Annotated in this window: 50 protein-coding genes and 1 tRNA gene (1 of these 51 running past the window's edge); 39 read left to right on the forward strand and 12 right to left on the reverse strand. The window is 46.2% G+C overall.

The window, feature by feature from the left end:
* The 29 genes from VNN20_09145 to VNN20_09285 all read left to right on the forward strand — a co-directional run.
* The coding region (locus VNN20_09145; GenBank protein HWP92348.1) for a hypothetical protein at positions 1 to 243 on the forward strand (243 nt) is incomplete at its 5' end.
* Positions 240 to 1,220 carry a glycosyltransferase gene (locus VNN20_09150; GenBank protein ID HWP92349.1) on the forward strand — a complete coding sequence of 327 codons (981 nt, stop codon included), beginning with the start codon at positions 240 to 242 and terminating at the stop codon, positions 1,218 to 1,220. The genes VNN20_09145 and VNN20_09150, both read left to right, overlap by 4 nt.
* Positions 1,221 to 1,250: 30 nt before the next feature.
* Positions 1,251 to 2,246, forward strand: coding sequence for a glycosyltransferase (locus tag VNN20_09155; GenBank protein HWP92350.1), 996 nt, complete (start codon positions 1,251 to 1,253; stop codon positions 2,244 to 2,246).
* 147 nt (positions 2,247 to 2,393) lie between these two features.
* Positions 2,394 to 3,302, forward strand: coding sequence for a lysophospholipid acyltransferase family protein (locus VNN20_09160; protein ID HWP92351.1), 909 nt, complete (start codon positions 2,394 to 2,396; stop codon positions 3,300 to 3,302).
* Between the two features lie 724 nt (positions 3,303 to 4,026).
* Entirely contained in the window at positions 4,027 to 5,340 is a 1,314-nt protein-coding gene (murF, locus tag VNN20_09165; GenBank protein HWP92352.1) for a UDP-N-acetylmuramoyl-tripeptide--D-alanyl-D-alanine ligase, read from the forward strand.
* A gap of 79 nt (positions 5,341 to 5,419) precedes the next feature.
* On the forward strand, positions 5,420 to 6,022 hold the full coding sequence (locus VNN20_09170) for a GNAT family N-acetyltransferase (GenBank protein HWP92353.1): 603 nt from the start codon (positions 5,420 to 5,422) through the stop codon (positions 6,020 to 6,022).
* A complete protein-coding gene (locus VNN20_09175) occupies positions 6,019 to 6,687 on the forward strand; it encodes a GNAT family N-acetyltransferase (GenBank protein ID HWP92354.1) in 669 nt (222 codons plus the stop codon). Before VNN20_09170 ends, VNN20_09175 begins: the two co-directional genes overlap by 4 nt.
* Before the next feature lie 4 nt (positions 6,688 to 6,691).
* On the forward strand, positions 6,692 to 7,399 hold the full coding sequence (locus tag VNN20_09180; GenBank protein ID HWP92355.1) for a hypothetical protein: 708 nt from the start codon (positions 6,692 to 6,694) through the stop codon (positions 7,397 to 7,399).
* Between the two features lie 322 nt (positions 7,400 to 7,721).
* Positions 7,722 to 8,954 (forward strand): hypothetical protein, encoded by a 1,233-nt coding sequence (locus VNN20_09185; GenBank protein ID HWP92356.1) that lies wholly within the window; start codon positions 7,722 to 7,724, stop codon positions 8,952 to 8,954.
* A gap of 190 nt (positions 8,955 to 9,144) precedes the next feature.
* Positions 9,145 to 10,446 carry a UDP-N-acetylmuramoyl-tripeptide--D-alanyl-D-alanine ligase gene (gene murF / locus VNN20_09190; protein ID HWP92357.1) on the forward strand — a complete coding sequence of 434 codons (1,302 nt, stop codon included), beginning with the start codon at positions 9,145 to 9,147 and terminating at the stop codon, positions 10,444 to 10,446.
* 531 nt (positions 10,447 to 10,977) lie between these two features.
* Positions 10,978 to 12,216 carry a hypothetical protein gene (locus tag VNN20_09195; protein HWP92358.1) on the forward strand — a complete coding sequence of 413 codons (1,239 nt, stop codon included), beginning with the start codon at positions 10,978 to 10,980 and terminating at the stop codon, positions 12,214 to 12,216.
* 45 nt (positions 12,217 to 12,261) lie between these two features.
* The gene (asnB, locus tag VNN20_09200) at positions 12,262 to 14,157 is read left to right on the forward strand and encodes an asparagine synthase (glutamine-hydrolyzing) (protein ID HWP92359.1); all 1,896 of its coding nucleotides are present in this window, start codon (positions 12,262 to 12,264) and stop codon (positions 14,155 to 14,157) included.
* Positions 14,158 to 14,287: 130 nt separating this feature from the next.
* Positions 14,288 to 15,445, forward strand: coding sequence for a UDP-N-acetylmuramoyl-tripeptide--D-alanyl-D-alanine ligase (gene murF, locus VNN20_09205; GenBank protein HWP92360.1), 1,158 nt, complete (start codon positions 14,288 to 14,290; stop codon positions 15,443 to 15,445).
* A 77-nt stretch (positions 15,446 to 15,522) separates the two neighbouring features.
* Positions 15,523 to 16,872 carry a hypothetical protein gene (locus tag VNN20_09210; GenBank protein HWP92361.1) on the forward strand — a complete coding sequence of 450 codons (1,350 nt, stop codon included), beginning with the start codon at positions 15,523 to 15,525 and terminating at the stop codon, positions 16,870 to 16,872.
* 10 nt (positions 16,873 to 16,882) lie between these two features.
* On the forward strand, positions 16,883 to 18,286 hold the full coding sequence (locus VNN20_09215; GenBank protein HWP92362.1) for an ATP-grasp domain-containing protein: 1,404 nt from the start codon (positions 16,883 to 16,885) through the stop codon (positions 18,284 to 18,286).
* 12 nt (positions 18,287 to 18,298) lie between these two features.
* Entirely contained in the window at positions 18,299 to 19,393 is a 1,095-nt protein-coding gene (locus VNN20_09220) for a glycosyltransferase family 2 protein (GenBank protein ID HWP92363.1), read from the forward strand.
* A 157-nt stretch (positions 19,394 to 19,550) separates the two neighbouring features.
* Positions 19,551 to 20,561 carry a glycosyltransferase family 2 protein gene (locus VNN20_09225; GenBank protein ID HWP92364.1) on the forward strand — a complete coding sequence of 337 codons (1,011 nt, stop codon included), beginning with the start codon at positions 19,551 to 19,553 and terminating at the stop codon, positions 20,559 to 20,561.
* Between the two features lie 365 nt (positions 20,562 to 20,926).
* A complete protein-coding gene (locus tag VNN20_09230) occupies positions 20,927 to 22,153 on the forward strand; it encodes a glycosyltransferase family 4 protein (GenBank protein HWP92365.1) in 1,227 nt (408 codons plus the stop codon).
* A 19-nt stretch (positions 22,154 to 22,172) separates the two neighbouring features.
* Positions 22,173 to 22,595, forward strand: coding sequence for a stealth family protein (locus VNN20_09235; protein ID HWP92366.1), 423 nt, complete (start codon positions 22,173 to 22,175; stop codon positions 22,593 to 22,595).
* A gap of 523 nt (positions 22,596 to 23,118) precedes the next feature.
* Positions 23,119 to 24,231: a glycosyltransferase gene (locus VNN20_09240; GenBank protein ID HWP92367.1), complete on the forward strand. Its 1,113-nt coding sequence runs from the start codon at positions 23,119 to 23,121 to the stop codon at positions 24,229 to 24,231.
* Positions 24,231 to 24,962: a hypothetical protein gene (locus VNN20_09245; GenBank protein ID HWP92368.1), complete on the forward strand. Its 732-nt coding sequence runs from the start codon at positions 24,231 to 24,233 to the stop codon at positions 24,960 to 24,962. Before VNN20_09240 ends, VNN20_09245 begins: the two co-directional genes overlap by 1 nt.
* A gap of 174 nt (positions 24,963 to 25,136) precedes the next feature.
* On the forward strand, positions 25,137 to 26,285 hold the full coding sequence (locus VNN20_09250) for a glycosyltransferase family 4 protein (protein ID HWP92369.1): 1,149 nt from the start codon (positions 25,137 to 25,139) through the stop codon (positions 26,283 to 26,285).
* 218 nt (positions 26,286 to 26,503) lie between these two features.
* Positions 26,504 to 27,115, forward strand: coding sequence for a sulfotransferase domain-containing protein (locus VNN20_09255; protein ID HWP92370.1), 612 nt, complete (start codon positions 26,504 to 26,506; stop codon positions 27,113 to 27,115).
* 1 nt (position 27,116) lies between these two features.
* Positions 27,117 to 28,175, forward strand: coding sequence for a glycosyltransferase (locus VNN20_09260; protein HWP92371.1), 1,059 nt, complete (start codon positions 27,117 to 27,119; stop codon positions 28,173 to 28,175).
* Between the two features lie 715 nt (positions 28,176 to 28,890).
* Complete coding sequence (locus VNN20_09265) at positions 28,891 to 29,760, forward strand: hypothetical protein (protein ID HWP92372.1); 870 nt, start codon at positions 28,891 to 28,893, stop codon at positions 29,758 to 29,760.
* A 726-nt stretch (positions 29,761 to 30,486) separates the two neighbouring features.
* Positions 30,487 to 31,188, forward strand: coding sequence for a glycosyltransferase (locus VNN20_09270; protein HWP92373.1), 702 nt, complete (start codon positions 30,487 to 30,489; stop codon positions 31,186 to 31,188).
* A gap of 37 nt (positions 31,189 to 31,225) precedes the next feature.
* A complete protein-coding gene (locus tag VNN20_09275; protein HWP92374.1) occupies positions 31,226 to 32,107 on the forward strand; it encodes an ABC transporter permease in 882 nt (293 codons plus the stop codon).
* 3 nt (positions 32,108 to 32,110) lie between these two features.
* Positions 32,111 to 32,914, forward strand: a complete 804-nt coding sequence (locus VNN20_09280; GenBank protein ID HWP92375.1) for an ABC transporter ATP-binding protein — start codon at positions 32,111 to 32,113, stop codon at positions 32,912 to 32,914.
* Positions 32,915 to 33,071: 157 nt separating this feature from the next.
* Positions 33,072 to 34,589, forward strand: coding sequence for a glycosyltransferase family 39 protein (locus VNN20_09285; protein ID HWP92376.1), 1,518 nt, complete (start codon positions 33,072 to 33,074; stop codon positions 34,587 to 34,589).
* A 129-nt stretch (positions 34,590 to 34,718) separates the two neighbouring features.
* On the opposite strand, the gene VNN20_09290 is transcribed toward VNN20_09285, so the two are convergent.
* The 8 genes from VNN20_09290 to murQ form a co-directional block, all read right to left on the reverse strand.
* The gene (locus tag VNN20_09290) at positions 34,719 to 35,753 is read right to left on the reverse strand and encodes a zinc-binding dehydrogenase (protein HWP92377.1); all 1,035 of its coding nucleotides are present in this window, start codon (positions 35,751 to 35,753) and stop codon (positions 34,719 to 34,721) included.
* A gap of 151 nt (positions 35,754 to 35,904) precedes the next feature.
* Positions 35,905 to 36,489, reverse strand: a complete 585-nt coding sequence (locus tag VNN20_09295; protein ID HWP92378.1) for an NADH-quinone oxidoreductase subunit I — start codon at positions 36,487 to 36,489, stop codon at positions 35,905 to 35,907.
* Between the two features lie 111 nt (positions 36,490 to 36,600).
* Positions 36,601 to 37,035 (reverse strand): type II toxin-antitoxin system VapC family toxin, encoded by a 435-nt coding sequence (locus tag VNN20_09300; GenBank protein ID HWP92379.1) that lies wholly within the window; start codon positions 37,033 to 37,035, stop codon positions 36,601 to 36,603.
* The gene (locus tag VNN20_09305) at positions 37,028 to 37,384 is read right to left on the reverse strand and encodes a hypothetical protein (protein HWP92380.1); all 357 of its coding nucleotides are present in this window, start codon (positions 37,382 to 37,384) and stop codon (positions 37,028 to 37,030) included. The genes VNN20_09300 and VNN20_09305 overlap by 8 nt, the downstream gene beginning before the upstream one ends.
* A gap of 132 nt (positions 37,385 to 37,516) precedes the next feature.
* Positions 37,517 to 39,283 (reverse strand): sodium:solute symporter family protein, encoded by a 1,767-nt coding sequence (locus tag VNN20_09310; GenBank protein HWP92381.1) that lies wholly within the window; start codon positions 39,281 to 39,283, stop codon positions 37,517 to 37,519.
* A 92-nt stretch (positions 39,284 to 39,375) separates the two neighbouring features.
* Positions 39,376 to 40,923, reverse strand: a complete 1,548-nt coding sequence (locus VNN20_09315; protein HWP92382.1) for a glycoside hydrolase family 3 protein — start codon at positions 40,921 to 40,923, stop codon at positions 39,376 to 39,378.
* Positions 40,924 to 40,972: 49 nt separating this feature from the next.
* A complete protein-coding gene (locus VNN20_09320; protein HWP92383.1) occupies positions 40,973 to 42,157 on the reverse strand; it encodes an anhydro-N-acetylmuramic acid kinase in 1,185 nt (394 codons plus the stop codon).
* 125 nt (positions 42,158 to 42,282) lie between these two features.
* Entirely contained in the window at positions 42,283 to 43,182 is a 900-nt protein-coding gene (gene murQ, locus VNN20_09325) for an N-acetylmuramic acid 6-phosphate etherase (GenBank protein ID HWP92384.1), read from the reverse strand.
* A 188-nt stretch (positions 43,183 to 43,370) separates the two neighbouring features.
* Here murQ and VNN20_09330 point away from each other — a divergent pair.
* Positions 43,371 to 43,446: transfer RNA gene (locus VNN20_09330), tRNA-Gly, on the forward strand.
* Between the two features lie 138 nt (positions 43,447 to 43,584).
* On the opposite strand, the gene VNN20_09335 is transcribed toward VNN20_09330, so the two are convergent.
* On the reverse strand, positions 43,585 to 44,622 hold the full coding sequence (locus tag VNN20_09335; protein ID HWP92385.1) for an MlaD family protein: 1,038 nt from the start codon (positions 44,620 to 44,622) through the stop codon (positions 43,585 to 43,587).
* 133 nt (positions 44,623 to 44,755) lie between these two features.
* On the opposite strand from VNN20_09335, the gene purH reads away from it, so the two are divergent.
* On the forward strand, positions 44,756 to 46,315 hold the full coding sequence (gene purH, locus VNN20_09340) for a bifunctional phosphoribosylaminoimidazolecarboxamide formyltransferase/IMP cyclohydrolase (protein ID HWP92386.1): 1,560 nt from the start codon (positions 44,756 to 44,758) through the stop codon (positions 46,313 to 46,315).
* Between the two features lie 155 nt (positions 46,316 to 46,470).
* The gene (locus VNN20_09345) at positions 46,471 to 47,073 is read left to right on the forward strand and encodes a DsbA family protein (GenBank protein HWP92387.1); all 603 of its coding nucleotides are present in this window, start codon (positions 46,471 to 46,473) and stop codon (positions 47,071 to 47,073) included.
* 338 nt (positions 47,074 to 47,411) lie between these two features.
* Here VNN20_09345 and VNN20_09350 read toward each other — a convergent pair whose 3' ends face one another.
* Positions 47,412 to 48,983, reverse strand: a complete 1,572-nt coding sequence (locus VNN20_09350; GenBank protein ID HWP92388.1) for a hypothetical protein — start codon at positions 48,981 to 48,983, stop codon at positions 47,412 to 47,414.
* Positions 48,984 to 49,284: 301 nt separating this feature from the next.
* Here VNN20_09350 and VNN20_09355 point away from each other — a divergent pair, with 301 nt between their 5' ends.
* Positions 49,285 to 50,031 carry a metallophosphoesterase family protein gene (locus tag VNN20_09355; protein HWP92389.1) on the forward strand — a complete coding sequence of 249 codons (747 nt, stop codon included), beginning with the start codon at positions 49,285 to 49,287 and terminating at the stop codon, positions 50,029 to 50,031.
* A 182-nt stretch (positions 50,032 to 50,213) separates the two neighbouring features.
* On the opposite strand, the gene VNN20_09360 is transcribed toward VNN20_09355, so the two are convergent.
* A complete protein-coding gene (locus VNN20_09360) occupies positions 50,214 to 51,572 on the reverse strand; it encodes a porin (protein ID HWP92390.1) in 1,359 nt (452 codons plus the stop codon).
* A 156-nt stretch (positions 51,573 to 51,728) separates the two neighbouring features.
* Between VNN20_09360 and VNN20_09365 the strand changes: the two genes are divergently transcribed.
* Positions 51,729 to 52,418: a response regulator transcription factor gene (locus VNN20_09365; GenBank protein HWP92391.1), complete on the forward strand. Its 690-nt coding sequence runs from the start codon at positions 51,729 to 51,731 to the stop codon at positions 52,416 to 52,418.
* Complete coding sequence (locus VNN20_09370) at positions 52,415 to 54,184, forward strand: ATP-binding protein (protein ID HWP92392.1); 1,770 nt, start codon at positions 52,415 to 52,417, stop codon at positions 54,182 to 54,184. The genes VNN20_09365 and VNN20_09370 overlap by 4 nt, the downstream gene beginning before the upstream one ends.
* 65 nt (positions 54,185 to 54,249) lie before the next feature.
* Here VNN20_09370 and VNN20_09375 read toward each other — a convergent pair whose 3' ends face one another.
* Complete coding sequence (locus VNN20_09375) at positions 54,250 to 54,699, reverse strand: hypothetical protein (GenBank protein HWP92393.1); 450 nt, start codon at positions 54,697 to 54,699, stop codon at positions 54,250 to 54,252.
* A 239-nt stretch (positions 54,700 to 54,938) separates the two neighbouring features.
* Between VNN20_09375 and tolQ the strand changes: the two genes are divergently transcribed.
* The 4 genes in view from tolQ to VNN20_09395 are tightly spaced (at most 16 nt apart) and all read left to right on the forward strand, a layout consistent with a single transcriptional unit that may run on beyond the window.
* Positions 54,939 to 55,703, forward strand: a complete 765-nt coding sequence (tolQ, locus tag VNN20_09380; protein ID HWP92394.1) for a protein TolQ — start codon at positions 54,939 to 54,941, stop codon at positions 55,701 to 55,703.
* 11 nt (positions 55,704 to 55,714) lie between these two features.
* Positions 55,715 to 56,167, forward strand: a complete 453-nt coding sequence (gene tolR, locus VNN20_09385; GenBank protein ID HWP92395.1) for a protein TolR — start codon at positions 55,715 to 55,717, stop codon at positions 56,165 to 56,167.
* 4 nt (positions 56,168 to 56,171) lie between these two features.
* Entirely contained in the window at positions 56,172 to 57,221 is a 1,050-nt protein-coding gene (locus VNN20_09390) for a TonB family protein (GenBank protein HWP92396.1), read from the forward strand.
* A gap of 16 nt (positions 57,222 to 57,237) precedes the next feature.
* Positions 57,238 to 57,671 carry the 5' portion of a histidine phosphatase family protein gene (locus tag VNN20_09395; GenBank protein ID HWP92397.1) on the forward strand. 190 nt of this gene lie beyond the right edge of the window, so 434 of the gene's 624 nt are visible here — the first part of the coding sequence; the start codon lies at positions 57,238 to 57,240; the stop codon falls past the right edge of the window.

A 57,671-nucleotide genomic window follows, 5' to 3' on the forward strand; every position in this document is an offset into this window, starting at 1 on the left:
CGTATTATCTCGGATATATCCAAGCAGGATGTATTACACAACTTTGGCTTTTTGAAAAAGCTACGCATTTCATTGGCACTGGTTCTAGGCTTGGGCATAGACGGGGTGGGACAATTTGTCGGATATTCTCTCGGTGCCGGAGATTCCGAAGAAAGGTTATCGAAGTACGAGTTCCACCGCTACCTTCATCTCTCCAAATCGGATAAGAAGATGTTAATTTGTGGGGGAAACGAGTTAAAATGAATGATCCTCATTCCCCAGAAATTTCAGTTGTTATAGTCACCCCGGATCACTATAATACGATTCGGAAGACGATAAGACACCTGCGGACACAGACGGTCAGGGACAAGTTGGAGGTCGTAATCGTCGCCCCTTCAGCAGACCGGCTTGGCCTAGACCTATCGGAGATGAAGGATTTTCTTCGTTTTCTAGTGGTCGAGGTCGGGGAAATAAAGCTCGTGGCCAAAGCCAAGGCCATTGCGGTCAGGCAAGCTATTGCACCCATAGTAGCCTTTGCCGAGGATCACTGTTATCCGGACCCGGATTGGGCTGAGGCATTGATAGCCGCGCATCAGCAGGGTTTCGCCGCTGTCGGGCCGGCGATGGGAAATGCCAATCCGAACACCATGGTTAGCTGGGCCGGGATGTTTATGGGGTTTGGCCCCTATTTCGAGCCGGCCAGAGCAAGAGAAACCCTCGGACTTCCCTGGCACAACATCTCCTATAAGCGTCAGGTCTTGATGGATTACGGCGATAAGCTCGATTCCATGATAGTGGTGGAGGGCATGCTACTCGACGAATTGCGGGTGAAAGGATATGGGATATACCTCGAGGCGGCGGCTAAGACCTATCATGTGAACATATCTTTACTCTCCTCATGGGTAAGGCAGGCCTTTTGGGGTGGGTGGTTGTTTGCCGCAGTTCGTGCCCGCCAAAAGAGATGGCCACTGTGGCGTCGGTTGCTCTATATAGGGGGCGCACCGCTGATCCCCCTGGTGCGGCTCCGGCGCACGATAAGGGAAATTAAACGCTCCGGCAGAGAACAGAAACTTATCCCCAAAATTTTTCCGGCGCTCATCTCCGGGTTAGTCTCACATGCAACGGGCGAGCTGGCCGGCTACGCCTTCGGCCTGGGTAAAGCAGATGAGCATTATTCCTATTACGAAATGGCCCGTATACGCCATGTCGTCCCCGAAGACCGTGACTTATTAACCTTATAATCAATTTACCCTCTTAAACCAGGGCCAGAAATGGGCTATCTTCCTTCTCCCGAAATTTCGGTAGTGATTGTCACCCCGGATAGCTTCACCACAATCCGTAACACGATAGCATGTCTAAGTAAACAGACCGCCAAGGACCAAATGGAAGTCGTTATCGTATCACCATCGGCTGAGTGCATAAATACTAACAGTCCCGAGCTGAGTGCTTTCCGGTGGGTAAAAATAGTGGAGTTAAGAAATATAGAGTCCATAGCCCAGGGAAACGCAGCGGGGATTCGTAGGGCAACCGCACCGGTCGTTGTCCTAGCCGAAGACCATTCATTCCCCACACCGGACTGGGCTCAAGCTCTCATTGAGGCACATCAGCAACCCTGGGCCGCGGTAGGGCCGGTAGTGTATAACGCCAACCCAGGCAGCGCAATTAGCTGGGCAGATTTTCTGATCGGCTATGGGCATTGGATTGACCCAGGCCGAAAAGGAACCGTAGATCACCTACCCGGCCACAATAGCAGTTACAAAAGTAAGGTCCTGCTTGAATATGGCTCCAAGCTCGAAGGGATGCTTGAGGCCGAGTCTGTGCTTCATTGGGATTTAAGGAAAAAGGGATATCAGCTTTACCTCGATCCGGCGGCAAAGATATATCACGTCAATTTCGGATTAATGTCCTCATGGATACCAGTCCAGTTTCATGGTGGGCGAATGTTTGCGGCAACCCGCGCACAATACTGGTCAATACCGAGACGATTGCTCTATGCCGCCTGCTCCCCGCTCATTCCGGCCGTGCGCTTTAGCCGTATTGTTAGAAAGTTGAAAGGCTCTGAAAGCCCTCACAACATTCCCCGGGGCACATTTCCGGCACTGGCTATAGGCTTGCTGGTGAGTGCATTGGGTGAAATGCTCGGTTACGCTCTTGGTGCGGGAGAGGCAAAGCAAAAGCTGGCTGATTTGGAATTCCATCGAATACGGCACATCTCTGAGCGGGACCGGCTGTTCATAGAAGATAATGAAGCTCTCAAAGGTCTGTAGCCTGAATGGAGTATGGCAACGCCATTGACACCAGGCCACTGACAATGCCGTCGTATACTTTCGCCAACTGTGATTACTTGGCGACGTATTAACCACACAATCAGGATGAGATTCATAGGAGTAAGAGACCTTTATTTACTTTCCGTGATGGTATTAATTCAAGTATTAAGTTGGTTCTCCTCGCCTGGAATAAAACAGTTCTTCAAAAAGGGCATCACATCCATGGCCTATCAATTTTCCAGGAGAAAAAGACGTATTAGCGAAAAAAATATTTCAACGGTTTTTGGCCAAGACCTCAGCGAAGTCCGGAAAAAGGAGATTGTCAAAGGGAACTTCTACGAATTCTGGAACGAGGTTTTTTCCTTGTTCGTTTCCAGTGCAGAAAAACAATCCCTGAAAGGAGCCGAGATCCGTGGACTAGACCATCTGCACACCGCACTCAAAAAAGGGAATGGAGTAATTCTATGGGAGAGTAACAGTTTTGGGGGAAGGAGCTTGGCAAAACGAATCCTTCATGAAAATGGATTTTCCCTATACCAGGTGCACGCTAGGTCCCACATTGGAGGGTTTGCCAATGTTATGGCCCCAGAAACATGGGTGCGCCATCATATCATTAGGCCATTTTTTGAAAAACTTGAAAAAGAATTTATCGAAGAGATCATATACCTGCCTAATTCGTCCTCCCTTGCTTTTACCAGACAGCTCTGGGGCATGTTGGCGCAAAACAAGATCATATGTATCACCGGCGACGGCAGATTAGGGCAAAAACTGATACCTCTCCAATTTCTTGGTCACACTCAGTTATTCTCTACCGGAATGGTTAGCCTGGCCAGGTTATCCGGGGCCCCGATTCTACCGATATTTTGTATTCAAAATAGGAGCGGAAATACGTGCCTGGTCATCGAGCCGCCTATAAATATAGAGGGAAACGAGGACAGAGACCAAGGGTTGAAAAATAGCGTCGCAGAATACGCCGGCTTATTGGAATCGTACATCAGAAAATATCCAGAGAAGTACCGTAGCTGGCACCATCTCGAATCGGGCGGCAAAAACTAACACCAAGATCATGTTCACTGCAAAGTCGAAGGGACAAAGGATTGGTCTTTTGAAGAGTTTATCCTTCAACCCTCCGACTTAGCTCCAGGGTGAAAGCATGGCGTTACTGTGAGTTTCACAGAGCTCTTCATGGTGCGTTCTTCGACAATCTGGGCAGGCTCAGCGTGAAGTGGTATTTAGAATGAGTTATCCCCTACTTCATGGTGAGCGTTTCGGTTAAGTTTATGCTGAGGAATCCAAGCACTCAAGATAAACTCCGTCGAACCATGAGCCCTTCGATAGTTCACCGATTAAATCGGGGACCAGCTCACTACTCCGGACGAAAGGGGTCTTTTATTGCTCATTAACAGCGAATGTAAATCCGCTCATGCTGGGCCTGGTAGAGGGATGCCTATATGGTTGTTCCTGATACTATCCGGCAAGTCGAATTGCCCGCCAGAGGACTGCCTCACAATAACCAGAATAGTAGACATTGATTTCTTCTACGTCATTGCGAATCAATCTCTTATTTTGTGCAAGTTTGACCGGACATAAAAATCAACAACCCTGCATCAAGCTGCACGGTATGATCTTATATTGACACCATCTCAGCTGTCATTGCGAGGAGGATAGCGACGAAGCAATCTAAAAACGAGATTGCTTCACTACGTTCGCAATGACAATATAGTGGTAACCCTGTGGCCAGCCACAGGGGACTCTCAAGTTAAATCGAAGCGAACTGGTGATGCGTAGTCCGTGGAAAGATATACCGGTACTCCTAAGAACCCCGATTGGACGCTCGGAGCTCATTCATGGCATTTGGCATCGATCCTGGCCTATTCTTTCACGACTGGCTGCTCTATACCGAGGTACGGTCGTTCGAAATACCGGCGTTGTGGCTGTAGTAGGTTCATTCGGAAAGTCAACCACAGCCCGGGCGATAGCGGCTGCTCTAGGTGTGCATACTCACCCGCGTTTTCAATTCAATGCATTCAGCTCCGTGGCTCGCGCGGTTCTTCGCATCCGGCCTTATGATCGCCACGCCGTGATTGAGGTAGGAATTAATGGCCCCGGTCAGATGGAGGTCTACGCACGCCTGGTTAAACCGGACATCACAGTGGTTACATCTATTGGAAGCGAGCACAACCGTTCACTGGGAACCCTCGAAGCTACGCGAACGGAAAAATCGAAGATGGTAAGAGCACTCAAGCCAGCAGGCATAGCAGTACTGAACGGCGATGACCCCAACGTTCTCTGGATGAAGAGTGAAACCGTGGCAAAGGTTATAACCTTTGGTATCGATAGCACAAACGATATATGGGCGAGTGACATATCCCTCGATTGGCCTAACGGAACGCGGTTCAAACTGCATACACTAGAAGAGACACGCGACTTACGAATCAGGCTTATCGGCAGGCATATGGTACACCCAATTCTGGCTTCGGTGGCGGTTTCCCTTGCCCGAGGATTTACCCTTGATCAAGTAATTCCAGCGCTGGAAGCTCTAGCTCCGACGCCCGGTCGAATGCAGACCGTCCCGCTTCCAAACGGAGCGTTTATTCTACGTGATGACTACAAGTCCCACCTGGAAACTATTGAAACCGGGCTCGACATTTTATCAGAAATACCGGCACGGCGACGAATAGTAGTGCTTGGAGATATCGAGGAACCACCCGGAGAGAAGTATCCGCTATATCAACTGATTGGAGAACGCATCGCCAAAGTTGCTTCCCGAGCTATCTTCGTCGGCGGTCATAGTTGCAGAAAGTACGCTACCGGCGCAAAGCACGGCGGGATGCCTCGAGAAAGCATCAGTTATGTCGGAGAAAACACGTTTAAAGCTATAGAGTTGCTCCGCCAGGAGATCGGGCCCGGAGACGTCGTGCTAATCAAGGGACGCGGTACCCAGCGTTTCGACCGGGTAGCCCTTTCGCTTATGGGTAAAAAGGTACGCTGCCGTATTAACTATTGTAACGTGAAGAGGCGTTGCGAACACTGCCCCATGCTGGAGCGAGGATGGAATAGCGCTACGCTAGGTCTGGAGCAGCCGAAGAGCTAAAAATAACGGCTCGTGCCGCATAACCATATACTTTAAGATGACCCGTTTATCACCCCTAACTAGAACTAGCAATTTATTTGTGCGGGCCATTACAGTACTTCGAGAAGAAGGTATTAAAAGCTTCTGGTTCAAGTCGCTGGGAGAAATGGGCTATCGCCGGTATCTTCTGCTAGAGCGGTTGCTTGACGACCCTATACCGCATACAGAGCCCCGAGTGCCCATAACAATAGACCTGCTTAAAAAGACCGAGGCCGAGGAATACTCCATGTTTAGAGCAGGAGTCCAGCAGTCTGAAATCATAGCCCGGATTGACTCCGGCCATCGGTGTTTTGTGGCTCGGCATCGAGGGAAGATAATTTCCGTCACCTGGGCGACTGCAAATATGACCGTTCGTAGCTACTATCTCAATCGGGAAATTCGTTTAGGACAGGACGAGGTTTACACCTATGCTTCGTTCACCGAGCCAGACTTTCGAGGCCTATCCGTCTCGCCGGCCTTGAAGGCGGAGATGATCCGGTACTTCCGCTCGGCCGGCTACCGAAGAATGATCTGCTGGGTTCTGCCAGAAAACAGCTCTAGCTTAAAAGCGCTTCACAAAGCTGGTTTTCATACCCTGGGAATGATGGGCTACGTCCGGGTCGGACCGTGGCGAAAGGACTTTTACAGGGTTATCAATCCATGAGAAATATAACCAGTCTGAATCGGGCAGGAGGAGACTCGATTAAACTGCATTCACTAAAACGAGCAGTCAAAATATTAAAAGATGACGGTATCAAGAGTTTGTCCTTAAAACTGCTGGACGAAACGCGCATTTACCGACGGGTGCTCTTGCTTGAACGCCCACTGGATCAAATCACTCCGAATATAAAACCTAGAATTCCGGTGAAAATAGACCTACTGAAAGAAACTGAGATAGATGAGTATCTCGCATTATACACCGGGCCAAATCCCTCCCCTGCTCCTGGTCGGTTTAGCTCCGGCCATTTGTGTTTCGTTGCACGCTATGATGGACAAATTATTTCCGCTTCTTGGGCTGCTACTGATAAAGCCTGGAGCCACTATCTTTCTAGAGAAATTCTGCTGAAACAGGATGAAGTCTACATCTTCGACTCTTTTACCAAGCCTGATTTTCGCGGACTATCTATCTCACCACTAGTAAGAGCGGAGATGATTCGATATTTTCGCTCTGCCGGCTATAGACGAATGATTATAGCGGTAATACCGGAAAACAGGCCAAACATCCGGGCAGTTCAAAAAGTAGGTTTCAGTCCTTTTGGTATTATGGGCTATATTAAGTTAGGGCCCTGGCGATGGGACTTTCATAAGGCAAATAAAATCGAGGGGTGATTACATGCATAAAATAGACCTAGGCTCACTCAAAATATACCAGGACCTCACTGACTGGAACGAAGACCGCACACTTACCGACCAGGTTAAGACTTGTATCGAGGCTCAAAAAAGGGCGGCAGCGGTTTTTTTTCAAAACAGTTTTAAGCCGGACCCTAATGCCGGTGCTGCCGCTGTCTCCGAGGAAGCACTCCAATCCATCCTCCAATCAGGACGGGACGTGCATGGAATAGCTAAGGAAAGGGATATATCCAATGTTATTGTTTTCAATGCCAGAAACATCGGAGACTCGGTATTAAGCACACAGGTAGTGACATTTAGGAAGTCGGTGGACGCCCTTATCTTTAAAAAGATAAAGCAAAACCTCAGGGCCAACGGAAGCTTATCGGTGGCTGCCAGCGGGCATTTCTGGTACCCCCCTGGTGCCTATATGGGCTGGCACACAAACAGCGGAGCCCCGGGATGGAGAATGTATATAAGCCATGCAGAAGAACCGGGTAAGTCTTTCTTCAGATACCGCGACCCTGATACGCAAAAAATCATAACCTCCTTGGACGATGAATGGAACGTACGCCTTTTTGAAATACGGAGAGACAAGCCCCTATGGCACGCTGTATACTCCGATACCAATAGATTCAGCCTGGGATACGTGCTTTATAAAAGCTCATATGCCGAATCACTTCGTCGATTAGTGAAGATGGTTCTTAAATAGATATTCATCAACAAACTTGTACAAATAAGAGATTGCTTCGTGCCAAAAGAAGGCGATTTGTCATGACGCCTCAGGCCTTGTCATTTGTGGGAGTTAAACAACGGAATAATCTATTCAAATTCATCACTGCTAGTTAGCCATTGCTTAAACTAAGATAGACTGCACATAGGTGAAAAGAGTTGCAATATGTTCCGATAAACCACTTTGGCACGAAGTATATTCTGATATCAACTGGTCCAGCCAAGCACATTAGGGTATATGGTTTATCCGAGCCCCTCTCCTGAATTAATTTCTTCAGTATCACAACGTGATTTTTCAATACATGGTTGAATCCAATCAAAAATCAAAACGGTTGGTAGAAATTGCCTGGAGTTTGTATGAACGATTGCCATTAGCAGCTGATGACGTCCTGAAATGGGGATTTCGCTATGTTCTGCCGTTCAAAAATCTCAATATGTCAGTTGCAATCCTACGTGGTCCGACCCAACTCAACGGCCGCCTTGGAACCGTGATTATTGCCGGCTCCGAACATGAAGCCGGGTACTTAATTCACCGCTTCTTTGAGGCTGAATATCAACGTGAGCCGCTAGGTAAGGTGCCATTATGGGACTTGGGTAACACCCTAAAACAGTTGCGGACATCGGCTGACTTGACGATCGCTCACGTAGACCAGTTTTATGCCCGGATGTTCCTTAGTGCGGATTATCTAGCTGTGCCGGAATGGGTGGGTTCCTCACTGGCTTTACCCGAAGATATTAACGAACTGGCCAATAAAAACTATAAACTTAGGAGGGAACTAAAAAGGGTATCAGGCAACAATTTCACATACGAACTGAGTCGAGTTGAAGAAGCCTTTGAACGATTTTATTGTACAATGTTTATTCCTTTCATACGGAAGCGATACGGAGAACAAAGTGTTATCAGGAATATCCACCAGATGCGTCGGATGTTTCATCAGGGTGGTCTGTTCTTCATAAAACGTAATAACCAGCCTGTCGCCGGTCTTCTATTTGAACAACGAAACGAACAACTCAGGTCCATTGCTTTCGGCACAATCAATGGAGAATCGAAGCCTGTGGAAGAAGGCGCCTTCGCTTCGCTATACTTACTTCTTGTCAAACACGCTTATGTCAGCGGCTGTAAGCTCGTTGACTTTGGTGGGTGCCGTCCTTCTCTGAGCGATGGTGTGCTGCGCTATAAGCACAAATGGGGCGTAAGTCTAAGAGAAAAACCTGATACGTGGTATGACTTCCTGGTATATTGGAACCGCTTTAACGGACCGATAATCTCTTTCTTTTCAAAAACACCGCTCATATTCCGAGACCATAAAGGTTTGTCTGGTTTATGTGTGATGGATCAAAAAGAACCTGCAACAAATGCTCAGGTGCGGAAGATTCATCATTCCGTATGGATGCCAGGGCTGAAATGGCTTTATCTTATCAGCGCATCCGGCTGGCGGGCAAATATCAGCAGTCCACCACAAACATGTCTAATCGACCTTAAAAGCTCTGAAAATTTGACTCCACACAAACTCAAATTAAACGGGCTACTGTGATTGAATATAGCTATGTCTCTCTAATCACTAAAAGAAATATTAATGTAAAGATTAACGTGCTCTATGCACATCATGACATCGAGTAAAGTATGAATATGTCTATGACCAGATAATTTTGTTAGCCTAGATAGAAACGTCACTCTCATTTTTTGAGGAAGAACAGGCTTTTTTAACGTCGAGGAGAAAAGAGTTGCCATATAAATGGCGCGAGATACCGGCTCTATTATCCACACCCCTGGGGCGATTTCACCTTATGCACAGTATGTACCGAAGTACCTGGCCGATTCTATCCCGTATCGCCTATACCTATCGGAGCACACTTGTCCGAAACACCCGCATCATCGCTGTTGTCGGTTCCTACGGGAAGTCAACCACGGCGCGCGCTCTAATCTCTGCGTTAGGTAAACAATATCATCCGAGCTTCCAGCGGAACTCCTGGACTGGTGTAGCCCGGGGGATTCTGCGCATTCGACCATTTGACCGACATGCCGCAATAGAGGTCGGGATCCATGGCCCTGGCGAGATGGATATATATGCCCGACTCATCCGGCCGGACATCACCGTCGTCACCTCGATCGGGAGTGAGCACAACCGCTCCCTGGGCACGCTGGAAACGACGCGGTCAGAGAAATCGGCTATGGTAAAAATACTCCGTGAATCGGGCCTAGCCGTGCTTAACGGCGACGACCCGAATGTTCTCTGGATGAAGAACCAGACTTCTGCCCGGGTTATAACCTTCGGCATAGGGGAAACCAACGACGTAATCGCTAGAGATATACAACTTGACTGGCCGAATGGTATGCGGTTCAAACTCCATGCTGGCGGCGAGACAAGGGCTTTAAGCACCCGCCTTATAGGCAAGCACATGGTATATCCCATCCTGGCTACACTGGCTGTAGCCATTGCCGAGGGTCTTGACCTCGACCAGGTGATTAGGGCACTCGAATCACTGCCTCCGACATCCGGCCGCTTACAACCGGTCAGGCTGGCAAACGGTGCTTTTATCCTGAGAGACGACCACAAATCGGGGCTGGAGACGATCGAGACCGCACTGGACGCGCTATCGGAAATACCGGCAAAACGGCGTATCGTGGTGCTGGGAGAAGTAGAAGAGCCTCCGGGAAGCCAAGGTCCTATCTACCGGGCTATTGGTGAGCGCATTGCTCAAATCGCCTGGCAGGCTATTTTCTTGGGCGGAGATACCGGCTGTAAAAGCTATGCTACCGGAGCAAAACGCGGGGGGTTGCCGCCGGAACGAATAATAAACGCTGGAAGAAACTTATTCAAAGCGATTGAGGTTCTGCGTGAAGACCTTAAACCAGAAGACGTAGTACTGATCAAAGGTAGAGACAGCCAGAGACTGGAGCGGGTGGCCTTTTCTCTCATGGGTCTTCCCGTTCGTTGCGATATCAGCTTCTGTAATGCAAAGGTAAACTGTGAACACTGTCCCATGCTGGAGAGAGGCTGGAGAGGACGGAAAGTGGCGATGTAAAGCCGGAAAGGATCGTACGGTGATTTCCGTAGAATATGGTCGAAGGCTACCCTGAGCGTGCTTGATAAACCAGTCTAAACTCCACTCAGGGAATTAGCAGATGTGTGCATACGCGGGCAATAAGAAATAAAACCCTCGTCCGTCCTGAGCCTAGCCTGCCCTGAGTTATACCGAAGGATCGAAGGACCAACACCGGTCTTACTAATCAAAAGACCATGCTTCGACAGGCTCAGCATGAGCGGAATAGCACCCGCTGGAAAGAAAAATAAAAAACCCTTTCACACTGAGCTTGCCGAACTACTCACCACGAAGATGGATAAACCTCACGGTAACATCCCTTCACCCTGAGCGAAGACGAAGGGTGTGTGGCAAAGTTGCAGGCCTGACCGGCTAAGTCGAGTGGTTAGGACAGCGCTAGCGTAGCAAGCATAAAAGAGGAAAACTTTTTATCTATCTAAAGGCCCTGTTTTTCGAACTTGAACCATTGGTTTCTGATTATTTTGAACAGCAGTGAGGAAGAATGATTATTAAATGACACACCCTCGGAGTAAAGCGAGCCAGTGGTTTTTGAGAGGAGCCTGGTGGCTTTATGGTTATTTGCCCGACGGCGTCGGGGATTTTCTTAAAAAGCACTACAGGTATTTACTACCTTTTAAAAATTTGCGTATAACTGTATCCATTCTACGTGGTAAAACCCATTTAAGCAGCCAAGAAGTGACCATTCTATTTGCCAATAGAGAGAACGCCGAGACTGACTACATGACCGACCACTTTTTTGACGGTCAGTACAAGCTGGAGATAGTGGAAAATGTTTGGTCTTGGAATCTAGCTTCCACCCTGAGACTGTTGAGACAGTCCACCGATTTGACTATAGCTCGTATAGACCGGGTCTCCGCCCGTCTATTCTTCAGCCAGGATTATATTGCCGTCCCGGAATGGGTTTGCTTATCGCTCCCGGTGTCTGAGGGTCTGAAGATACCCCCTCGCCGAAGCCGCAGCTTGAAGGATGACCTGCGTATAGTGCGACGGAGTAATCTTCATCCTCATTACACCCAGAACATTTCGGACTTTGATACGTTTTACAATGAGATGTACGTTCCCTCTATTCAAAGACGATATGGTGAAAAGGCATATATACGAAACTTTTACCAGTTGAGACGAAGCCTCAAGCAAGGCGGGTTACTCTGGGTAATGCAAAACAATAAACCGATCGCCGGGCTTCTCTTTAAACGACGGGGCCAGCTCCTTCAAATATTAGCCCTGGGCACTTTAAACGGAGAACGGACCCTGGTGAAAACAGGCGCGCTTACGGCGTGTTATTTGTTCATAATAGAACATGCCAGTAAACTGGGGTGCGAACTTGTTGACTTCGGCGGCTGCCGCCCCTTGCTCAACGACGGCTTGCTGCGGTATAAGCGCAAATGGGGAATGATCATTAATGAAAAACACGACACCTATTATGACTATTTGGTGTACATCAATAATTTCAGCAGAGAGGTAATTTCACTGCTCTCCAATAACCCATTAATATTCAGAGACAATGGCGGCTTATCCGCCATATCTCTGATGGACGGTGAAAACCCGGCGGCGGAGACCGAAGTCGAGAGAGCGCACCATTATATGTGGATAGCGGGTTTAAGACAGCTCTATCTGGTTTCGGCTTCAGGTTGGAAAGAGAACATCAGAACCCCGGTAAAGACACGGCTGGTCGATACAAAAACACTTGAGGATTGTAAAGGTCGTCTATTCGAGGAATATCATGACCGGTAAAGACTACGGAACGATTTCGGTGCACGAAATAGGAAAGGTTGCCTGATGTGCGGAATTTGCGGGGTAGTTTATTCCCATCCGGAAAGGCCGGTTGATAGGGAAATGCTCCGTCAGATGACCGAGATTATGGCCCATCGCGGCCCGGACAGCCAGGGTTTTCATATTGCGCCCGGGGTCGGCCTGGGAATTAGGCGCCTGAGTATTATAGACCTGGAAGCCGGGGACCAGCCGATTTTTAACGAAGACGGGTCCATAATCGTCGTTTGTAATGGAGAGATTTATAATTTCAAAGAGCTCAGGCAAGAGCTACTGGCCCGCGGCCACCGTTTTAAAACCCACTCGGACATAGAGGTAATCGTTCATCTTTATGAAGACCATGGTGAAGAATGCGTCAGCTATTTAAGAGGTATGTTCGGCTTTGCCTTATGGGATAGAAACCGCCGCCAGCTTATGCTCGCCCGAGACCGTCTCGGCATAAAACCGCTATTTTACTCTACGAACATGGAAGGGATATACTTTGGCTCGGAGATAAAGTCCATACTGATGAGCGGCGGTATAGAAAGGGAAATGGACGTGAAGGCACTCAAGGATTTGTTCAACCTGGGTTTTGTCCTTTCACCCAAGACCCTATTTACCCGGATTCGTCGGCTGTTGCCCGGACATTATCTTCTTTATCGGGACGGCAAATCATCCATTCGCCAATATTGGGACGTTCGCTTTCCGACGCGGGGTGAAGATACGCCTCGAAGAAGCCAGCAGGAATGGGCCGAATTACTCAGGTATAAGCTAGAGGAATCCGTAAGAATTCATTTACGGAGCGACGTTCCCGTCGGGGCATGGCTAAGCAGCGGAATCGACTCTAGCTCCATCGCTTCCCTGATGAGCTTAAATAGCGATCGCCCTATAGAGACCTTCTCTCTCGCATTCGAGAACCAGCGGTTTGACGAGATAAGCCAGCAGAAAACCTTGAATCACTTTAAGTTCTATAATCTCGATAACCGACAGGCGCTATGTACTGCTAAGGACTTTGAGATTCTGCCCAAGGCTGTATGGCACTGCGAGGACCCATTCACCACCGGCGTCGAGATTCCTCAAATGATCCTCTCTCAGTTGGCGTCAAATAGCGTCAAGGTAGTACTGACCGGAGAAGGTTCCGACGAAATCTTCGGGGGCTATCCCTGGTTCATAACCCACAAGCTATTACAGCCCTTCACAAAGCTCCCCAGGGGGATGCAAAGATTCTTGGCCCGGATGCCGGCGGTCAGAAGAAGATGGCCGCGGGCAAGCCGAATACTCAGCGCTCCATCCGAGATGAACCTGGCTCGATATAAATTTGTCATCGACTCCGGAATTGCCGAGTTTGATGACCAAATCTTTTCCGACGACCTGAGATACAAACTATCCGACCAATCTAGTGCCGAAGACTCCCTAAGCCTCCCCCGAGAGTTCAATAGCTGGCATACCTTTGCACAACTGCAATACCTGGAACTGAAGGTGCGTCTCCCGGACTATATTACTAGACACTTAGATGCAGCCTCCATGGCCTATTCACTGGAAGCGCGAGTGCCCTTCCTGGACCATGAACTCGTGGAGTTCTCCACTCAAATCCCACCCTCTTTGAAAATGCGAGGCGTTCAGGAAAAACACATACTCCGCCAAGCTATGCGCGACGTTTTACCCAGGGAAATTGCCCAGCGAAAGAAGCGCGGACTCTCCGCCCCGTACGCACAATGGGTGGACGAGCTACCGGCATTTGCCTCGGAATTAATGTCCGAAAACTGTCTCAGAGAAAAAGGATATTTTAACCCCGAGTTTATGACCCAGTTGGCTGGGCAACACGGACTTAGGAAGACCGTCCACAGTAAGTATTTGATGGGCGTCCTCGGAATTCAGCTTTGGGACGACCTTTTCATGAAAGGCTGTAAGCCTCGGAATCAATAAACGAAGTTGAATACAGTTCATAAATTCAAGCATAAAAAAAAATGTCTTTCTCTGGGAATGCTTCCTGAGGCTCCTGTATTTACTCGCATACCTATGGCGTCTATTTCTTTTCCGAACAACCTTTATAGCCATAACCGGAAGCGTAGGAAAAACGACAACCAAAGAGTGTCTAGGGGCCATACTCTCCGCTCATTTTCCTACCGCTATGACTCAATACAATCAAAATGATGCTTACGGTGTCCCCCGTACCATACTTCGAATAAGACCATGGCACCGATTTGCCGTGGTGGAAATCGGAACCAGCCGACCGGGGCGGGTCGGTAAATTAGCTAGACTGGTGAGGCCTCATATCGCTATCGTGCTGGCAGTGGCCAGGACACACATCAACTTCTTCAAGACACTAGAAGAAACAGCCAGAGAGAAGGCCCGGATTTTGGAGCCTCTTTCCTCCGACGGATTGGCCATTCTGAACGCTGACGACCCACGCGTGCTAAGAATGGCCGACAACTGCAAGTGCAAAGTGAAGACGTTTGGTCTATCGAAAGAGTATAATCTATGGGCCGATGAGATATCGTCAAAATGGCCCGAACATCTGACCCTTAGGGTGCATACCCGGTCTCAGGCCGAATGGATTAAGACTAATTTGGTCGGGGAGCACTGGGTGAGCTCGATTTTGGCCGCTGTCCTTGCGGCCCTTTCCTGCGGAATTTCGCTCAAAGATGCAGCCGCGGCACTGGAGAAAGTCAACCCGGCTATGGGTCGTATGCAGCCGGTAGTTGTTCCTTCCGGAGCTATTATTCTACGGGATGAAGAAAACGGCTCGTCGGATACTTTGCTGCCGGCACTGAAGGTCTTGAAAGAAGCCGAAGCTAAGCGTCGGGTACTGGTTATGAGTGATATCTCCGATTCTCGTGATAAGCCCCGTGACCGGCTTAAGAAATTGGGAAAGACTGCCTCACAAATAGCCGACCTAGCAGTCTTTATCGGTGAACACGGGCATCACGCTGTAAAGACGGCCATCGCGTCCGGGATGAAACCGGAGCAGGCTCTTCATTTTAAAGACCTATACCGAGCGGCTCTATACCTACGGTCAGAGCTTCGGAGTGGAGACCTGGTGTTGCTGAAGGGACGAATTACCGACCATCTCTCCAGGTTATTCCTGGCCCAGTTTGGACCAATCGGCTGCTGGAAGACTAAGTGTGGGAAGACTTTTCTTTGCGATATCTGTAAGGAGTTAAAACCAGAGTTCGACCTGGGCGGTTTAGAATCAAGACTATTTATTCAATGAAGGAAAATCATTGGTAGGGAACCATGTTATCCAACCCGTAGATAACATTTTAAGGTACCCTGGCAGAGAGTAAAATCGTGATTTCCCCACTAGACCAACTATTAACACTATACACATTACTGCGTCACCAATATGTCACAAGAGAGGAGGTCGTTGCGTTCCGGAATAAGAGGCTCCGGGACCTGATAGCTCATGCCTATAATAATGTCCCTTACTACCGTAAATTGCTCGACCGTGCAGGTCTTGGGCCCGGCGACATCAAAACCACAGACGACCTCGGCAAAATCCCGGTCACCTCGAAGAACGACCTACGGTCTTTACCAGAAGAAGAAATTGTTGCACGCGGTGTAAACCCAAAAAATCTTGTTGTACGGAGGACCAGCGGCTCCTCAGGCGAACCCCTTATTATTCGCCGCACCTGGTTCGAAGAGAGGCTTCTCGGTACGATTATACTGCGTTCCCGGCAAGACTTTGGGGTGCGAATGACCGACACCACAGCCAGTATAGGGCTTGTCCGGCCAATTCTGCTCAAAGACCGCCTAACTCCGACGCATTTTCTTCAGGCGCTTGGTTTATACCGTAGGGTCGGGATTAGCTGTCTATTACCCCCAGACCGTATTTTGTCCAAACTAGAGCGTACTCGTCCCGATGCCCTGGCCGGGTTTCCCGGAGTGATTTCGCATCTGGCTCGGGTCATCTGCAACGAGGGGCGCTTCTCAATCACCCCTCGCATAGTCATGGTAGGAGGAGAAGTACTTACCCCACTAATGCGAACACAGATTAGCAAAGCCTTCTCAGCCCCGGTTTTCGAGACTTACGGCAGCCACGAATTCAACCAGATTGCCAGACAATGTAAAGAGACGGGAGAACTGCACGTATGTGATGACAGTGTGATCCTCGAGGTTGTTAAAGACGGCCGCCCCGTCGAAATCGGCGAGAGAGGCGAGGTCGTTTGCACAGGCCTCCACTCCTTTGCTATGCCCTTCATCCGGTACAGGTTAGGGGACATTGTCACCAAAGGATTAGAAATTTGCCGATGCGGACAGCCTTTTTCGACGATAAGCACGGTACAGGGGCGTATGCTAGATTATTTTTCTCTCCCGGGAGGACGAATGGTGCATCCTTACGAGATTATACGCATTATCGTCAGCGACATAGCCCCGTGGGTTAGCCAATACCAACTGATACAGGAGAGTGTGGACCGGATTACCTGTCTTGTAGTACCCTCTGCCAATCCTACTCCCTCTCAAGTGGCAGTAGTAGAGGATTCCGCAACCAAATTGCTAGGACCGGGAGTGGAATTCCGGATAGTTCTGGTCCTCGAGATACAATTCGATTCAAACGGAAAGTTCCGTGTGGCCCGTTCGATGGTGAAGTCCGATTACGACGAAATCGACTGGAATCACCCAGAAAAGGTTAGTCCCTGAGCTTTCAACTATGTATATGACCGAATTCGACCGAGATAATGATATAAGCTCCATAGTCGAAACCTTGGGTGACTCCAATGTTACCCAAATATTCGTACACAGCGTCACCTCGCTTAAGAACATCGGCGAGTATATCAAAATTAAGCCGGAATTAGCCAAATATTCGGAAAGAGCCCTGGTATTGGCAAGGCCTGACGATTTGGTCTGCGTTCCGTACGATGTAGACAACCAGCATCTTCAATTCCTCTCCGGACTGGCTGTAGGCACTAAAAAAGAAAAAGTAATAGTTGCTTCTGGTGGCGTTAATACCGGCGTCGGGGCAAGTCTATCTGACCTAGTAGCTGCTAATCCTGATGCGCTTTTGACAATTAGAAGGCTGATTAAGCCCAACAAGAAAATTATCCTGAACCCTTACATAACAACCCACCGAGAAATTAGGCTGGCTTCCACTTTAGAGAAGGTTCTAGCCACGAAAATCCATCTCGATGGTGGAGCCCCGGAGGCAGTCTGCTATGCCGACCAAAAGTGCAAGGTCAGAAATAAAGCACTCGCACTCGGAATACCGGTTCCCCAAGGCGAAGTTATAGAAATCATGCGGGGAGAAGATGGAAGGCCCTTAAGCATGACACCGATCGAGTCCGGCGTAGGCCGCCACATCCATAGAACCGGTAGAGTGGTTATCAAAGGAACTCATGGGACATCCGGAGATTCAACCTTCATCGTAGAAAAAGGTGCTCCTAGCATAAAGCAAGCTCTAAACGAGATTGCGGAGAAAGACTACAACACCACATATATCGTAGAGTCTATGATTGATTTTACCGTCTCTCCAAACGTTCTGATGTATATAGAGCCCGGCAAGGGCGATATTTTCTGCGTGGGCATCACCGACCAGGTCCTTAATGAAAACCTGATGCACGAGGGCAACATTTACCCATCCGTAGCTAACACGTTAAAAGATATGGTACTTTCAGCCAGGACGCTATCAAGGTGGCTGCAGGCGAAGGGATACAGCGGTTTACTGGGGTTCGATTTCATAGAGTATTTTGACCGGGAAAAGGGTCTATACCAGCACTATCTTGCCGAAATCAACCCGAGAACCAACGCCGCCACCTATCCCCGAGCACTCATGGAACACCTTAATAAAGAGCAGAAAAGAAAAGGACGGCCGATTATCCAGGCATTTCTCTCACTCAACGTCAGGACGAAGGCGATTTCGTTCGCAGACATCGAGAAATTATATGACCACTCATTCTTTGACCCGGAAACCGGCAAAGGATTGGTTCCTTTCAATATCGGCTGCCTGGAATACGGCAAGTTTACCGCGGCTCTTTTTGGAAAAACCAGAAACGAGGTTTTGAACATTTATAAGGACCTCTCTATACTGTCACAAAAGGAAGAAGAACAATTAAAGTAGATTATGATGAACATGCAATACTCTACCCCCTCGTTTCAAAATAAGACGCCCTTCATCTCGATTATTATTCCAGTGCATAATGGGGAGAACTATATCGATAAGTGTTTAGATTCAATACTTGCCTCTACTTATAACCCTTATGAAATCATAGTCGTCGACGATGCCTCTACAGACAAAAGCGCTGAAATCAGCAGGGGAAAAGGTGCGTCGGTACTTCGACTGGACCGCCAATCCGGTCCGGCGGCCGCGCGCAATTTTGGCGCTGAGAAAGCAAAGGGAGAAATACTCTTTTTCGTCGATTCCGACATAGTAGTCAAGCCTGATACCATTACTCGCATAGCTGAAGACTTTATGAAGAATCCAGAAATTGTGGCTGTCTTCGGCTCTTATGATGACAGTCCTGCTGCCTCTGACCTGTTGTCCCAGTATCGGAATCTTTTTCACCACTACATACACCAAAATTCTCAATCGGAAGCAAAAACCTTCTGGGCGGGCTGCGGCGCTATTTATCGGGAGATCTTCCATCAACTCAATGGTTTCGATGAATATCTCTACACTAAACCGTCCATCGAGGATATAGAACTGGGGCTACGGATGTGGAAAAGAGGCTACCGAATTCTTCTAGACAAAGAGCTTCAGGTTAAACACCTGAAGCACTGGAAATGGCGAAGTTGTCTGAAAACAGACATCTTTGACCGCGCCATCCCCTGGTCCAGGTTGATTCTGGAGAGCGGTTTATTACCGCGTGATTTAAACCTCCAAATCCCCCACCGGATAAGCGCTTTATTAGTAGGGATATTAGTTCTCACGGTTATCGTCTCGCTTTTAGGCGCTCTTAATCTGTTCAAATTCCCCGCAGATAATTTTTTCATAGCTTCTTTGGCGCTAATCGCCACGCTCCTAATCCTTAATCGAAAGGTATACGGGTTTTTCTATCGGGAGAGGGGACTAAAATTCACTGTCACGGCTATACCACTTCATTTCCTCTACTATTTTTACAGCGGCACTTCTTTTGCCGCATGCTGGCTTCTTCATAGGTTTCCGATTTTACGCTCGGTCTTGCACAAGGCCAATGCTTTCGCCCAAAGTCTTCTTCAAAGAAATTGACCGATGCCACGGACTAATACTAATATTATACTCGCTGTCATGCTTTCCGAGCTGGGCTTATATAATAAACCCAAGGGGCTAAAGTATATTGGTCATGGTACGAAAAGGGAGCCGAACAACGCCTTAGACGGCGATGAATAGAGGAGTTCTTGGTCAAATGATGAACCCGGATATCTTAGTTTCAATCATCATCCCGGTTTACAACTCACAAAAAACCATCTTTGAGTGTCTTAAATCGGTATACGATTCCGATTTTCAGAATTTTGAGGTCATAGTCATCGATGATAACTCATCAGATAATTCCCTAAATGCAATCGGTCAATTCCCCTGCAGGTTAATTAGGATGAGTTACAATTTAGGACCCGCCGCTGCCAGAAATAGAGGGGCGGAAGCATCGGGCGGTGAGATTTTATTCTTTTTGGATTCGGACATTATTATCCAGAAAGACACGATAGGACAGATAGTAGAAACTTTTCGGGGCAGGCCGGAGATATCTGCTCTATTCTGCTCCTATCAAAAAGACACCGTTCCCTCCAATTTCTACTCCCAGTATAAAAACCTGGTACATCACTACACCCATCAAAATTCCCTGGAAGATGCGGCCACCTTTTGCGGCGGTTTTGGAGCGATAAAAAGGGATATATTTTTCAAACTAGGGGGTTTCGATGAAAACTATAGAAGTCTGGAGGATATGGAATTTGGGTACAGACTTTATCAGTTGGGCTATAAGATATTTCTTAATAAAGAGATACAACTTACCCACTGCAAGGAATATACCTTTCTTAGCCTGCTTAGGTCCGATGTTATGAATAGGGCCATTCCCTGGACTAGGTTGATGCTGGAGAAAAGGATATTCCGTAAAGATTTGAATTTAAGGATGAACAACGTGCTGAGTGTTCCCCTGGCGTTCTTGATGTTATTCAACTTGCCATTGATCTATTTTTTGCCCAAAAGCGGATTTCTTTTTTTACCTCTTTTAGTGTCATTCCTGATTTTAAACCAGCGCTTTTATCGCCTTGCTTGGAAAGAAAAAGGCACCCTGTTCACGGTGAAAACGATTTTGATGAACTGGTTTAGCTACCTGTACAGCGGGGTCGGCTTGGCTCTCGGGATTGTTTCTTATTTCAAGGATTTGCACCCTAAGACCAGGTTCCGAGCCTGGACGTGATAGAAGGCTAGGTTTCTGGGGACGGTTCAATACGATAAAGACCATGAGCAGAATAACTCAAAGCATATTCAAGAACGATTCTCAAAAAGTGGTTTTTTGGATAGAAACCGCATCATAAACGTGCGGCCCTCTCCTCACAGATACGTGACCTCGTGGGAACAATTGAAGCTCATTTTAGCCCGAAACCAATTAGAACTTATGACTATTTTTAGGGGTTCCAAGGAAATGCTTTCGCCGGATGTTAAACCCTCTTACATTGTCAAAACCGTTTCCGGGATTATTCCAATTCTGGGTCAAGAAAGGGGCCTCCGATTTAGCCGGTCATTCTAGAATTATTATTACTCCATTCCTGGAAACATACATACATGAAAATACTATTTGTTACACTCGGTCTTCCCTACCCTCCCGACTGCGGGGCGAGAATACACGATTATAACCTCATCAAAAATATCTCTGGGCATCATTCTGTTTTCCTACTGAGCCTTATTACCGAAGAAAAGCAGGTGAGACAAGTAGACCACCTGAGAAAACTCTGCCATTATCTAGATTTTGTCCTGGCAAACTCCCTTTCTGTCAAAGAGCACCTTTTCAGCATTGCGCATACTATTTTGAACGGAAGACCACTAGCGACTCATCCCTTCATATATGATGAAATGATGAATAAGATCAGCAAGGTAATCGGCAAGTATGACCCGGATATCGTCCAGATAGAGCATTCTTTCCTTGCCCCTTACGTTGAGGCCATTCCGACGGATAGCCGGTGTAAGAAGATACTGTCTTTTCATAACCTCGCATTCAACCAATACAAACGGATGTTCTTTCTCAAGACCCCGATTAAGGAGAAATTCCTTTTTTTGGTAAAATGGATGCTGATGCACGGCTGGGAGGCCCGGTATGCCCAAATGTTTGATCATTGTCTTGTCGTCTCGCCTATCGAGAAAGAAGCACTGGGATCAGCTAACCCGAACGTTCCTATCTCGATCGTCGATAACGGCGTCGATACCACGCTTTATCAACCTCTCGGAGAGGGTCCCCAGGAAAATACTTTAATATTTGTCGGAGTAATGGGGTACCCTCCAAACATCGATGCAGTTCTTTACTTTTGCAACTCCATCATGCCTCTTATCCAAAACCGAATACCGGATTTAAAACTGGTTGTAGTGGGACATGAACCGGCTCCGGAAATAAGAGAGCTGGCTGAGCGAGGAAACGTGACCGTTACCGGCTACGTCGAAAATGTAATTCCCTATTATCAGCAATCGCAGGTAACAATAGTTCCCCTGAGAGGAGGCGGAGGAACCAGACTCAAAATCTTAGAGTCAATGGCACTGGGAAGACCGATAGTATCCACGACTCTCGGCTGTGAGGGGTTGAACGTAACTGATGGAGAGAACATTATGATTTCCGATTCACCGAGGGAGTTTTCAGAGCGCGTAATTCAGCTACTTACGGATAAAGGGCTTAGGGAAAGGATAGCCCGTAATGCCCGGCGCTTGGTCGAGACGCATTATGATTGGGCAGTGATTAGCCGAAAACTGATGAAGGTATATGAGAATATATCAGATTACTCCAAAGTGAGGATGTTGGATTAAATATTTTAGAGAAGAAAGTATGAACAGCACTGATATAAGTAAACCAAGGGCTGTTGTAAACTCGGGCAAATTACCTGTTGACAAGTCATACCTTGAGGAGAGTATTGATGTTGTATACACCTGGGTTGATGGAACTAAACCGAAATTTAAAGAACGTTTAAAGACATACTGGCACGATGCCTTATCGGTTCTGCCTGAAAGTATCAGTTCGCAGAGATTCCGCAATAACGATGAGCTAAGATACTCATTGCGATCGCTTGAAGCCTTCGCCCCATGGGCCGGCAATATTTATATAGTCACCAATGGTGACATCCCTAATTGGTTAGATACATCACACAACCGTATCTCGATAATCACCCATGATGAAATCTTTTTAGATAAATCCTATCTACCGACGTTTAATTTAAACGCTATTGAACTTCAGCTTCGACGTCTTCCTTAGCAGGGCTGTCTCTGAAGGTGATTTTATAACAGAGTCCGGCGGGTAGTATATCTACTTTCAAAAAAACCTTTTGCGGAGTAAAACCGACAGAGGACCGGTTCAAGATCGGGCATATGCGTATACACAAAAGGTCATCAATATGCTTTGGGGCAAAAAACGCTCCCGCCTTTTGCCCGCACATGCTCCTCAGCTCTATGATAAGGAAATACTGGTTTATTTAGAGAACATGATCCCCGAAGAGTTTCAAAAAACCTCCTCACACAGATTTCGTTCCGCAGATGATCTGGTTTTAAGGGTACTTTACTTTTTCTTCCTAATTGAATCTTATAAAGGAGATCAGATACATGAGACTGTTACCCTGAATTGGGGGCGTAACACTTATTTTAAGAGTTTAAATACATTAACTGGGAAAGAAAGAATGAGCATGTTGTGTGAGTTTAATTAGTTATAGACTTATCAAATGTCACATATGAAAAAAGTCTTATTTGTCCAAACCACTCTTGAACCTCCTGGGGGCGCAAGGATGGTTGCGGCATGGATGATAGAAGCGCTGAAAAAGGATAATTCCGTCTCCATCTTGACCTGGAAACATCCTGATTTCGAAGAGGTAAACCGATTTTATGGCACTTCGTTAAACGAGTCTGAACTCGGTGTCCACTCCGTCAACCCTGCTTTACGTAGCATTATAGACTTAGACCCTGATCCCGCAACTATTCAGAGGCAGAGCTACCTGATGCGCTTATCCAAGAAATTGAACAGCAAATATGATGTAGTAATTTCCGCCGAGAATGAAATAGACCTGGGGTGTCGGGGAATACAGTATTTTCACTATCCTTATTTGTACGGAAAGATTAAGCCAGATATTGATTTGCCACGTCATCGAAGGTTCTGGGAAACTTTGAAGGGCAGTTACAGGCCCTGGATGCTGCTCTCCGGGTTTTCCTATAGTCGAATGGTAAATAATCTTACACTTGTTAACTCAGATTGGACTGGGAATAAGGTTAGGGAATTTTACGGGATTAGCCCTATAACACTTTATCCTCCGATTCCTGGTACATTCCCCGATATTCATTGGAATAATAGGGAAAACGGATTTGTCTGTATCGGGAGATTCTGCCCCGGGAAGAATTTTGAAACGATAATAAAGATTCTTACGAAGGTCAGAGCGAGAATTCCGGATATTCATTTACATGTCATTGGAACCCCTAGCCCATTCGCAGGTGAGAATGAATATTACTCAAAGCTTATGAGAGTTGTGAGAGAAAATTCACCTTGGGTTCTTTTACACGAAAACTTATCGAGAGAGAAGCTTATAAATCTGATTTCCAGGCACAGGTACGGAATTCACGCAAACATAGAGGAACATTTTGGGATTGCAGTAGGGGAGATGATCAAAGCGGGGTGTATAGTCTTTGTTCATAACAGCGGGGGACAGGTGGAGATTGTTGGAGGGGATGAACGTTTGGTTTATAGGACTGAAGGGGAAGCAGTCGAGAAGATTGTGCGCGTGATGGGCAATCCGGATGAGCAAATGTCATTAATTGATTACTTGAACTCAAGGAAAGAAATGTTCTCAACAGAGAGATTCATGCGTGATATTCAGGAAATCGTAAGGCAATTCCAGGGGGATAAATGATGACTTTAGAAAAGGTGACCATATCGGGCTTTATGATATTGAAAAACGCCGTATCGCAGGGATACCCATTTTTAGAGGCAATCGTGGCTGCGTTCCCCATATGTGATGAGTTCCTTATATCCGATGGCTATTCTTCAGATGAAACATGGGAGGCCTTGCAGAGTTTAAAAAGTAGATACCCGGGCAAAGTCAGACTTTTCAGAGACGAATGGGGAGACAAAACGGAGAGGGGCGAAATCCTTGCGACGATGACCAATCTTTTAAAGGAGAGATGTACTGGCATTTACTGTCTTTATGTTCAAGCCAACGAGATAATACATGAATCATCACTAGAAGAACTCAGGAACCTCCCCGTTCTTTACCCTGACGTGGAGATGTTCAGGTTGCCGTTCTATAACGTCATGGGGGGCAGGCTGCTTTGGATTGTGGATTTTAGGAGGAGGCTGTTTAAAAACAAGGAATATATAATCTCAAAAGGCGATGCCTATGATGTCGGTTACGACCCCAAGCGTTTTATGTTTCGCCCGCGTAAACTAATGGATTATTTGCTGTACGCGAAGGGGGAGCACACCTACTACTTACCCCAGCCGTTCTACAGGTATCGGGCGATTTTTCCTGTGAACTACTTGAATAAGCTCGAATCAAGGGCGGGTTTATATAAGAGAAATAACCTGGCTTATATGTGGAATAAGGAGTATCTCCATGCCAAAAATGCCTTTGAAGGGAGTTAACCGACAACCCAGAAATCATGAACCATCTACTGGATAAGTGGGAATACGATTTACAGGATAATTTGAATATGCTGCGTTCTGCGCAGGGCGATATATCTACTGGTTGAAGTGATGAGATATGGGGATTTGGAATTGCCCGGTATAAGCGCATAGCTAATTTCATAAACATCCCCAATGAAGAAAGTTCTACTTGTCCAATCCACACTGCAACCCCCGGGCGGCGGTAACGCAGTTGCCGTCTGGATCATCGAGGCACTAAAGGGGGAGTATGATATATCGGTACTGACCAGTGCCCCGCCCAATGTTGACCTGCTTAATCGGTATTATGGGACATCTCTCAGCCCGTCCGATTTCAAGGTTTACTGTGTGCCTCGGCTCTTGCGCCGTCTGGCTGATCTCGATCGCTTCGGTGTACAAAGGATCTCTCTTCTCATGCGTATCTGTAAGATTGTGAAGGATAGATTTGACGTTGTCATCACCGCAAGTAACGAGATTGACTTTGGACGCAAAGGAATCCAGTACGTTCACTATCCCTGGCTACATATACATGAGAAAAGACGCCCATCGGCTGTCGATCTTCCATGGTATCAACACCTATGGACCCTAGTCTGTGGACGATACCAGCCCTGGAGAGTCATATCCGGCTATTCATTTGAGAGTATGAAAAAGAACCTCACCTTGGTAAATTCCGACTGGACCGGAAGCAAGTGCAGAGAATTTTATGGAATTGAGACGATGACGGTATATCCTCCAGTTCCCGGTCTCTTTCCGGATGTGCCCTGGGAGGATAGAGAGAATGGTTTTGTATGCATTGGGAGGATTTCTGGTGAGAAGAGATTAGAGAATATAATAGATATATTGTCGGAAGTGAGGTCGCATGGTGAGGATATTCATTTACACATCATTGGAACCCCGGGTTATGACATGAGTTACTACAAACGGGTAGTTAAGAAGGTACGAGATAATGCATCTTGGGTTTTTCTAAATGAGAATCTATCGCGTGAGGAACTCATACGACTCATCTCAGGGCACAGGTATGGGATTCATGGAATGCCACGTGAGCACTTTGGTATTGCCGTTGCCGAGATGCTAAAGGCGGGCTGTATTGTATTTGTTCCTAATTGTGGCGGACAGGTGGAAATCGTAGGAAGGGATGATCGGCTGTTATACGAGACAGACAAGGAGGCAGTCGAAAAGATCTTATGTGTAATGGGCAATTCGGATGAGCAGAAATCGCTCCGCGATTATCTAACTTCGAGAAAGGAGATGTTTTCCTCAGAGACATTCATGTGCCGCATCCGGGAAATAGTAAGGCGATCCTAGAGCCTTTCTCAAATTATGCAAAGAGGATGAAGAGTGTAAAAGAAATCAAGGTTAAGTTCCGGGGTTTTATAGAGGATCATTTCTATCTGCTCAATGCAAGGTGGAGCCTTAAAAAGAAAATTTATCTAATATCCTATTTCCGTTCCGGCAGTACTTTATTAAGAACTTACTTCTCTATACTTCAAGGCCGACCTCAGTTAAGCATATATAAGGGAGACGTGATACGTCAGGAGGATAAACCCCTAACGAACGCCTTAGATCATATTAACTTAATTAAAAGCCATACATTTAATCCCGAATATATAGATATAGTGTATATCATCAGGGACGGACGCAATGCCATGATCTCTAACCTTTATATGGAGTTTCTTTGGGGAGGTCATAATTTCTCCAAACCGAGGGATATATATGAAGGAATACGTTATCTATCCGAGAAGGGACATTTCTGGGGAGACCACGTTAGAGAAGCACTATATGAGTCTGCCAAAAAGAACGTGTTATTTATTAGATACGAGGACTTAATAAATAACCCTTCAGATACACTGAAGAAGATATTAAATTTCATGGATGTGGATTTGCCCAATGATACCATCGGTAGATGTATCGGGCTTGCTAAAGAGAGAAAATCCTATTTTGAAAATCCTCATAATGGATATGTGTATGAACCGGAAGAGGATTCAATATATTACCTCTTGAAGAAACACAGGGCTCAGGATTATTGGAAAGTTATATTTGACGATAAAACAAAAAGGTATTTCCATGAAAGGGGAGGCACAGAGTTTCTGCTGAGATTTGGATATGAAAAGTCGGAGGATTGGTGGAAACGCTAAAATGGTTTCAGAAGCATATTACAATGTAGCGCTCCTTAAATGGGATGATAGTCCCGGGGATATAGAATCCGCGATCCACTACGAATTAACTAATCTAGGACATCGAACGGTTTATTTCAAATTCGACGAGGCGATTCCTCGGGGCGTAGATGTCGTATTCTCATTTGCGCCATATCGTGAATTCTTACAAATTCCGCGCCAGCTCGACGGTGTGCCTAGTAAGGAACGACCGACCTTCGTGCACTGGAATACAGAGGGACTCGTTAATCTCAGCATACCGTACCGGGTGGGTATGGTAATCGGGGCCTTCCGTTCCTGGGTAGGGCGGTTAAATGATTCCAACAGAAGCTTGGCTAAAACCCTGTTGCGTTATTCGCCTCTGTATTTAATAAACTCTGGCATGCGGGGGTCTCTGCGTTTAGGAGACTACTATTATGCCCATCGGAGGGGTTGGCTCGACGTTTTTGCGGACATATCCGCCGTATATGCCAGGGGGTTTTCCGAGCACGGCTTGCCCGCGATCCATGCCCCTTTCGGTGCGTCTCCGCTCTGGTATGCGGATCTCAACCTTGAACGGGATATAGATGTCCTATGGATGGGTATGCGTGGAACGAGGCGCCGGAGTAAAATACTCGACCAATTGCAGGAGAAGCTAAATACCTGTGGTGTGCGGTTTCATATAGCCGATGGAATCAAAAACCCCTTTATTTTCGGAGAAGCACGCACCCGACTTTTGAACCGCGCAAAAATCACAGTAAACATCCTCAGAACCTGGTGGTCTGAGAATTCACTCAGGTTTGCTTTTGCCGCTCCAAACAGGTCTCTGATTGTTTCAGAGAGGGTTCTACCGCACTCCCCCGCCTATAAGCCGGGCATCCATTATGTCTCGGTGCCTGTGGAGAAGCTGGCGGAGTCCATACTTTACTATCTGGATCACCAGGAAGAGAGGCTTCGTATCGTCGAGAACGCCTACCATTTTGCTACAAAGGAAATGACGTTCGGAAACAGCATCAGGGTCATCATGGAGGCCGTGAATAAGAAGCGAGTGGCTATAGCTTAGGATACTTTTCTGAACCTCAGCCCAACCGATCAATCCGTCGGCGGAAGAATGACACAATGCCGCAAGATACATATTAAAGCATCGCCTGAATGGAGCTAAGTGATTGAGCGTAATTGGTGGTCGAAAATGCAGATATTAAACTGTATTTATAATATTACATGATGAGAATGCCTAACTTTCTTATTTTATAGGAGCGCCGAGATCCGGCACGACGACTTTCTATAAGGTTTGGGACTTGATTTTAGGAGAGTTTAGACAAAGAAATCTAAGAAAGCCAGAGCTTCAGACTGAGATGCGTGAGTGGTTGATTGAATATTACCGGGACGATATATTACGGACTCAGGACATTCTGAGGTGCGATCTTTCGCACCAGCTGGAGAAACCCGTAAGGACAAATAAAAATAATCCTGAGGCTTCATAAATGCTATTTCGCATTCTTATACCGACTCTCGAGAACAGAAAGGAACAATTTCATAGATTGTATGAGAAACTGAGTAATCAGATAAATGGCACTTCTCTTGGTGGTGTTAAGCGTATTCTTCGGTAGGCTGCAAAGGTGCCTTCCGAATGGATTACTTACCCTATATTTGCATACAGCGCTTCTGTCCTGGACATATTTCGTCAATGTATTGACACAGTCAAGCAACAGTGATATATCCTCTGCTCTTAAAAACAACCACTCATTTTTCATGAGAATGGAGGAGGGTAGGCGGCTATGGAATATAGAGATAGAGTTCTCATATTAACCCCGGTAAAAGATGCCGAGGGGTTCTTAGAAACCTATGTTCGATCCCTCTATCAATTAACCTATCCCCATGGATTGATCTCGATTGGATTCTTGGAAAGCGATAGCGTAGACAATACCTATATTGAGCTGGAGAAAAGACTCCCTGAGTTAAGAAGGAACTTCCGGTCGGCTGGATTATGGAAAAAGGATTTTGGATTTCATATACCACTTGGCACTCCCAGGTGGGCTGGGCACATCCAAATAGAGAGAAGAACTATACTCGCAAGGAGCCGAAACCGCCTCCTTTTTCACGCACTTGATGACGAGGATTGGGTCCTGTGGATAGATGTTGATGTGATTGAGTATCCTCCTGATATTATAGAAAGACTTTTAGCAACCGGCAAAGATATTGTACAGCCAAACTGTGTCAAGCAGTATGGTGGCATAAGCCATGATTTGAACGCCTGGAGAGATAAAGGAAAATTACACATGCATGACCTAAGAAATGAGGGTGATCTTGTAAAATTACACGCTGTGGGTGGGACCATGCTTTTAATAAAAGCGGATATTCATAGAGACGGGCTGATTTTCCCTCCATTTCTATATGGCAAGAAAAATCCACTTATTAGAAGAAACAATTATTTTCTAAGAAAAAGAGACATACTAAAGAGAGCTTTACTAAACGCCCTAGACCGGATAAGAGAAAAGAACATGTCGCCAGTAAAAAGAGACATTCTACATATACTGAGCGGAGGATATATGGGAGAGATAGAAACAGAGGGTTTAGGGATGATGGCTCATGATATGGGGTATGAGTGTTGGGGGATGCCGAATCTGGAGATTAGGCACAGAGATTAATCAGGAATCCTTAATGGACCTTGTGTTAAGAAAATCCTAATAGTGAGAAAGCTATCGATATGACGTTGGTGCACATGGTCAAAGATTGGAGTTGGCCTGATCTAATGCGGCGAACCCCCGGGCAGAAAGGAGCCTGGGGGCGTTTCACCAGACACCTGGCCGCTGGGCATGGATACGCGAGCAAGGTGGCTAGCGGCGTAAAAACGGCGGTAGTTAAATGGCACCTTTTTTCCCGATGCTGCTTTCCTTGTTTGAAGTATCTGGAATAGACCCGTTAGATGGAGTAAGATGGCTCAACGCTTTTTCATTCGGGGCGAATATTCTGTTGGTTGGATTTCTGCTTCACTATTTCACGAAAGGATCCATCTACACTTCGATTCTGAGCTCCCTCTTGATGTTGACCTCAACCGTTATGCTTCGATGGCTTGGACCGAGCTTTTTTTATTTTCTCCGGCTTTCTGGGGTTATTTCTGCTAACTCTTTATAGTCAAGGTAAAAGCCTTTCCCGTCTGATTGTCGGCTCTCTGGCGATTGCCCTCGCCTGCTTGGATTGGCTTTATATAGGAATCGCCCTAGTTGCTACAGGAATCCTCTTTATAGCCTTCATCAGTGACCAAGAAGTATCATCAAAGAATCATTGATTCCTTGCTATTTGTCGCTATAATCGAATGAAGATGCCGAATTTTCTTATCATGGAATCACCCCGGTCGGGTAGGACTGATTAAAATGAAGGTAATTATCAACGACGATCGACAAATACTCTTCAGTATTCTGATTCCCACCCTGGAAGACAGAAAAGAACAGTTCGATAAATTGTATGGGAAATTGAGCAAACAAATAACCGATAATCTTCTCCAGGACGAGGTTGAGATTGTATTCTTACTGGACGATAAGCAGCAATCGATCGGATCAAAAAGAAACAAGCTCATTGAGCTAGCAAAAGGGACATTTGTCGCTTTTATCGACGACGATGACGACGTTAGCAATGACTACGTTCGCATCATATGCACTGCTATAAAAGAAAACCCGGCTATTGACTGCATCGGAATTAAGGGCATAACTACCTTTTTAGGAAGGAAAAATCACCACATTTTCATACACTCACTCCAGTATAAGAGTTATTTCTCGAAAGGAGGCGTGTATTTCAGACCGCCATATCATCTCAATCCGATAAAGCGTGAAATTGCTCGTCTATACAAATTCGAGGAAGTAAACTACTATGAAGATATTGATTGGGCAATGAGAATCTCGAGAGACCAGGCTTTGAAAAAAGAATATTTTATAGATAGTGTTATCTATTATTATAATTCACGGAGACCCTGGGTTTATCAGTTTCTGCTGGACGTTTCTGAGCCTATACGCCATAGGCTGGGCTTACAGCTAGCAAACGTCGTTAGGCTGAAACGGTGGATTAAATCCGTATTATAATAAAGCGAGTACGGTTCCGTAGGGCTTATATGCAATCATGAAAAAGGAAGACAACTTTCGAGTCGATTTTAGCCAGCCGATTACAGCTTCTGAATCAGATATACCCTCGATCGTCATTCGTCCGCCCGATGGCTGGGCTAATCTCGGATTGCGCGAGTTGTGGGATTATCGCGACTTGCTCTACCTATTGGTCTGGCGGGATATTAAGGTACGCTATAAACAGACATTCGTGGGTACATCTTGGGCCATATTCCAGCCTTTTATTGCCATGGTTGTCTTGAGCCTGTTTTTTGGGAAACTGGCCAAGGTGCCCTCGGAAGGGGTTCCTTACCCTATATTTGCCTACAGCGCTTTGGTGCCGTGGACCTATTTCGTGAACGTACTGACCCAGTCTAGCAATAGCGTAGTGCTCAACCGAGCGGTGATTACCAGAATTTACTTTCCGCGTCTAATCGTACCCATGACCGCAGTCATGACCGGGTTATTGGATTTCGCCATCGCCTTTCTCATTCTGCTCGGGATGATGGTGTTTTACGGTATTATGCCGACGATAGCCATCCTTACCCTGCCTTTTTTCGTTTTACTGAGTATTGCCACCGCTCTAGGTTTAGGGCTCTGGCTTGCAGCCCTGAATGTTCAGTATCGGGATATAGGATTCGTCCTTCCCTTCCTCACTCAAATATGGCTCTTCGTAACCCCCATTGCCTACCCGAGCAGCTTGGTTCCGGAAAAATGGCGTGCATTATATGGTTTAAACCCCATGGCCGGTGTGGTAGAAGGTTTTAGGTGGGCGCTTCTAGGCAAATCTCAAGCCCCGGGTATGATGCTGGCAATCTCGGTTCTGGTGGTAGTGGCATTGCTTTTGGGAGGTATCTTTTTCTTCCGAAATAGGGAAGATACGTTCTCCGACGTGATTTGAGCTATGAATAGAATTGCGATTCGAGTTGTGGGCTTGAGTAAACGCTTCCGTATCGACCGACCGAGGCCGGGAAATGCCACCCGTGAGTTTCTGGAAAATGTGATGCGCGCTCCGTTTCGAAGTATTTCATCTATTATCCAACAGACCATTCTCGACCGGAACGGGGACCAAGCCAGGAATGATAAATATGTTTGGGCTTTAAAAGAGGTCACTTTTGAAGTCAGGCGGGGTGAATCCCTAGGAATAATCGGCTCTAATGGAGCGGGTAAATCCGTGCTATTAAAAATCCTCTCCCGCGTCACCAAACCGACGGAGGGCCGCGCCGAGATCTACGGTAAGATAGGTTCGATGCTGGAGGTGGGCACCGGTTTCCATCCGGAATTGACCGGGCGGGAAAATATTTATCTGAGCGGAGCAATTTTGGGGATGAAGAAGTCCGAGATCAACCGCAAGTTCGACGAGATCGTCGCTTTTTCAGAGGTAGAGAAGTTTTTGGATACGCCGATTAAGCACTTCTCGAGCGGCATGAACGTGCGCTTGGCTTTTGCTATAGCCTCCCACCTGGAGCCCGAAATCATGCTCATGGACGAGGTACTGGCAGTGGGAGACGATGCATTCAAGCAAAAATGTCTTAACAAGATGAAAGAGGCGGCATCGGAGGGGCGAACGGTACTATTTGTAAGCCATGATATGAAAGCGGTGGAAGAACTGTGTGATCGAGCGGTTTTTCTGAGAAATGGGAGGATTGTAATCTTTGGTGACACCCATGAGGTAGTCTCTCAGTATTTAGCCAAGGAGCCCCGGTAAAATCCACTCTGCCCGCTCCCTGGTAAAAATTTGCCTATCGTGAGTTAGAGCGGGTAAAGCGATCCTTCGAACGGATTCATATCGATTACTTCCAACATCAATAATAAAACCAGAATTAATTAGCAATGCTGTGTTAGCTACCAAAAAGCCCGGAATAATGAAAGGTTATCTAATTGACACTCTTTATAGTATCGTAACCAACCCGGCAATAATAGCGGTCTTTATATTTTCTTTACTTATAATTGCCTCCCTCGGTGAATACATGGTCAACGACGAGGGAATTTGGAACTATATAGCATTCTTATGGATTAAATACGGTATTCCTCCGTACAGCGAAGCCATCGAGAACAAGACCCCGGGCATTTATTTTATATTCACCATTTCCAACCTCCTGTTCGGATTAAATATCTGGTTCCCCCGGCTTCTGGGAAGCCTTTCCATGGTCGCAACCTCAGCCTTACTTTACTTTATAGGGCGAAAATTATCAGACCATTTGGCTGGAATTATCGCCATGATTATTTTCGGTCTAAGCGTGTCCTGGAGGTTTATGAATGGGACTTATACGGCACAGACCGAGTCATTCATGATTTTATTCTCCACCCTCTCTTTCTTTTTTTTGATAGCTTCCCGCAACACTAGGCGCTTACGGTCATACGTTCTTTATATCTTGATTGCCGGGTTCTCCATGGGTATCGCCATCTGCTTTAAGCAAACGGCGATATTCAGCGCGGTCGCATTGCTTGCCTTCTTGCTGAGCCTAAGTCAGGAGAAGGATTGCCCAATACCTACCAGTGTTACCAAAGACTTACTCCTTTTATTAGCCGGCGCTATTTTACCCCTATGTCTCTGCTTAATCGTACTAATAGCAAGTGGGACTACTGTTACCGAATTTCTACACCAGGCATGGCTGGTTTTGCTCCAGGAGGGAGGGGGCGCTGAATTAAAAATAACCAAGAGGGTTTGGAATTTCATCTCCGCATGGAGATACTCCGAAATGATTTTATTCTATCCGCTAGTGCTGCTATTTATTATTCAGAAAAAAAGAATCGAGGATAATAAAATACCATTTTGGGGAATTATTTTCTGGATCATATTCGACTTTATAGGCGTGAATGCCTCCGGCTTTTATTTCGGACACCAATTCAAACAGCTCGTGCCCCCACTTTCGCTAGCCTCCGGGATAGCAATCAGCGTGCTCCTAAAAAGCACCTCGACCAGCACAAAAGACATGCGTAGATATTTAGTGCAGATTATAGTCGTATTAGCAATATTATGGGCACCTTATCAAACCCTTCTTAGGTCATACAACATGAACTTCAAGGGTGGGGTAAATGACGAATACAAGCAATACCAGGAACTAGGCTTATGGCTCAGGACAAACACGAAAGAAGCCGATTTCGTATACCTCATAGGGGGACACACAAACCCGGCTTTAGCATATTCTCAGAGAAGGTCGGCAAGCCGATATTTTAGTTTGCTTTTCATCGAGAGGGATGACGCTAGAAAAGAGATATTAGGAGACCTAACCGAAAAAAAGCCCAAATATATAATAATCGATCAAAGCTTAGGAGATAGTTCCGTGCGGATTTTGCCGGGCCTTGAGGTAATTTTAGAGCAATCTTACCGACACAAGATGACCAACTATAATGTCGAGATTTATGAAAGAAAGGGCTAAAAGCTTAACCGAATGGAAAAAGTATGAAATATAGATTATGTCCGGAAAGCATATCTCCGACCCGCCAAGCGATGTTAGGATCGAGAACAGGTAGAGGTGCTTTCCCAGTTCGGTTATTTTTATTAAAGATTATCCCGGAACAAGCACTATTTTCCCAAAAACATCCCTATTTTCGATGAGCCGGTGACCTTCCACCACTCTAGACATAGGAAGAACCCGGTGAATGACTGCCTTGAGCTTCCCGGTTTCAAACTGCTTCACAATCTCAAACAACTCCGCCTTGCCGCCCAAAGTAGAACCCAGTATGGAAAGGTTTCTGAAGAAAATGTGTCTCAGGTCGGTCTTACCTTCATATCCGGACGTTGAACCGCATATAACCATCCTTCCGCCGTTTGTGAGCGCAAGGATGTTCTTTTCCCAGTTAACCACCCCGGTATGGTCTACTATGATGTCCACTCCTCTTCTCTGAGTTATCTTCTTTACCTCGGACAGGAAATCCTGTGCCTGGTAATTGATCGCGTAGTCGACCCCAAGGAGCGTCTTCGCCTTCTCCGTCTTTTCCTCCGTCCCGGCAGTGGCGATTACTGTCGCCCCAAAAAGCTTGGCAATCTGTATAGCCGCAATTCCCACCCCGCTTCCGGCTGCATGAACCAAAACCGTGTCCCCCGGCCGGATACTGGCGCGGTTTACCAGCATGTGCCATGAAGTGTGGAAAACGACCGGTATGGAGGCAGCTTCTTCAAAAGAAATGTTATCGGGCATCGGGATAACATTTTCCTTTGGGACAGACAGGAACTCACAACATCCCCCAGGGTGATTCTCCCCCAGAATCTTTAACTCCCTGCACAGGTTATCCTGGCCGCCTATGCAATGAATGCATCTCCCACAGGTTATTGCCGCTGATACAATGACCGGTGTTCCTATTTCGATGCCGCGAACGTCGGCTCCCAGCTTCGCCACAACCCCCGCTACGTCGGTACCCAGGACATGAGGGTACTTGAGCTTGAGATGGGGGAGGCCCTTTCTAATCCACACGTCGAGATGGTTCATGGCACAAGCCTTTACCTGAATAAGAACATCGCTAGCGCGAACTTCGGGTTCGGGAATCTCGTCGTATTTTAGCCTATCAACTCCACCGTGCTCGTATATTACTACCGCTTTCAAGTCAGCAACCTCCTCAGGAATTTGGGCTGGTGCATTATACCTAAATTTTTATGAAGAAGTTATAGAGATTATGCTAAATTTATGACTTTAGATGATGGTCAGCCATCAACAGTCAAGAACGTATAGAGAGGAACTAAAACGCAAGATTTTGCTAGGTATATGTTCCGGAGAGTTTTTTTACCTTTTCCACTTCCTCGGGTGCATCTAAAATCTCCCCTTTCCCCATTTCGTATAGATAATTGGCATTATCCCTGGGCGCTCTGCTCTTCACATTCGGGTCGAAAAACACCTCTTTCGTATGCACCAACCCTGCCCGGTTATACGAGGAGAGTTCATACTTCATCCCCATTCTCAGCGCATCACAGGGACAAGCCTCCACACAAAAACCGCAAAAGACACAACGCATAAAATCTATGTTGTACACTTTTGGCCTCCTCTCGATACCGTATTCATCGGCTGGTTCGGCCACTATGGATATGGCCTGCGTAGGACAGGCCACCTCACATAATTTGCAGGCAACGCACCTTATTTCTCCCTGGTCATCCGCAGGAAGAATATGGAGGCCTCTATACCGGGGAGGAAGCTCCTTTACCTCTTCCGGATACTGGACGGTCACCGGCTTAAAGTTAAGAATGTGGGAGAGGGTTATTTTGAGCCCTTTAAGTATCTCCGGGATATATAACCTTTCCAGAAAGTTAAGCTTTGGTGGTTCTATAACTTTTACCTTTATGGCCATCGCAATTTTACCAACAGAATATACTCTAACACATACGGGAGGTTTTTAAAGCTTGAAAAGGCTATAAGATAAGAATCAGTAGTTATTACCTATGGTTTATCTTTGAAAACGTCAACTTCGATCATATGCTTTTAACCATTCAATCTCTCTGAAATCCTTGTCAAACGTAGCAATCTCTTCTATTCCCTCATCCTTCATAGTGATGCTTATCAAGGCATCGTGATAATTTAGCCTTCCGTTAGTTTTTACCATAACTTCGATTATCCTATTATGAAGCTTAGTTACTAAAGGGTAAGCTTTTATTATTTCAAAGCTCTCCAGTTCGTTTTTGATCTTGCCCACTATTTCTGAAAATCTATAACCTCTCTCATGACTTCTCCTAGCAATAACCGTATATATCTCATTCAGAATACAATCCATCAGCGACAAATCCCTACCATCATTCTCAAGGCTTAATACAAGATTTAAGGCTTTATTGTGGTGTATGTCAGAAACATCTAAAAGAGCGACTACTACATTAGTATCTACGATAATCTTATTATTCATAATAATCTTCGGAATCCCTTATGCTGTCTCCTCCAAGGGATATTACACCGGCAAGACTAGACAGTTTCTTACTCCTCGGTTTAATTTCCTTCTTACTTACGGTCTTGAATCCTAGCCTTCTTAGAATTCTTACTGCATCCATAGTAGTGAAATCCATTCTGGTAAAAACCTCTCCATTCTCTTCAAACTTGGAGCTTAATAATTCAAGAACTACATCCTTAGGTGGATAATAATTCCCTTCTATTTCCACCGCATACTTTCTACCCCAGCCTTTTGTAAGGTTTTTTACGGCCTCTCTGACCTCACCAGGACTTACTTTAAATTCCACACCCCTCAATTTAGTCCTCATACATGAATCTCCAGTAAAACATACTACTATTAATATAAGCTAAAGTAGTAGTCCGTCAAGGTTGCTTCAAAAATGAACTAAACATATACCGGCTGAATCTGTTTTAATCGACAGGATACTTACTATTTAAGCCTAAAAATCCGTTCTCATCCTCACATAAATCGCAACCCCCGAACAGATAGAGATAAAAACCATGACCGTGCCCAGGAGAGTCGCACCCAGTAGAATCTTACCAATCCCTATCATCAGGAAGAAAATAAATAAAACTCCGAGAACCCAGTTTATAACTACCGGTAAAAAAGGTGTGCACTCCACTCCTGGATTCATCCTTGCAACGGGGCCCCAAAAGCCCCAGGGACGAATCTTTTTGTAGAAACTGGCCAGGGTTTCTTTCGGTTCCGGTTTTGTCAGATAGGTAACAAACAGCCAAGAGATTATAGAAACCGGAACAACTATGATCTGATGCTTGAGCTCTAGAGGTACTTTCATGATTTTTGTATAGAGACTCAAAAACAGCATGGTTAAGAGGGATGCGGCCAGAGCAGAAATTTCAGACCATGCGTTTATCCGCCACCAGAACCACCTGAGTATCAAAACTAGTCCGATCCCGGCGCTCATAGCCCAGAGGTAAATCCATGCCTTGCCGATGTTATTAATATGGTATGCAAAATATCCGGCCAGAAGGGTTAGTGCCAGGGTACAAAGCCTGGAGACGAAAATATAATGGGCTTCACTCTCGTTCCTTTTGATAAAACGCTTATAAATATCGTTCATCAAATAGGAAGCCCCCCAGTTGAGTTGGGTAGAAAGAGTGGACATGAATGCAGCCAGGAAGCAAACAAAAAGTAGCCCCTTGAGCCCTGGCTCGAGAAAATCCTTGACCATAACGATATAGATAGACTCTTGGTCGCCACCGGTAATCTTGGCGGTGGGATAAACTATCAAAGAGGCGACCGCAACCAGCACCCAAGGCCAGAGGCGCACAACATAATGGTTTATCGAAAACCATGCCATTCCCAATACGGCATGACGTTCGTTTTTTGCCGAACACATTCTTTGGATGAAATACCCTCCGCCGTCTGCATTGTGTGAAGACCACCATATAAGCGTGACGTAAACTAGAAAAACAAAAAAACTCGAAGACCAAAACCCTTCACTGACCGGCACTCCCTCGGAGGGTGTCATGAAAAAGGATAGATGGCTGTCAAGCCTATCTATCTTTTCAAGAAATCCACGAAATCCGCCGATTTCAGGGGAACCGACGACAACCCACGCTAGTAATGCTGTTCCTATGAGTGCAACGAAGTATTGGAAAAAATCCGTCAGCGCCACACCCCAAAGCCCGGACATCATCGTGTAAAAAAACGCAATGGAGACGCAGATAATGATGGCAAGCGTAGTATCAAACCCGAAAAAGACCTTGAAGACCTTGGCCATAGCGCTCATAACCCAGCCCATGACGATAAAATTGAAAAGGGTAGAAAAGTAAAAAGCCTTAAAGCCCCTTAGGAATGCTGCCGGTTTCCCGCTGTAGCGTAGTTCTATGAGCTCATTATCGGTAATTACCTCCGCTCTTCTCCAGAGCCTGGAAAAAACGAATACTATGAACACATGGCTGAAGAGATAGTTCCACCAGAACCAGTTCTTCCAGATTCCGTCTGTGCGTATCCACCCGGTCACTACCAATGGAGTATCTGCGGCGAACGTCGTCGCCACCATCGAAGTCCCGATGATCCACCAGGAGAGATCTCTTCCGGAGACGAAGTAATCGTACATGCTCCTGCTGGCGCGTTTCGTGAAGTAAATACCGATTCCAAGGGAGATAAGAAGGTAAGCGAGAACGATGAGCCAGTCCAAAGGGCTTAGCGCAGACAAGAAAGCGTGAATGGATTCGGGCATGATAATAGGAGCAATAGTTTATAGCTAATCGAGAATAAATCCACCTTTTAGCTTGTCATTGGACGACTACAAATAAGGCCATGAATGAATAATCACGACTTACTATTATGTAATTTCACAGGCAACCGTCCCCGAGCCAGAAGCCGTCCTAAAAGAACGTCTGCTACTGCGCGTTGACAAGAGTCCATGCGGTCGAAAGCGCAAAGAACCGTATCGAAATTTTCAAAACCTCGAAGGACGTATGGAGACCCGAAAGAAACCAAAATCTTCTCCGAATGCAGTCCGCTGGCTTTATCTAAGAATTTTTTATAGGATTCAGGCAAAGATGAATGATGTTTCCATGCGGCAACGGATGTATAGACCAGGCAAATCACTGCGGTGTCGCCGTTTTCTTCACGCGGTATGGACTTCAGATTATCTTGATAGGTTATAACTTGTTTCTGACAAGTTACTCCCGCTTCTTTCAGTGACCGAAGAAAAGGTCTTGAAATATCCCCACCAGATTGTGTTACATCCAGGACGTAAACGATTGCTTTCTCCGAGCGTAGCCTTCTGCCTTTAATACAACACACAGAACGGCGGGCGATTTCTTCGACTAGATTCTCACCGTAACCTTCGTCCAGGGAGTTTCGATGAGGTTTATCATAAAACCACTTTTTCTTGACCTTTGTTATGTCATCAACAGCTTTATCTAAAAGGGATTCAGGAATATCTCCGGTTTCTATCATCTCAACCAACCTTTCGATGAGAGTTACAGGCTCTTTTGGGTCTAGAATGATATGGCAACCGGCAAGAATGGAAAGTCGGGCAATCTTCTCTTGTTCCTTACCTAACCCGGATAAAGCGTCCATGATGAACGAATCGGTTACGATCAAACCTTTAAATTCCAAATCGCCCACAAGAAGATTCTGAATAATTTCAACAGAAATAGTAGCGGGAACCCCGGTAGGATCAATCTGTGGCACAGCAAGATGAGCCACCATAACCGAGGAGACCCCGGTCCTTATCGCTTCCATGAAGGGAATTAAATCACACCTCCAGAAATCTTCACGGTTTTGAGAAGAGCTGGGCAGGGTTACATGCGAATCAACGGCGACCCCTCCATGCCCGGGAAAGTGTTTGGCGCAAGCTAGGACGCCTTCTTCTTGACAGCCCTTTATAAAAGCGGTTCCCAATCGTGATACAAGTGAAGGGTCATCGCCATAGGAGCGGATATTTATAATCGGGTTCTCCCTATTGGTGTTGACATCCACAACCGGAGCAAATACTAGATTTAGCCCACAGCCTTTCATCTCCCTTGCAATAAAGCCGGCTTGCCTATAAACAAGCTCCTCATCTCCTATCGCGCCAAGGGACATAGCAAAGGGAAAAAGAGTGGCGCCTGAAACTATTTGCCCCACTCCTCTCTCTGCATCGCAGGCAAAGAAAAGAGGAATAGGAGAAATAGATTGAAGCCTGTCGGTAGCACTTATTATCCGTTCGCGCTCACCGCCAAATACGATGAAACCGCCGATATGAAAATTCTTAACCAGTCCCTCTGCGTAAGGCAAAGCATCTTCATTTCGGAAATCCAACCTGGGCATGACTATCTGCCCGATTTTTTCTGTTATTGATAGCTCTTCTGGTTTAACACTGCGCATTTTTCTTTGGCAAAGGATGTAGGGGCACGCTGCAACGTGCCCCTACGATTTATGAATTTCTAACCCCTAAAACAATCTTTCCCAAAGGCACAGGCCGCCTTGCCCCAGTAACCGACGGCAGATTGGTATAATTACCGGAAAGAAGCTCATTCGCCAGAACGGCAAAGGCTAGAGCCTCCTTTGCATCCACTGGAATTCCATACTTATCCGATGTCGAGAACTCTATATCTTTCAGTCTTTTTCTTAATCCCTCCACTAGGGCAGGATTCCTTACACCCCCACCGCTCAGAATCACCTCGTTTACACGCGTTTGAGGAATGATAAACCGCTCATAGGAACGAGCAATGGACTCCACAGTAAGCGCCAGAAGTGTCGCCATCAAATCGGCGAGCGAAATCCTTTTCTTCTCAACCAAAGTGTAAAGTTCCCTGGCTTTTTCATTACCAAAAAGCTCCGCCCCGGTGGACTTTGGCGGCGGCTGGTCAAAGAACGGATTAGATAAAAGCCGGTCAAGTAATTTTTCATCAACAACCCCCCGTGATGCCAGTTTGCCGTCCCGGTCGTACTTTTCCTTTCCATTCGTAGCCAAACTCAGAACCTTATCCATCAGCATATTCCCGGGCCCGCTATCAAAAGCAATTACATCTTCTATTCTCTCCGAAACCACCGTGACATTGGAAATGCCGCCTATATTTTGAGCGGCCGTAACCCTTCCCGGCCTGCCAAATAATAGAAAATCCACATAGGGAACTAGCGGAGCACCTTCACCGCCTGCGGCTATATCGCGGGGCCTAAAGTCGCCTATTGTGGTCAGTCCGGTAAGCTCTGCAATAACGTCTAACTCTCCTATCTGCATGGTGGAAGGAATGCCCTTCTTTGAAGAGGGCGGATTGTGATAAATAGTCTGGCCGTGAGAGCCAACTAAATCAACTTCTTTAACAGATAATCCAGCCTCAGCGATTACAGCCAAAGCCGCCTGGGCAAAAGCCTCGCCCACCAGAAAATTAAGCTCGGAGATTTCCCAGGTTAACCCCTTTGAACTAACCCCTTCTAGTCTCGCCCGAAGAGAAGAATCATAAGGTATGCATAGATACTCGATTAATTGCACTTTCGTCCCCAAACCATTTCCTTTGATTCTTGCCAGAACAGCGTCCACCCCGTCCATGGATGTTCCGGACATTAAGCCAACAACCAGTCGCTCCTCCTTGCTAATTATTGTGTTTAAAAATTTCATTCTTGCGTTTTAGTTATCTAATCACCTTAACGTTGCCTACACATCAAGCACCATTGTAGGGGCACGCTGCAGCGTGCCCCTACTGAATTCTCTTTGGAGTATACCAAACAGTAAAATCACATTCTTCATTTCTCTAGGGCGTTACGCAAAAACCCGTTATGCATCGTCAGCAACCGACTGGCTTCCTTATAGCTTAGCCCTTTCCTTCCCATAAGCACAGCGACCTTTACGTTCCATTTGGATTCTCTCAGTAGCTTTTCCGCCTTCTTACGGTCAGCACCCATAATCTCCATGACTATTCGCACCGCCCTATCCCTTAGTTTTTGGGAATTTGGCCTAACCTCCACCATTAGGTTCCCGTATGTTTTGCCTAACCTTACCATGGAGGCGGTGGTTAGCATGTTCAAAACCATTTTTGTCGCCGTACCCGCCTTCATCCTGGTAGAGCCGGCGAGAACTTCCGGCCCCACCAAGAGATTAATAGTAATATCCGCTAATCCGGATTTAATTGGATTGCAGGTGATCAGAATACGCCCGGAACCCTTCTTTTTGGCGTAAGCTAATCCTGCCTCCACGAATGGCGTTGTCGCACTGGCGGCTATGCCCACCACGACGTCGTGTTTGTTCAGGTGTAGACTACTTAAGGCGTTTTGAGCCTCTCTCTTTGAATCCTCTGATCCCTCTATGGAACGCCGTAGAGCCTTTTTCCCGCCGGCGATGATGCCCTGGATTAAACTCGGCATCGTCCCAAAGGTCGGCGGACATTCGGCCGCTTCCATAACCCCCAGCCGTCCACTCGTACCGGCTCCTACAAAAAATAAACGTCCGCCTTTGGCAAGCCTCTTCACAACTAAATCAACCGCTTCGGCTATCTTTTTCTTTGCCCTGGCTACAACTTCGGCAACTTTTTTATCCTCTTCCGAGATTAACTCGATAATTTCAAGAGTAGAGCACATATCCAGGTGGGAGGTTTTAGGATTTATTTTCTCTGTGAGAAGGTGCTCAGTAATACGGCGCTTTTTCACGCTAGGTATTATACTTTTTATCTTTGGAGCTTCATAGCACTTAACGCTATCGATAAAATTACTTTGGGGAGCGGGCTGGCTGAGTGTAAGATATACATCCCGGCATGAAAGTTATTCAGTTATAGATTAAGTCCAATATACCTATTTATTGACTTTTACAATAGGCTCGAATAAATTAGTTTAAACTAGCGGGTGTAACTCAGTTGGTAGAGTGCAAGCTTCCCAAGCTTGAGGTCGCGGGTTCGAGTCCCGTCACCCGCTCCATATTCAGCTCGATCAGCTACAGATAATCAAACAACCATATTGCTGGATTAGTTTCTATTTTATTTATAGATACACGATTCACGATGTATGATTTGTACTTTATCCTGCATCATGCATCATATATCCTAAATTCGGGACTTACTGCGTTTGGTTGGTATCTTTGCGCTGATTTTCGATCAGATATTGCACCGCAGCACGAACAAACCTGCTCCTTTCCGCTTCACCCAAGACCCCCTTTAAATTATCGTATACCGTGGGGTCATTTATTAGCGCCCCAAGAGTGCCTTCCCCACCTTCTAGCCTTTCTGATATTTCTCTAAAATTTGATACAGTCTCCTTTAGCTGGGGAAGTATACCGTCTTCGCTATTAATTTCTGTGGTCACCTCATCAATATTGGTGAGCGCGCTGTCTAGTTTTTCCTTAAGCTTTTCATCATAAATTAAAGCGGTGAGCACACCCTCTTCATTCTTGATATCCTTGAGCAATACATTCAAAGTAGTTAAGGTCTCATCGAGTTTATCCAGCGTATTTTCAAGGTCTTTGCCTGACTTGTCCCTCCTTCCATAGATGAGGGTGTGAAGAAGCCCGGGTCTGCTCTCGATAGCCTCTACGCTTCTTCTTATCGAGGCTATTGTCCTGGATATATTCTCGATATTCTCCTCTTTGCCAAACGCCTTCACGATTTTGTCCAGGCTTTTTGAAATGTCTATAATATTGTCGATTAACTCTTCAGATTGGCCCAGAAGCTTTTGAAACTCCGGAGGAGTATAGCTGCTTATTTGCAGTGTTTCTGGAATTTCCTTGGGAGGCTCCTTTGACCCCCTTAATATTTCTATATACTTATCGCCGAGAAGCCCTTCCGTCCGAATCGTCGCCACAGCATCGGGGCCTATTCTCTTTATCCCTTCCTCTCTTACCTCCATTACCACTACTATAAAATCTTTATCCGGCTCTTCCGGAAATTGAATCTCTTTAACACTGCCTATTTTCAACCCGGAGAGCCTAACTGCAGCTCCTTCAGCTAGTCCGGCAACGTTGGTGAATGATGTCTGAATTTTATAGGTTTTCTTGAAGAAATTCTGCTCGCCGCCGAGGACAAAAACGAAAATGAAAAAAATGACAACCGAGGTTATTACAAATAAACCAACCTTTAGATTCAAGGCTCTAGCACCCATTTGTAAACTCGCCTAATCAGTTAATCCCGTCTCAAAACCGGGACTTTTATAAGCCAAAGATTATACGTAAGAATTGACAATTTCTCAAAAGCTATGTTAATTTTCATTACTAATCCTCCGAGGAGCAAATCGAATGAGAAAAATAGAAAGGGCTCTAATAAGCGTATCGAAAAAAGACGGCATAAGTAACTTTACAAAGGAATTAAAGGATTTCGATATTGAAATAATATCGACCGGCGGCACGGCTAAGCAAATCCGGGACGCCGGAGTTCCGGTTACGGAGATCTCCGACTACACTTTACTGCCGGAGATGTTAGGCGGCAGGGTAAAAACCCTTCATCCCAAGATACATGCCGGCATACTGGCAGTGCGTGACGATGAAGAACATGTTAGGGATATGAAACAACAAGATATAAAACCAATAGATATGGTAGTGGTCAACTTCTATCCATTCGAGGAAGTGATCAAAAACGAACGGGTGGAATTAGCAGAGGCAATAGAAAATATCGACATAGGCGGGCCCACTTTACTTCGAGCCGCTGCAAAGAACTATAAATATGTAACTGTAGTATCCAGCCCCGAGGATTACAAAACCGTGATTAACGAATTAAAGAAAAATAAAGGCTCCATATCCCTGGAGACTAATTTCCGGCTTGCAGTGAAAGCCTTCTCTTACGTGGCGCGTTACGATGCGGCGATATCCAATTTTTTAGGCTCCCTCGATGGAGGCCAAAGAACCAAATTTCCGGCCAGCCTGACCTTGCATCTCGAAAAAAAGATGAAACTCCGGTACGGAGAAAACCCCCATCAAGAAGGAGCCTTTTATACTCAACCCGGAATAGAGGAGCCCTGCATCTCAAACTCCACCCAGCTCCAAGGAAAAGAACTTTCGCTCAACAACATCTATGATGCAGACGCGGCCCTGGAGACCGTGAAGGAATTTTCGGAAATCGCTTGCGTCATAGTTAAGCATAATAACCCTTGCGGCGTAGCTTTAGGAGATAATCCTCTTCAGGCTTTTCTTAAAGCAAAGGAATGCGACCCGGAAAGCGCCTTTGGTGGAATTGTAGCCTTCAACACCGAAGTGGACGAAAGCACAGCTTCCGAGCTTTCAGCTATGTTCCTCGAAGTGGTAATAGCCCCGGCATATACGGAAAAGGCCCTCTATTTGCTCTCAACCAAAGCCAACCTGAGGGTTATGAGAACTCCGCCCTTCGTAAATAATAAAAAAGAAGGCCTTGATTTTAAAAAGGTAGTAGGCGGTGCCTTAATTCAAGACAGAGACGTAAGAGCCGACGAAGATTTTAACGACTTCAAGGTAGTAACCAAACGTCAACCCACGGATGAAGAACTCCAGGTGCTTAAATTTGCTTGGAAGGTTTGTAAGAACGTAAAATCAAACGCCATTGTACTCGCCCGTGATGGACAGACCATCGGTATCGGTGCGGGACAGATGAGCCGGGTAGACTCGGTCAAAATTGCGGCAATGAAAGCAAGAATTCCGACAAAGGGAGCGGTATTAGCTTCAGATGCCTTTTTCCCCTTCCGGGACGGTATAGACGAAGCTGCTAAATCGGGAATCACGGCCATCGTCCAGCCGGGGGGTTCAGTTAGAGACAAAGACACCATTTCTGCCGCGGACGAGCATGGAATGTCGATGATATTCACCGGAATAAGGCATTTCAGGCATTGATATTTTTAGCTTCAGGGAACCCAAATTCTGAGAGTAGGAGCGGCTTCTAGCCGCGATTTGGTCGCGCCAAAGATGGCACTCCTACGGAGGATTCTATAGAGTCCATCTTTCGGCGTAAACATGTGTTCGTTGGCGACTAGTTGTTATATTGGATTATGATGAAAGTAACCGTATTTTATGATTATAATTGCCCCTTCTGTTTTGTGGGAATAAAACGCCTAGAGCTTTTGGAGAGAGAATTTCCACTGAAGGTCGACTCAAAAGGGATTGAAATTCATCCGGAAATACCGCTACGCGGTATAAAACGTTCAAATACATTAAAACGAAGCTACATGATACGAAATTTAAAGCAATTGTGTGATGAGGACGGCTTAGAGCTAAAGCTTCCGGGAATCCTAGCAAACTCCAGGCTTAGCCTAGAGGCCTCCGAATTCGCCAAGACCAAGAACAAGTTCAGGGACTTCCATCTAGGAATATACAAGGCCTATTTCCAAGAAGGTGAAAATATAGGTGAACCCGAAGTGATCCTCAAGGTTGGGCAGGAGTCCGGGCTTCAATTGGACGAGCTAAGAGAATGCCTAATTAAGAGGACAATGCTGGAAAAGATCGAGGATAATGAGATGGAAGCCGAGGGCCATCAGGTTTTTGGCGTACCGACATTTATTTTCGATAAATTTTTAGTTCACGGCGTTCAATCGTTCGAATCACTGAGAAGCATACTGAGTAGAGCGATCAGACAGCGACAAGCATCGTCATGAACTCAGCCGAACGGACATAGACGGTCTTTAATAGAGACACCATTTTGCGTGGTCTCCCGAAAAATCCCCACCCAACAAATGACCCTAAGCCCAACTACGCTCGAAGTAACGGAAATGTTGACCTACCGGGATTGGCTAAAAAGCAAATGATTTCAGTAGGTTAAAGGCTAGCTGGTTTCCCTTACTGGTATTACTAGTAATTGTATAAGCCTCTAAATCTAAAAAATTAAAAAACTTGCTGTAAATGAAAAACCCCATCTGCTACTTTGTGGAGTAACAGATGGGGTTCATTGTCAGTACGTGGGGAGACCCTAATTAATCTCCCTGTCTATCAGATACTATTTAAAGAACTGGTCGATGTAAATTATCATTCTTGCCTGAGCCGTCCAAGCTACACTCTCGGCATCCGGATCTACAGCGCCAGCATTAGCAGCCTGTGTTTCAATGAGGTCTTCCATACCAGACCCGAGGAACACCAGACCACCTATAATGTCTAGGTTAACGCCGGGAACCACATTAACAGTCAGCGTTCCCTCAACCTCGGTTCCAAGGTACCTGCTTACATCGCCAGCGTTTGCTATTGGGTTATCTGTTTCTTCATTCCAGGCAACAACCACTTGGGGGGTGAAGGAAAGGTTGTCAAGAAGTTTAACCGTGCCCCAAGCCCGGGCATAGAAGGCATTTATTACGCTGCCCTCGATCTGGTATATGGTCGGTATCATGTGCTTGAACATAAGGTTGTCGAGGTTATATGCCGGGTTAAATACAAGCCCTCCTTCGTTACCTCCCTTAACGTCACCGTCAGTTACATCACCACCATCTGCCCAGCCAAACTCAGCCGATATATTCTTTATGGGCCATCCGGGATAAACTTCGCCACGAACCGCAAAAATTATGTTGTTTTCGATATCTATCGTAGTGCCTGCTGCATCTATCTCTCCAAACTCCCCTTGTATTTCGCCTACGAGCCGGAAGCGGTCTGTCTTAAAGTCGATAAGACCGGCATAAAGGTTAGCCCAGTCCAGGTCTACACCAAAACCGCAGTCAGGAGGTGCACCTGATCCCTCGCCGAACGGAGCACCTGGACAAACCGTACCTAAATTGTTCTGATGAATATAGGGAAAGTCATACACACCAACCGTCAGATTACCACCGCCTACGTTGGTATTATAAATAAGTGCCACAGCTCCAATATCATAACCATTACCGTTAGCGGTAACTACGCTGTTGCCCTGTGTAAAGATATCAGAAACGAACACGAACGTGAATGTTCCCGCCCCGATTGGGAAGGACTTAAGATAAAGGAACCGGTCCAGGACGAAACCAAGGTCTGATAGTGGGTCCCAACCGCCGTTTGCCAGAATTCCAAGACCCCAGTCGAACGGCTGACGCCCTATTCTGACGAATCCCAAGTTGGATGGAAGAACAATGTCGGCATGGAGCATACGAACATTGAAAAACTGGACATCATCTGTTGAGTCCGATTCGCCTATTCCACGGTCAATCGCATTTGCTCCTATCAGAAGCGCTCCTCTGAATCTGTCACCGGTGGTTATGGATGAATTTACCAGGGTGCTTCGGCCACCTAAAAGAGCAGAAGTAGTTCCGCCCCAAATTACGTTATCAAAAACGTCCACCTGTGCCCTAATGGTCACTGCGTCGCTGAGTACAAGTTGAGGGGTTAGACGGAGCCTTGTATCAACGAAAAAGATATTGTCATCTGCATTGCTAAACCCAAGCGCCTCCGCCTGAGCATCGGTTATTGAACTAAGAAAAGTTGCATTACCAAAGTAACGAGCTCTGGTACGCATATAGCTGGGAAAGCCACCCAGAGAAAGCTCTACTGCATAAGCAGGAATGGCTGTGCATATAGCCACTAAAAATAGCAAAAGCCATTTGGCCTTACTCATCTCTCCTTACCTCCTTGTTGATTTTTTAAGGTCTGTGCTTACTGTATATAAATTATAAAAGTTTGTCAAGAGGTTTTTTTCCAACTTTTTTCTGTAAAGTATTTCGGACATTAAGATTAGTTTTCACATGGGTCTATATACATAAGTGCCGCAGGACATTAATAAAAAGACCATACAAACTTGGGTTATGGATATGCCTTAATTTCCCGCTCAAAAATTACTGATTCCAGCCCATTTCTCTAACATTATCTTAACTTTTGCTTAATAGGTGGTTAATAAATGCTTGTTAAATTATGCCCAGATGAAAACCCTAATTCTTTCAGACATACATGCCAACTGGCACGCGCTAGAAGCCATATTAGCCAAGGAGCCCTACGATTACCTTATATTCCTCGGAGATGCGGTGGACTTTGGACCTAACCCCAGGGAATGCATAAGATTTCTCATGAACTCCTTCAACAAAGGACGTTTTTCCGGGGTAAGAGGTGACCATGACAACGCACTAGCATATGGTATTAGATGCCAGTGTTCCGATGAACTGAGCAGGCTTTCCACAGCTACCAGGGAATGGGGAGAGGATATTCTTGCCAGTAAGGATGTCGGCTTCCTCAGGAGACTGCCTCTCGATAGCAGCTTTACTCTAGATGGTCTCAGTTTCCATATAGCACATGACTTGTACAGGAACAAGACGAATACTAGAGTGAATGACGACGAAATATCAGAATTCGACCTGGAGAATCAGTTCAGCAGTGTTACCAGCGATTTCATACTGGTTGGTCATTCCCATAAACCCTTTATAAGGCACCTTGGTAAAACGATAGTTTTAAACCCGGGTTCGGTAGGACAACCGATGGATTTTAACCCGCGGGCATCCTACGCCCTGATAGAGGATGGGATGGCCACCTTAAGAAGGGTCAGATACGACATCGAAAAAACGGTCAAGGACCTGGAAAAAACCACTCTCCCCAGGGATGTAATAGGCAGACTGGTTTCTATACTGGTAGTGGGCGGACTGGTAGGGGAAAGGCAGTATCTTAACCCGAGTTAATACAATTCCATAAAGCTTCTCTTATCAACCTTATTAAATTTCCCCACATGGATAACGATTGCGGACTTTCCGTCTGTTTAGTACTTCCGCATAAAAAATAAAAACCCGATACAGTGGTTTTTACTGTATCGGGTTTGGGGGCCTAGGAGAAGGGATGAGAAAGATCTAATTTATCGAACTTCTTAGAAGTAAAGCTGAAGCTGGGCCCTGAATATGTTCTCGTCTATATCATCGCTATCGGTAAATTCATTCCTGATGAATGAGTAATCGAGCTGGATTTTGTACTTGTGGCTCTTGGACAGATAGAAGTTTATCCCAGGCGTTAGTTGCCATGTGGTATCCCTACCCGCCACGTCCGTGTCGTACCAGATCTGAGCGTATCTTGCGGCAACTTCGATGAAATCAGGCATTAGAAAAAGACCGGTCTGAGCTCTTACTCCATAGTCGTTGACCTTAGGAAGACCAGACTCTTCCGGAGCTATCCGCCTATAGTCAAATTCCCCCTCTATGCTGAAGATCGAGTATTTAAAATTAGCGTCTGCAGTAAGGGAAAACACATCTGCATCCGTAGTCCCTATCTCTGCAAATCTCTCATCTATATCGCTGTCCGGGGTTTTTTGGTCGATGTTAAGTCCGGGGATACCGGCAAGGCCGACTCCGAACGCGAAAAGGGGCTTGTCTTCCCCAAAGTTGGGCTCTATCTTGTAATCTCCGCCTGCAGGGAAAGAAGAGTTGGAATATTTCAGCTCTCCGCAACACGGGGTTAGCATCACCCTACCGGCATATAACATGTTAGAATCAACACTGAGGCCGTTTCTTCCGTCGCCGTTAAATACTCCTGCCCCATAGACCAGGAAGTTCCCCAGTACTCCGTAAATCGATACGCCCCTGTCCCGGCCGTATGCGAACTCATCGTTTACAATCGACCTCTCTACAAGCTGAAGCTCCGAGGATGAAGTAAGCTCCTCTCTGTTGAACGGAACCTTGTACTGTCCGGGCCTTGGGACAAACATGGTATTGTATGCGAAATCAAAATAGGCGTCCCTAAGCGTAAATTCACCGTTGTTATCGCCACTAATTTGAATGTAATAAAGTAGCCAGGGGGTGAAGGCGTTGCCGTCAAAATAAAGCCTTAACCTTCTTACATTAAAATCGGTAGCTACATCCTCATCGTCCGTGTCATTGATGGAAAACTGAAACTGGGTGCGTAGCCTGGTTCTTAAGGAAAAAAGTCCATCCTTGGACTTAACCGTAAAACCATCTCCCGGTTTCTTATAGCCTACCTCTACCTTCTTGTACCAGGCATCCTCGTCCTCTTTGGTCAGCTCCTCGATCTTCTTCTGGTCGGCTTCCTTCTGAGCCTCTAAGGCCTCAATCTTCTGTCTAAGCTCCTCTAATTGTTGCTGATTTTGCTGCTGTATTATCTCCATCTGCTTCTTTAGCTCCTCTATCTGGGCACTGGTAGATTGCGCCCGTGAATTCAAGCTCAGAAGCGGCATGAGGAGTAAGACTGTGAATACCACGTGAACAAACTTATTCATCACTCTATCCTCCTTTTAAGTGAGTTTTGCAGGGAATGTTAAAGAGCAAAAATTAATTTTCGATGAAAAAAATGTTAAGATTTAGTTAAGCAAACCGTGTTCGGGTTGCCAGAAAAGAGCCAGAAACTATAATATGTTGTAAACCGAGAGCACGCTATGAGTGAAAATATAATAGCCATAGTAGACGATGAAGAAGACATAGTAGAGCTGGTAAGCCATCACCTGAAAAGAGAAGGGTACAAGGTAAAGGAGTTTTACAATGGCCGGGATTTTCTTTCCTTCATAGAATCGGTTGTACCCGACCTCGCCGTGCTTGACATAATGCTCCCGGGAATCGACGGGTTAGAGATATGCCGAATCCTCAAGAGCAAGACCCGTACATCTTCAGTTCCCATAATAATGCTCACCGCAAAAGCCACCGAAGCGGACGTCGTGGTAGGCCTCGAACTCGGAGCCGACGATTATATGGTGAAGCCCTTCAGCCCTAGAGAACTCGTAGCCAGGGTAAAAACCATCCTGAGAAGGGTAAGCACGAAAGACGACGATAAAAGGGTACTAAAGCTCGGTCCTCTCTCCATAGATACAGAGAAATTTGAAGCTTCGCTCGACGGCAAGAAAATAGAGCTTACTACGACCGAGTTTAAGATACTGGAAGTCCTTGCCGAAGGCAGGGGCAGGGTGTATACGAGGGACCAACTCCTCAAGAAAAAAAGACTCTGGGGGGACGATAAGCTTGTTTTCGACAGGACCATCGACGTCCACATAAAAAACCTCAGGGAGAAACTGGGCAAAGCCGGGAACATGATTAAAACAATAAGAGGCATAGGCTATAAGTTAGAAATGTGAGAATATTCGGCAAACAATTCCTTTCCTACCTTTTCATCATATCTTTGGTTTTAGCCCTATTTACTATATTTGTAACCAATGAATTCAAGAAATACGAGGTATCCCTAACAAAGAAGGAATTACTCTTCGCGGCTAACCTGCTTAGCACATTCCTAAAGAACCCGGTCTCCCATGGAAACAGGGAAGAAGTAAACCGCCTGATCTCCAACCTAGGCATAAAAAATAGCATCAGGGTTACGGTAATTGAAAGGGATGGGGTGGTGATTGGAGATTCAGACAAAGACCCGAAAGTGATGGAAAACCACGCCGGAAGACCGGAAGTGATAGATGCTATTTCCAAGGGGATGGGTGAAGCCAGACGTTACAGCACAACCGTTGGAAAGGAGATGCTCTATATAGCAATCCCGCTAAAAGATGAACATGGCGAGATCTTAGCCATAGTTCGCACCGCCCTGCCCTTGAGTTCGATCGAGGAAACCCTTGGTTCCGTGAAATCCGGCGTAATTTACCTGGGTCTAATCCTCACTGCTATAGCCTTAGCGCTTTCCTTTGCTTTGTCCAAAGCCTTCACCAAACCGTATGAAAAAACTATCCGATTGCTAGATGAAATCGCCAAGGGGAACTTCAAAGTCAACATACCCCTCTCCGATTCCGGCGGAGAAACCGGGAAGCTTAATCTGGCCCTGGGCGAAATGGCTGAAAAATTAGACGAACTCTTCAGGCAGGTCTCCGTGGAGAAAAGTCAGCTCGAAGCGGTACTCACCGCTATGAGCGAGGGAGTAATGGTTGTCACCAGCGACGGCAGAGTAAACCTGATGAACCACGCTTTGATGGACATGCTGGGGATAAAGGACAGCCCTCAGGGAAGACCTTATTGGGAGGTTTTAAGAAACAGAGAGATTATGGAACTCATAGAGAAAGTGATTCAAAAACGCGAGACCGGGAAAAAAGAGATATCATTCCTATATCCGGACGAGAGATATTACCTAGTAAGCGCAATTCCCCTGGATTCCGTGGGCAGGGAAACAATAGTGGTGATGTTCGATATAACGGAATTCAAGAGATTGGAAAAGATCAAGGCAGATATAGTCGCAAATGTATCTCATGAGCTCAGAACCCCCCTTACCGCTATCAAAGGCTACGTAGAGACACTGTCCGAAGGGGCATATGAGAACCCTGAGGACAGGAGCCACTTCCTTAACATAATCAGTAGGCATACCGACCGGTTAATAAACATAGTATCAGACCTGCTACTTCTTTCGGATATCGAGCGAAAGAGTGCCCCTTTAGGAGAAGATACGAAGGCCACATTCGAGGAGATTGACTTTAAAGAGATCGTGTATTCCTCGCTCGAAGCGCTCAAGACCAAGTTAGAAGAAAAGAACCTGCGAGTCTCGGTGTATATAAAGGCAGATATGCCCCGTTTTAAAGGAGACGGGTTCCTGCTAGGACAGATGTTCATAAACCTGATAGACAATGCGGTGAAGTACACCCCGGAGGGAGGGGCCATAGGGGTGGAGGTTTACTATCCGGACTCCCAGTTTAGGATAGAGGTCATCGATACAGGCATCGGGATTCCCAAGGAACACCTAGCCAGAATTTTCGAGCGGTTTTACCGGGTGGATAAAACCAGGTCAAGAAAAATAGGCGGCACCGGGCTGGGGCTCAGCATCGTAAAGCACATAGTAATAATGCATGGCGGGAAAATAGAGGTAGAAAGCGAGGTTGGTAAGGGGAGTAGATTCATGATTACCCTTCCGGCGTGATTCCTGATTTTCTCGAAAAATCACACCCTCATATTCAATTCTGCAATTTCGTTGAATTGACTCCCCTATTCTAGCGGAATCTCTCTGATGAACTCATCCCAGTGCTCGTCGGAGATCTCCCTTATTTTTTTACCCAGTTTTCTATATCCGCCCTCACCGGGAAAGAGTTTATCGAATACCTCTTCCCTTTTTTCAAGCCACATATCTATTGCACTGTAGTTCTTGAATCGAACCACCGTCTTGAATGTCCATCTGGGCTTAAGCGTGTGAATCCTCTGGGAATACATCCTAATGTCTCCGTCAATCAAGCCCATCTTATTCATCTCTTTCCAGAAAGGAAAAACCCTGGTTTTATAAATCTCCAGAAATTTATCCTCGCTCTCCGGCTTTACCGCATAATAGCTTTCCTCTATGACAACCAGGAATCTGGTCTCATCAGCCTGCAAAAGGGTCGCCGGAGAAAGCAAAGTAAAAGAGAAAACGAGAGAAAAAAATGCAAGCGTAAACCTTTTCATCGAACACCTCCGCAGGTTTCCTTGCCTTAATTTAACAAATCAATCATTATTTAACCAGCAACACCTATAAAGTTCCTCGCCCCCGAGCCCTTCAAAAATAAAACACTAGATAAGGGCATTATTTGATTTTGGGTGTTACCTATGGAAGAATTTATGATTAATGAAAATTTTTATTGATTTACTACTTCCGTTTTCTGTTTAAGCAAGTCCTATACTCCATAATTCAAGGGTAAATAAACATGATAAATTGGATATATTTTGTGTCTCAGGTCGCAGCAGTTCCGCAAGCTGAGCAGGTGAAGGTAATCTCCTTAATCACTACTGCCGGCCCCGTAGTTAAGGCTACCCTCTTATTGCTTATTTCGATGTCCGTAATCTCATGGATGATCATATTCTCGAAGCTCTTCACGCTAAGAAGAGCCACCAGGGAATCGGAGAGGTTTTTGGACTCATACCAGGTAAGCGGCAATTTTGGGAATCTGTTTTCATCGACCAGGCATTTAAGGGGCCCGATTGCCGAGATTTTTAGGGCCGGATACGGAGAACTGCTCAAGACCAGGAAGTCAAGAACAACCGCAACCGGCCATAACCCGGAGCCAAAAACAAGCCCGGAAATGGTTCCTGCCGAGCTGGGTGTGGTAGAACTGGTAGAAAGAGCGATGAAAAAAACCATGTCATCAGAAATATCCAAGCTTGAGGGTTCCCTCATTTTTCTGGCTACGACCGGAAGCACCGCCCCCTTCATCGGCCTATTCGGTACGGTCTGGGGAATAATGACCTCTTTTATAGGACTAGCCAGGAGTGAAGGTGTGCCCACCCTTCAGGCGGTGGCTCCGGGGATAGCCGAAGCACTGATAGCGACGGCGATAGGTCTTGCCGCTGCAATTCCGGCCGTTGTTGCTTATAATTATTTTGTAAACAGGGTAAGAAGAATAGCCGTGGAGATGGAGAACTTTTCCGCGGAATTTCTTAATATAGTGGAAAGATACCTGGCCAAGATGTAGGGAAACTTAAAATGGGCATGAAGACAAACAATAACGAAGGACGCACCGTACTCTCAGAAATCAACGTTACCCCTTTCGTGGACGTTATGCTTGTTCTCCTGGTGATTTTTATGGTCACGGCTCCCATACTTTACCAGGGTGTTGACGTGAACCTGCCAAAGGTAGAGTCCAAGCCTATGCCCGCCGCGGAGAGGGAGAAAAAGGTCGTGATCACCCTCAACGAAAAGGGAGAGATATTCATAGAGAAAAAGCAATACTCTTTATCCGAGCTCAAAGTAGAGATCCGCACCCTTGTAAGGACCCACGGTAAAAGGATAGAAGACGAGGACGTATTTCTAAGAGCTGACTCTAATGTCCCTTATGGTACGGTGATGGAGGTGATGGCCGAGATTAAAAAGGCCGGCGTCAACAAGCTGGGACTGGTCACAGAACCTCCATCGGTAAACGGCTCTCTCGATAAATAAGAAAATGGGTCGTTCAAGCAGTATAGAATCGGGGCAATCTTCTTGGTTTTGGGGAGTCGTTCTTTCACTTTCCCTTCACGGGGTTATATTGCTTTTAGCCGTCTTCTGGGGGTTCGGAGCACCCCGGTATAGCGGAGAGCCGCAAACCATAGAGGGAAGGTTAGTATCACTTTCTGAGGTGGAGAGGATAGGCGGAGGCAGGGTAGAATCTGCCCCCGTGGAGAAGAAAGAACGAGCACCCCAGACTAAGAAAGAAGAACCAGAGAAAGTAGAGGTAAAGAAAAAGGAGGAGCCTCCAGAGGTCAAGGAGAAAAAAGTAGCGATTACCAAGCCTGACAAAAAGGAACCCCCAAAAGAGACCAAGAAAGAGGAACCTAAAAAGGCGGAGGTAAAAAAGGAGGAACCACCCAAAGTAAAGGAAGAACCCAAGAAAAAAGATACCATCGTACTGGATTCCAAGGAGAAGAAAGAAGAGAAAAAAGAAATAGCCAAAAAACCGGAGCCAACGCCGCCTCCCAAAGCTACTTCACAAAAAGAACCTCCAAAGAAAAAGGAGCCCAGTTTTGAAGAAATAAGAAAGGGAGTTCTCGAAGACATGCAGAAAAGCGTGGCCGATAAGCAGAGACGAAGTGTAATAGAGGATATAGAGAAAAGCGTACACCAAGAGAAGCAGGTGGCGGAGGCAGAGTCTTCGACAATAGAGGGAACCAACAGCGATTACCAAACCGGGCGAGCAGGAAGTGGGGCTGTAAGCGGAGCGGTAATTAACCTGTTTATACAAAGAGTACGTGAGGAAATAAGAAACAGTTGGAAAGTCCCTCAGACCATTCCTACAGATGGAAGCCTCGAGACCGTAGTGGTTTTTAAAGCTGACGAAAATGGAAGGGTCTATGATGTGAGAGTGGAGCAATCTTCGGGAAATCCGGCATTTGACGATTTCTGCGTTAAGGCTATATATAAAGCTTCGCCTTTAACCCCTCCTCCCCCAGAACTAATAGAAGAGGCAAAAAGAGAGGGGTTGGAAATTAAGTTCGCCAACAATCCTTCATTATAACGAGCACAGAATAAAGATGAACCTCATCCTTGTTCGACATGGAGAGACCGACTGGAACCGAATAGGCCGATGCCAGGGGTTTTCCGATGTGGAATTAAACGGCAATGGAAGAAAACAAATAGAAGCACTGGCTAAATCACTTCGGGACGAAAACATTGGCGCCATCTATTCCAGCGACCTGAAAAGGGCAACGGACACTGCAAATGCCATAGCCAGATATCATAACCTTCCCGTGCGCCTGGAGCGTGGATTGAGAGAGATGGACCAGGGAGAGCTAGAAGGACTTACCTTCGTAGAAATAAGAGAAAGATATGCTGACCTGATGATGGAATGGAGGTTAAATACCGAGACGGTTAGACTCCCCGGCGGCGAATCTTTGAAAGAGGTTCAAGAAAGGGCTTGGAGGGTAATAGAAGGTATAGCGAACAGGCATTCGGATGAAACCGTCGT

Source organism: Thermodesulfobacteriota bacterium (genome assembly GCA_035559815.1).
Taxonomy (GTDB): domain Bacteria; phylum Desulfobacterota_D; class UBA1144; order Nemesobacterales; family CSP1-2; genus DATMAT01.

Excerpts from the sequence above, each read along its gene's own strand:
- VNN20_09285 (HWP92376.1), top strand. The coding sequence starts at position 33,072 with ATGAAAGGTTATCTAATTGACACTCTTTATAGTATCGTAACCAACCCG.
- VNN20_09225 (HWP92364.1), top strand. The coding sequence starts at position 19,551 with ATGATGAACCCGGATATCTTAGTTTCAATCATCATCCCGGTTTACAAC.
- purH (HWP92386.1), top strand. The coding sequence starts at position 44,756 with ATGAGAAAAATAGAAAGGGCTCTAATAAGCGTATCGAAAAAAGACGGC.
- VNN20_09280 (HWP92375.1), top strand. The coding sequence starts at position 32,111 with ATGAATAGAATTGCGATTCGAGTTGTGGGCTTGAGTAAACGCTTCCGT.
- VNN20_09350 (HWP92388.1), bottom strand. The coding sequence starts at position 48,983 with ATGAGTAAGGCCAAATGGCTTTTGCTATTTTTAGTGGCTATATGCACA.
- VNN20_09345 (HWP92387.1), top strand. The coding sequence starts at position 46,471 with ATGATGAAAGTAACCGTATTTTATGATTATAATTGCCCCTTCTGTTTT.
- asnB (HWP92359.1), top strand. The coding sequence starts at position 12,262 with ATGTGCGGAATTTGCGGGGTAGTTTATTCCCATCCGGAAAGGCCGGTT.
- VNN20_09235 (HWP92366.1), top strand. The coding sequence starts at position 22,173 with ATGAACAGCACTGATATAAGTAAACCAAGGGCTGTTGTAAACTCGGGC.
- VNN20_09160 (HWP92351.1), top strand. The coding sequence starts at position 2,394 with ATGGTATTAATTCAAGTATTAAGTTGGTTCTCCTCGCCTGGAATAAAA.
- VNN20_09275 (HWP92374.1), top strand. The coding sequence starts at position 31,226 with ATGAAAAAGGAAGACAACTTTCGAGTCGATTTTAGCCAGCCGATTACA.
- VNN20_09220 (HWP92363.1), top strand. The coding sequence starts at position 18,299 with ATGCAATACTCTACCCCCTCGTTTCAAAATAAGACGCCCTTCATCTCG.
- VNN20_09180 (HWP92355.1), top strand. The coding sequence starts at position 6,692 with ATGCATAAAATAGACCTAGGCTCACTCAAAATATACCAGGACCTCACT.
- VNN20_09355 (HWP92389.1), top strand. The coding sequence starts at position 49,285 with ATGAAAACCCTAATTCTTTCAGACATACATGCCAACTGGCACGCGCTA.
- VNN20_09315 (HWP92382.1), bottom strand. The coding sequence starts at position 40,923 with ATGCGCAGTGTTAAACCAGAAGAGCTATCAATAACAGAAAAAATCGGG.
- VNN20_09260 (HWP92371.1), top strand. The coding sequence starts at position 27,117 with ATGGTTTCAGAAGCATATTACAATGTAGCGCTCCTTAAATGGGATGAT.
- VNN20_09215 (HWP92362.1), top strand. The coding sequence starts at position 16,883 with ATGTATATGACCGAATTCGACCGAGATAATGATATAAGCTCCATAGTC.
- VNN20_09195 (HWP92358.1), top strand. The coding sequence starts at position 10,978 with ATGACACACCCTCGGAGTAAAGCGAGCCAGTGGTTTTTGAGAGGAGCC.
- VNN20_09150 (HWP92349.1), top strand. The coding sequence starts at position 240 with ATGAATGATCCTCATTCCCCAGAAATTTCAGTTGTTATAGTCACCCCG.
- VNN20_09300 (HWP92379.1), bottom strand. The coding sequence starts at position 37,035 with ATGAATAATAAGATTATCGTAGATACTAATGTAGTAGTCGCTCTTTTA.
- VNN20_09295 (HWP92378.1), bottom strand. The coding sequence starts at position 36,489 with ATGGCCATAAAGGTAAAAGTTATAGAACCACCAAAGCTTAACTTTCTG.
- VNN20_09310 (HWP92381.1), bottom strand. The coding sequence starts at position 39,283 with ATGCCCGAATCCATTCACGCTTTCTTGTCTGCGCTAAGCCCTTTGGAC.
- tolR (HWP92395.1), top strand. The coding sequence starts at position 55,715 with ATGGGCATGAAGACAAACAATAACGAAGGACGCACCGTACTCTCAGAA.
- tolQ (HWP92394.1), top strand. The coding sequence starts at position 54,939 with ATGATAAATTGGATATATTTTGTGTCTCAGGTCGCAGCAGTTCCGCAA.
- VNN20_09250 (HWP92369.1), top strand. The coding sequence starts at position 25,137 with ATGAAGAAAGTTCTACTTGTCCAATCCACACTGCAACCCCCGGGCGGC.
- VNN20_09335 (HWP92385.1), bottom strand. The coding sequence starts at position 44,622 with ATGGGTGCTAGAGCCTTGAATCTAAAGGTTGGTTTATTTGTAATAACC.
- VNN20_09155 (HWP92350.1), top strand. The coding sequence starts at position 1,251 with ATGGGCTATCTTCCTTCTCCCGAAATTTCGGTAGTGATTGTCACCCCG.
- VNN20_09175 (HWP92354.1), top strand. The coding sequence starts at position 6,019 with ATGAGAAATATAACCAGTCTGAATCGGGCAGGAGGAGACTCGATTAAA.
- VNN20_09185 (HWP92356.1), top strand. The coding sequence starts at position 7,722 with ATGGTTGAATCCAATCAAAAATCAAAACGGTTGGTAGAAATTGCCTGG.
- VNN20_09265 (HWP92372.1), top strand. The coding sequence starts at position 28,891 with ATGGAATATAGAGATAGAGTTCTCATATTAACCCCGGTAAAAGATGCC.
- VNN20_09365 (HWP92391.1), top strand. The coding sequence starts at position 51,729 with ATGAGTGAAAATATAATAGCCATAGTAGACGATGAAGAAGACATAGTA.
- VNN20_09320 (HWP92383.1), bottom strand. The coding sequence starts at position 42,157 with ATGAAATTTTTAAACACAATAATTAGCAAGGAGGAGCGACTGGTTGTT.
- VNN20_09390 (HWP92396.1), top strand. The coding sequence starts at position 56,172 with ATGGGTCGTTCAAGCAGTATAGAATCGGGGCAATCTTCTTGGTTTTGG.
- VNN20_09230 (HWP92365.1), top strand. The coding sequence starts at position 20,927 with ATGAAAATACTATTTGTTACACTCGGTCTTCCCTACCCTCCCGACTGC.
- VNN20_09245 (HWP92368.1), top strand. The coding sequence starts at position 24,231 with ATGACTTTAGAAAAGGTGACCATATCGGGCTTTATGATATTGAAAAAC.
- VNN20_09240 (HWP92367.1), top strand. The coding sequence starts at position 23,119 with ATGGTTGCGGCATGGATGATAGAAGCGCTGAAAAAGGATAATTCCGTC.
- VNN20_09305 (HWP92380.1), bottom strand. The coding sequence starts at position 37,384 with ATGAGGACTAAATTGAGGGGTGTGGAATTTAAAGTAAGTCCTGGTGAG.
- VNN20_09360 (HWP92390.1), bottom strand. The coding sequence starts at position 51,572 with ATGAATAAGTTTGTTCACGTGGTATTCACAGTCTTACTCCTCATGCCG.
- murF (HWP92352.1), top strand. The coding sequence starts at position 4,027 with ATGCGTAGTCCGTGGAAAGATATACCGGTACTCCTAAGAACCCCGATT.
- VNN20_09270 (HWP92373.1), top strand. The coding sequence starts at position 30,487 with ATGAAGGTAATTATCAACGACGATCGACAAATACTCTTCAGTATTCTG.
- VNN20_09375 (HWP92393.1), bottom strand. The coding sequence starts at position 54,699 with ATGAAAAGGTTTACGCTTGCATTTTTTTCTCTCGTTTTCTCTTTTACT.